Here is a 57,671-nt window from a genome sequence, read left to right as displayed (position 1 = left end):
GATTTCTTGAATAATGTTTTGCATATTTTTTGCTCCTCCCAAAATGCTCTTGCCAATCCATTAATGATTGCAGCGGAACATCGTTATTAGACTTAGGCATCTTGCCAAGTCACGAAACTTATCATAACATACTGCAGAGCCTGTTGCAATAGCTATTCTTCCTCGCCTTGAATTTCCTTCAGCAGTTTTCGCTCTGAATCATTCAATGGGTATCTTTCAAGCAAGTCAGGCCTTCTATTATAGGTTCTTCTCAACGATTCCTTCAGGCGCCATTCTTCTATTTTTTTATGATTGCCTGATGTCAGTGTTTCAGGAACAATCATACCGCGGAAATCAGCCGGCCGTGTATAATGCGGATGTTCCAGCAATCCAGATGAATAAGAGTCTTTAACAGGAGAATCCTCGTTGCCCAGTACCCCAGGCAGAAGGCGGACGACACTGTCTATTATCACCATCGCACCCAGTTCGCCGCCGGTAAGCACATAATCGCCGATTGAGATTTCATCTGTGACCAGATGCTCCCTTATCCGTTCATCATATCCTTCATAATGGCCGCATACCAGGATTAGATGTTCTTCTTTCGCAAGCTCCTCCGCCTTTGTTTGAGTGTAGCGCTCTCCCTGGGGGCATAAAAGGACCACCCTGGGCTTTTTGCCAGCCTGGCTAGTCAAAGCATCGACAGCATCAAAGATCGGCTGAGGCTTCAGCACCATCCCTGCTCCGCCGCCGTAAGGGTAATCATCAACTGTATGATGCTTATTGTCTGCAAAATCCCTGAAGTTTGTAACATGATAGCTTACGGCATTTTTCTCTGCAGCCTTTTTTAAGATAGAAGAGTGCAGGACACCTGAGAACATTTCTGGAAAAATGGAAAGTACATCAATTTTCATCAGTCCAAAAGCCCTTCCATTGGTGTAATGACTATTTTTTGATTAGCAATATCCACTTCTTTAACAATCTGCGGGATATAAGGAATCAAGACATCTTTTCCCGTCTTAGGTTTGATAACCCACACATCATTTGCTCCCGGAGTCAATATTTCTGTTATTTTCCCGATTTCTTCGCCAGTATCTGTGAACACCTCACAGCCGATGATTTCATGAAAGTAAAACTCCCCTTCTTCCAATGTGCCCAGCTGTGACTCTGGAACTTTAAGGATTCCGCCTTTAAAGGATTCTACCTGATTCACGTTGCTGTATCCTTCAAAGGTTAATAAATCAAAGTTTTTATGAACCCGGTGATGCTCGATGGTTAATGGGATTGGCTCACTTTTATTATCCATGTATAAATAAAGGATGTTGCCTTTTTGATAGCGCTCTTCGGAAAAGTCAGTCTTGGAAATAACACGTATTTCTCCTCTGATGCCGTGAGTATTCACGATTTTCCCTACATTAAACATTTTTTCCATGTCTTCACCTCTAACGTATTTCTGAGACTACTCCGTCTTTGACGACAATCGTTTTTGTCCCAATTGTTTCTTCCCAATCTGCACCTATTTCTACTTCTATAATGCTTTGGACTTCTCTCTCCTTCAGCTCGCTTCCAATCGGGAGGATATCCAATTGTTCAATTTGAAATTCGACCAGCTTTATTTTTTCCTGGCGCTGATTAATTTCCTTTTCAAAATGAGTACGAAGGGTTGCAGGCTGGATCGGCCTTGTTTTTTCAAGTTTCTTTAATTCAAACCGCAGCTGCTCAGCTTCTTTCTGGAGCTGCAGCCTTTTTGTTTTATACTTTTCAAGGAGCTTGTTCTTGCTGGACTCTGTTAAAACCTGATTGACAATCACATTTTGGAGAATTTTCACTCCAGCGCCTCCTTTAATGGTATTTTTCAGCATCGGCAACAAGGGTATGTATTATATATTTGGAAAGCCAGTCCTCATATTAGGACCTGATTTTGCAGCAGCTGGCAAAGCAGTTTGTTTTATCCATTTAAAAATATGCAGACGGCTTATTGGAAGAGTTTAGATGTGAATAATTTATATCAGAGAGAGTTCTTTTGGCCGTTTACCATTTGCCTTTAATACATGAATCAGGCAAGCCTGTCCTTCATGTATGCTTCCTTGCTGTACGGGGATACAGACTGTTACGCTGCCTGCTTGCATGGAGGAAAAGAAGATTTATATAGCGAAAAAAGGAAGGGTGTAAGCCCTCCCTTATTCGGAAATCTCCAAATAGATTTTCTTATGCTGTGAAGATCCTGCTGCATATACCACAGTCCGAATCGCCTTTGCAACGCGCCCCTGTTTCCCGATAACCTTGCCCATATCCTCTTTGTTTACAAAAAGAGTATACACGACACGGTCTTCTTCTTCCCGTGAAGTAATGTTTACTTCATCAGGATAATCTACGAGAGCAGAAACAATCGTTTCAATTAATTCTTTCATGAATTAAAACCTTTTACTTGCTGTTTTTTGCATTGTGGAATTTTTCCATAATGCCTTGGTTAGAGAAAAGGTTGCGGACTGTATCAGATGGTTTTGCTCCATCTTGCATCCATTTAAGAGCAAGCTCTTCATTGATTTCAACCTTTGCCGGCTGAGCTACAGGATTGTAAGTTCCTACAACCTCGATGTAACGGCCGTCACGCGGTGAACGAGAATCTGCAACTACGATACGATAGAAAGGAGTCTTTTTTGCTCCCATACGTTTTAAACGAATTTTTACTGCCATTTTAAATAAGCACCTCCGAATAGTTTCACACAAGATAGTATAATATCAAATGTATGGTATGTTTGTAAAGGTTTTTTTCTTAACAGTCATAAAATACCTTAGCGGCCGGCCTAAAAGAGGCCAATCTGCCAGTCCAAAGTCCCAAAATAAGACTTAGAAATCCTTTACATGAACGGGAATTTAAAACCTTTTTTCTTCCCTTTTTGCATGTTTGTAACTTGTTTCATCATTTTTTTCATTTCTTCAAATTGCTTTAAGAGGCGGTTTACTTCCTGAATGCTTGTGCCGCTTCCTTTTGCAATCCGTTTTTTGCGCCCTGCATTGATAATCTCAGGATGCTCTTTTTCATTTTTGTTCATTGAGCGGATAATTGCCTCAACATGGCCGATCTGTTTTTCGTCAATGTTCAGATTATCCATGCCCTTAATCTTATTCGCACCAGGAAGCATCTTAATCAGGTCATCTAATGGTCCCATGTTGCGGACCTGGCCCAGCTGCTCCAGGAAGTCATCAAAAGAAAATGTTGCTGTCCTCATTTTTTTCTCGAGTTCTTTTGCTTTTTCTTCATCAACGTTTGCCTGGGCTTTTTCAATTAAGGATAGCACATCACCCATCCCGAGAATCCTTGAAGCCATTCTATCAGGGTGGAATGCTTCAAGCGCATCCAGCTTTTCGCCCATACCCACAAATTTAATGGGAGTATTGGTGACAGCACGGATGGACAGTGCAGCTCCGCCGCGAGTGTCTCCATCAAGTTTTGTCAGTACCACGCCAGTCAGGCCAAGCTGTTCATTGAAGCTTTGGGCAACATTGACAGCATCCTGCCCTGTCATGGCATCTACTACAAGAAAAATTTCATCAGGTTTTGAAAGCTCTTTAATATCTTTCAATTCATCCATGAGCTTTTCATCCACATGCAAGCGTCCTGCAGTATCAATCAGAACATAGTCATGATGCTCTTCCTTTGCCTTTTGGATGGCTTGTTTCGCAATTTCCACTGGACTTACTTGATCACCAAGAGAAAATACAGGCATACTCAATTGTTTTCCCAGCGTTTCAAGCTGCTTAATCGCCGCAGGACGATAAATATCCGCTGCAACAAGCAATGGCTTACGGTTGTGTTTTTTCCTGAGAAGATTTGCAAGCTTTCCGGTTGTTGTGGTTTTTCCGGCACCCTGGAGGCCTACCATCATAATGACAGTCGGCGGCCGGCTGGACGCAGCAATTTTGCTCTGCTCCCCACCCATTAGCTCTGACAGTTCTTCCTGAACAACCTTAATTACCTGTTGACCGGGGGTTAAGCTTTTTAGCACTTCCTGACCTACTGCACGTTCACTGACGCGCTTCACAAAATCCTTCACGACTTTAAAGTTAACATCCGCTTCAAGAAGCGCCAGACGCACTTCACGCATCATTTCTTTTACGTCAGCTTCGTTCACTTTACCTTTTCCGCGGATTTTTTGCATGGTGCTTTGCAGTCGGTCGGCCAATCCTTCAAATGCCAATATTGCCGCCTCCTAATCTAACTTCTCAAGCTTTGAGAGTGCAGATAAAAGATCATCTTTTGAAAAGGAATCCTTTTCAGCCGAAGCCTTCAGTTCAGCAATCCACTCGTTCAGCTCTTGAAATTTTTGGAATAACAACAGCTTTGCTTCATATTCCTCAAGCATTGCCTCTGTTCTTTTTATATTATCATAAACTGCCTGTCTGCTGATTTCGTATTCTTCGGCAATTTCGCCAAGAGAGTAATCATCCAGATAGTAGAGGGACATATAGCTCTTTTGTTTTTCTGTTAACAACGATTGATAAAAATCAAACAGGTAATTTACACGCGTTGTTTTTTCGAGCATTTGCAGACCCTCCCAGCTGTTAAGTGAAAACACTTTACAAGAATATAGTGTACATTGTTCAAATAGCTCTGTCAAGGGTGAACATTTCTGTCTCATGAAAGAAGTTTTAATAGTCCTTTATTTTAATTTCCCTGTCCGTTCCAGGATGCATGCTAGAACAAATCGTATGCCGGACAGCCGGAACTTGCAGTCATAGAATCAGCAGGCTGCGAGAAGGAAAATACTTATCATTTACATAAAGAAAACCGGAAGGCGGGCTCCTTCCGGTTTTCTTCGGCTGCTATTCTTCTTCGTCAATTAAATTCGAGAATAGTCCATACACATATTTTTCAGCATCAAATGGCTGCAGGTCATCCATGCCTTCACCAAGTCCAACGAATTTAACAGGTATGGAAAGTTCTTTCCGGATGGCAAGGACAATTCCACCCTTTGCAGTCCCGTCAAGCTTTGTCAGCACTATCCCAGATACATTTGTGGCTTCTTTAAAGGTTTTTGCCTGTACTAAAGCATTTTGGCCGGTTGTTGCATCTAAAACAAGCAGCACTTCATGCGGAGCTCCAGGCACTTCCCTTTCAATGACACGCTTGACCTTTTCAAGCTCATTCATTAAATTAACTTTGTTTTGAAGCCGGCCAGCTGTATCACAAATCAAAATATCTGCCTTGCGGGCCTTTGCCGATCTTATGGCATCAAACATGACAGCAGCAGGATCAGAGCCTTCGCCTTGTTTAATCACTTCAACTCCAGACCGTTCTCCCCAGACTTCAAGCTGTTCGATGGCCCCCGCACGGAATGTATCACCGGCTGCAAGCAGGACAGATTTACCTTCTTCCTTGAATTTATGTGCCATTTTCCCGATTGTCGTAGTCTTCCCTACACCATTGACACCCACAAACAAAATGACAGTTAATTCATTTTCCTTGATGTTCAGTGAGGATGAAACCGGCTCATCACCTTGGTAAATGGAAACAAGCTTTTCAGAAATAACCGACTGTACTTCTTTGGTATCAGAAATGTTCTTGCGTTTAACTTCCATTTTCAGCTCATCAATCAATTCCATGACAGTATCAAAGCCAACATCTGCACTGATCAGAATTTCTTCGAGCTCTTCAAAGAATTCTTCATCCACTTTTCTGTAGCGGGCTACAAGGTCATTCACTCTTCCAGTGAATGAATCTCTGGTTTTTGTCAGACCCTGCTTAAACTTGTCAGATACAGAGTCAGTCTGATTCGTAAATTTTTCTTTCAGTTTTTTAAAAAAACTCATTTAAACACTTCCTTTTTGAAATGGTCATTTGCATGGTTTAAAAAGGTGCGTATTCCTCTGTCTCTTCCATACGTACAGATACAAGCTTGGATACGCCAGATTCCTGCATGGTAATTCCATAAAGGACATCCGCTTCTTCCATTGTGCCTTTTCGATGGGTAATTACAATAAATTGCGTATCGCTGCTGAATTGCTTCAGATATTGGCTAAACCTAATTACATTGGCTTCATCCAGTGCAGCTTCCACTTCATCGAGAATACAGAAAGGAACAGGGCGGACTTTTAGAATGGAAAAGAGCAGGGCAATGGCCGTCAATGCCCTTTCGCCTCCTGACAGCAATCCAAGATTCTGCAGTTTTTTCCCAGGAGGCTGCGCAATGATGTCTACCCCTGTCTTAAGCAGGTCGCTTGGGTCTGTCAGCTTAAGCTCCGCTTTCCCTCCTCCGAATAACGCTTTAAAAACGTGTTCGAATTCTGATCGAATTGCAAAAAATGTATCAGCAAAACGCCGTTTCATTTCATCGTCCATTTCTTCAATCACCTGGAATAACGTATCTTTTGCCTGTTGAAGATCATCTTTTTGAGCGACTAAAAATTGGTGCCTTTCTGATACTCTCTCATATTCCTCGATGGCTCCAAGATTCACAGTGCCCAATTCCTCGATGCTAAGCTTAATTAATTTCACCTGTTTTCTTGCATCATCAGGAGCTATGGCAAGCGGATATTTTTCCTTGGCAGCCTCAAATGCAATAAAGTACTCTTCACTTAACTGGTTTAAGAGATTTTCGAGTTCAACATCCAGCCTATTAAGTTTGACTTCCTCATCCTTCACCACTTCAGCCATACCCTTATGCAGCCTTTTTAATTCTCTGGTTTCAAGCTCGATATCATCAAGAAATTCCTGCCGGCTTTTTCGCTCTTCCTTTATTGATGTGATATGCACAAGTGTTTCATTCTTCGTCTGCAGGCATTTCTTAGCTGACTCCTCTAATTTTTCCGCACCGCTTGAACTGTCAGTCATGGCGTTTGCCAGCAGGGATAAATCCTCTTTATATTCAAGTGTTTTTTCTGTTATTTCAGCAAGTTCATGCTGGATACGGCTGTATTTTTCATGCTGATGCTGCAGCTGCTCCTTCTTGGATGCCAGCTTCACTTTCAGTTCACTTGTCTCTTCTGCCAGGCTTTCTTTTGTTTCCTGCTGTATTTTCTTTTTTTCTGTCAACTCGGCAATTTTTAAGTCGAGTCTCTGAATTTCAGCTCCGGAGCTCTTGAGCAATTCCTCAAGTTCATCAAGCCGCAAAGCTTTTTCATGATGGTCCTCATCTGCCGCTTTTTTATCAAGGTCATAGAGATGTAGTCTTTCATTGATATTCTTTTCAAGCAGCTCGACTTCCCGCATCTGGCCATTCAATGACTGTTCCTCAAGACGCAGCTGTTCCCCTTCTGCTCGAATGCCATTAATTTTCGTTTCCAATAAAGCAACATCCGATTTAAGCTGCCTAACATGCTGTTCAAGCTTATTTGTTTTCTCTTCCATTCCGGAAAGCTTGTTTTTAAGCTCTTCAAGTTCTGCTTTTCTGGAAAGAAGTGAAGATGTTTTCTGTTTAAGGGCTCCTCCCGTCATGGAACCGCCCGGGTTAACAATATCACCGTCTGTAGTCACAAATCGATATTTATGGCCAACGAGCTTCGCTAATTCATTCGCACCTTTTAAATCACTTGCGATAATTACAGAGCCAAGAAGGTTAGCAGCGATTGCCTGGTACTGTTTTTCATAAGAAATTAATTCTGCGGCCGTCCCCATAAAGGAAGGATGGCCCTTCATTAGATTATATTGTGATGATGGCACTTCCCTCGGTTTAATAACAGAAAGAGGCATGAATGTTGCCCGTCCATACGAATTTTTCTTCAGGAATGTGATTGCTTGCCTTGCATGCACTTCGTTTTCGACAACAATATGCTGCATAGCCCCGCCAAGCGCCGTTTCAATTGCCAGCTGATATTCCTTTGGAACGGTAATCAGCTCCGCAACAGCTCCCTTAATTCCTTGCAGAGTATGCTTTCCTGCTTTCAGAACTTCTTTAACACCTTGAAAGAAGCCCGCATAATCATCTTCCATTTCCTCAAGCAGTTCTTTTCTTGATCTGGATTGCTGCAGATATTGATATGCCTGGTAGAGGGTGGTTTCCTGCTTTTGATAAGCCGCTTTAGCTCCTTCAAGCTTTCTTTGGCCATCTCTGAATATATGTACATGCTCTTCGATTTTTTTTACAGTTTCGGATCGGGAGGCACTTAGAAGAGATTTTTTTTCTTCAATGGCAGATCTTTCTTCAAGAAATTTTGCATTGTTTTCATCAAGGAGACTGCCTCTTTGAATCCCCTTTGATATTTGCTGTTCGAGATACTGCTTTTCATTTTTTGCAGAGGCCTGTTTATTCAGCCAGTCGATGTAATCGCTCTTCAGCATTTCAATGGTTTCTTCAATATTAGCATTAAAAAGACTAAGGTCATTTTGCATAACCCGAAGCCTGCCTTGGAGCTCCTGTACTTCACGTTCGAGAACCTGCAGTGCTGCACCTTCACGCTTTTTCTCATCATTTAATAAAGTAATCTTCCGGCTTCCCTCTTCAATGGACTTTTCAAGCTGTCCTTTGTTTTGGAAGGCGTTCTTTTTGCGTTCCTTTAATACCTCTTTCCGGCCTTCAAGCTTTTCCAGTTCTTCACTAGCAGCAAGCAAAACACCTTGGTAATGATCACTTGATGCATCAAGTTCTAAAATTTTGCCGCGGATTTCTTCAATCATTTTTTCTTTTTTAGAAAGCTCCGCTGACATTTTCCCTTCAGATTCGCTATGTTCAGCAAAATCCTTAGAAAGCTTTTCCCACTTTTGATGCAAACTTTCTATTTCATAAACGGTTAACGCAATTTCAATTTTTTCAAGCTCTGACTTTTTTTCCAGATATTCCTTCGCGAGAGAGGATTGGATTTTTAAAGGCTCCACTTGGCTTTCCAATTCAAATAAAATATCATTTACGCGGTTTAGGTTCTCCTGGGTTTCTGAGAGTTTATTCTCCGCTTTTCTTTTTCTGGTTTTATATTTCAGCACACCTGCAGCTTCCTCGAAGATCACTCTTCTTTCTTCTGCCTTGCTGCTTAGAATTTCTTCAACTTTTCCCTGGCTGATAATTGAAAATGCTTCCCTTCCCAGACCTGAATCCATGAATAAATCGATAATATCCTTCAGGCGGCAAGGCTGTTTGTTGATCAGGAATTCACTTTCTCCTGACCGATATACTCTTCTCGTGACACTGACTTCCTGGAAATCAATCGGCAGGGAATTCGTCTCGTTATCCAACGTGAGAGTAACTTCAGCAAAGTTCAGTGCTTTTCTTGAGTCGCTGCCCGCAAAAATAATATCTTCCATTTTTACTCCGCGGAGAGACCTTGCGGATTGTTCGCCCAATACCCAGCGTATGCTATCTGTGATATTGCTTTTTCCGCTTCCGTTTGGCCCGACTACAGCTGTAACTCCCTGGACAAATTCCACGGCAATTCTTTCTGCAAACGATTTAAATCCGACAATATCCAGCCGTTTGAGGAACATGGTTTTTCCCCCTCTATGTTCAACCTGCGATGTTGATCATTTCTATAGTTTTTCTTTAAGTATTTTTAAAGCCAATTGTGCTGCCTGCTGTTCTGCTTCTTTCTTGGAACGGCCGATTCCCGCCCCTAATTCTTCACCATTTAATCTCACCTGGGAAACAAACTCCCTATTATGGGCAGGGCCTTTTTCCTGTGAAATTCTGTACTCCAGAATTCCGCTGCCATCTCTTTGGACCAGCTCCTGCAATTGGCTTTTATAATCCATCACATGAGAAAAAGCACCCTCGTCAATCTTAGGAAACACGACTCTTTCTAAAAACACAAGAACGGAATCCAGACCTAAATCCAGAAATAATGCACCTACGAACGCTTCAAATACATCGGCAAGAAGCGCAGGCCGTTCTCTTCCCCCTGTCATTTCTTCACCTTTGCCAAGAAGGACAAGGTCTCCAAATGATAGCTGCGTTGCAAAATCAACAAGAGATGGCTCACAAACAATCGCTGCACGCAACTTGGTAAGTTCCCCCTCGCTCATCAGCGGGTATTTTTTAAAAAGGTACTTGGATATGGTCAGTTCCAATACGGCGTCTCCTAAAAATTCAAGCCTCTCATTGTCTTCATAAGGCTTGCGGCGATGCTCATTCACATAAGATGAATGTGTAAACGCTTGTTTCAGCAATTTTTCATCATGAAAATGAAAGCCTGAGCTCTGCTGAAATTGTTTGAACTTATTTTCCTTGATTGATGGCTTACGTTCATTTGCATTCTTTCTCATGTAACCAATCCTCCACTAAAGCTCAAAAATCACTTGCATATTGCGGCAACATGGCAAAGCCGGCACCGCTGTATGTTACTATCATACATTAATTCTTTACATAAGAGAAAGCCCCGTTATAAAACGGAGCTTTCTGCCAAGAGATCATTTAATTACATAGTGCTTTTTATGTAATTCACAGCATCTCCAACTGTGACAATTTTCTCTGCATCTTCATCGGAAATTTCCATGCCGAATTCATCTTCAAGCTCCATGACCAATTCCACTACATCAAGGGAGTCAGCACCAAGATCTTCTTTGAATGAAGCTTCAAGTTTCACTTCTGCTTCTTCAACATTTAAACGATCGATAACGATCTTTTTAACGCGTTCTACTACATCTGCCACTGCATTCACCTCCCCTCAAGCCATTATAGAGTATTTTAGCTAAATAATAAATCCTTTATTTTAAGAAAAGCATTTGCTTAGCCATTCGGACCACTCAAAATGGGAAAAATCAGGTTACATAACCATTCCGCCATCAACATGCAAAGTCTGGCCTGTCATGTATCCGCTGGCATCAGAAGCAAGAAAAGCAGTCACTGCCGCAACATCCTTGGGATCGCCAAAACGCGACAGCGGGATTTGCGCCAGCATTGAATTTTTCACTTCTTCTGTCAGCTTATCCGTCATATCCGTTGATATAAAGCCTGGCGCTACAGCATTTACTGTTATTCCGCGCGACGCCAGTTCCTTGGCAGCAGACTTCGTCAGTCCTATTACACCTGCTTTAGCCGCTACATAGTTAGCTTGTCCGGGATTTCCGCTGACACCCACAATGGATGCAATATTGATGATCCGGCCGCTGCGCTGCTTCATCATCTGGCGCGTAACAGCTTTTGTACAAAGGAAAACACCTTTTAAATTCGTGTTAATCACATCGTCCCATTCTGTTTCCTTCATTCTCATCAATAAGTTGTCGCGTGTAATTCCTGCATTATTAATCAGGATATCCAATGATCCAAAGCTGTCAATCACATGTTTAGTCATACTAGTAACAGCATTAGCATCTGCTACATCGCACTGAACGGAAAATGCCTGCCTGCCCAATGACCGGATCTCTTCGACAACTTCATTTGCTTTGGCTTCGCTTCCGGCAAAATTCACTGCAACATCCGCTCCCTGCCTGGCCATTTCAAGGGCGATTTCACGGCCTATGCCTCTTGACGCTCCAGTAACAAGTACTTTTTTTCCTTCAAGCAACATATTAATTCCCCCTCAAAGCCTGTAGAGTGTTTTGCAGGCTTTCCTGATCGGATACCGAGTAAACGGAAGCCTTCCTGTCAATTTTCTTAATAAGTCCGCTTAATACTTTCCCTGGCCCGACTTCAACAAATGTATCAACACCCAGTGAAAGAAGGGTGTTTACACTATCTTCCCAGAGGACCGGGGAATATAGCTGTTCAATGAGTTTTTCTTTTATTTCTTCAGGTTTATGTATTGGCTGTGCGGTAACATTTGAGATGACCGGAACTGCTGCATCATGGACAGAAATTGAATCCAGTACTTCTTGAAGGCGTGCAGCTGCAGGCTTCATCAGCTCAGAATGGAACGGTCCGCTCACTACTAGAGGAATGGCGCGTTTTGCTCCTTTTTCCTTAGCAAGCTCCCCTGCCAGCCTGACACCTTCCGCACTTCCTGAAATGACAATCTGGCCAGGGCAATTAATATTTGCCAGCTGCACAGGTTCGCCCTTGGAAGAAATCTCTGCAGTTACCTCTGAAAGCAGCCCGCGTTCCATTCCCAGGATGGCTGCCATAGATCCTGTGCCATTCGGTACAGCATCTTCCATGAATTCACCGCGCCGGCGGACAGAAGTGACCGCATCCTCAAAGCTTATTGCCCCCGAAGCAGCAAGAGCTGAATATTCCCCAAGACTATGTCCAGCTGTATAATCAGGTTTTATTCCAGCCTCGCTTAAAGCCTGAAATAGGGCATAGCTGGTTGTCACTAAAGCCGGCTGTGCATTAACAGTCAGTGTTAGTTCTTCCTGCGGCCCATTAAAAATCAGCCGGGACAGAGGAGCACTCAGTGCTTCATCCGCTTTTTGGAATATTTTCTTAGCCTGTTCATCCTTCTCGAATAAATCCTGGCCCATGCCAACGATTTGCGATCCCTGACCGGGAAATACGAATGCAATTTTACCCATGTCTCTAGCTCCTATCTTGTTTTAGTTTACTTCAATCGCCTTGCTGATGGTTCTGACCATCTCATTCCCGACCATATCACGCGTCTGGCGGATACTGTTATAAAAAGCGTTGGCATCTGATGAGCCGTGCGCTTTAATGACTGGCGCCTTTAGGCCGAACAAAGCTGCCCCGCCATATTCAGAGTAATCCATCTGATTTTTCAATTCTTTCAATTGGGGTTTCAGGACTCCTGCAGCAAGTTTGCTCTTAAAGCTGGCAGTCAATGCCGTTTTTAACATAGAAAAGACAGACAATGCCGTTCCTTCTATCGTTTTCAAAACCATATTTCCCGTAAATCCATCGGTTACAACAACATCGGCAGCACCTTGAAGCAAATCCCTCGATTCAACATTTCCGATAAAATGAATCCCGGATTCTTTTAAGAGCCCATATGCCTGCTTAGTCAGTTCATTTCCTTTTTTCTCTTCTGTTCCAATATTCAAAAGGCCCACTCTTGGTTTTTCAATATTCCTGACCTTTTGCGCATATATAGAGCCCATGATTGCATATTGGACAAGATGTTCAGGGCGCGCATCAGCATTTGCACCGGCATCAAGGAGAACAAAGCCGCTGCCGTCTATGGTAGGAAGTGTAGGGGCTAATGCCGGACGTTCTATCCCCTCGATGCGGCCGACCACAAATAATCCGGAAGCCATTAAGGCCCCAGTATTTCCAGCGGAAATGCATGCATCGGCTTTTCCGTCTGCAACATGCTGTGCTGCAAGAACCATAGAGCTGTTCTTCTTACGGCGAACTGCCCGGACAGGTTCATCCGTGCTTAAAATCTTTTCCTCGGTATGAAGGACACTGATCCTTGGATGTGCATTTAAATATTGATTGATTTCTGGTTCATTTCCAACCAGCAGGATTTCTATATCGGAAAACTCCTGTACAGCCTTCATCGCGCCAAGTATAGTTTCCTTTGGCGCATGATCTCCGCCCATGGCATCAATTGCTATTTTCATCTTTCTTCATCCTTTTCCTGGTGATGAGAACGGAACATTTCGAACTCTCCTTTAAAAACCAGTTCGTTTCCGACAAAGCTGTTCACTTCGACCGTTGTCCTGTCTCCTGAGTGTTCCAGATCTTTCACTGCCGCCTTTGCTATGACTCTTTCATTTTCTTTCACGGATCGTGTAAATAAAATAGTAGCCTTTGCGGTTAGCGCCAGTTCATCATTAATGACCGCAACAGCAAGCGAATTGGCCTGGGCAAACAAATGGTGTCCCCTTGCAATTTTATTGCGTTTAAAAACATGCTCTTTTCCTATATCCAATATAGATATCGCATGCCGATCAAGATTTATATCAATCACGTCCCCGATGACCTCATCCAATGGCAAAGACCGGATTTCGTCGCTGAATCTTTTCTCTGCCACGTTTTTAATTCTTTCCCGCAGCTCAGGAATAGATAATTCCAGACGATCCAGCCTTACAGTCTGGACGCTCACCGAAAATTTATCAGCCAGCTCCTCATCCGTGATAAAAGGATTTTCATTAATCGTTTCGATTAAATGCTGCTGGCGTTCCTTCTTATTTCTTCGCATTGAAGGTCACCATCCACAGTATTAAGACTAGGTACTAATAGTAGTATATAGATAAAAAAAGCAGAATGCAAGATACGCCATCCTGCATTCTGCCTTAATAAAGCCTTAAGCTTTCTCTGAAGCTATTAGTCTAACTTTTCACCTTTTAATACGCCGGTATCTTCAAGATGCTTTCTTAGGGAACCGTATTCCGGATCATGCCAAAAACTGTCTGAGCTAATCAGTTTCGCAGCATCATTTCTGGCCACTTCAAGCGTTCTGTAATCATGAACCATATCTGCTACTTTAAACTCAGGCACGCCGCTTTGTTTTTTTCCAAAAAAGTCACCCGGTCCCCGAAGCTCGAGGTCTTTTTCAGAGAGGACAAAGCCATCATTGGTTTCCGACATGATTTTCATTCTTTCTTTGCCTGTTTCCGTTTTAGGATCCGCAAGCAATATACAATAGGACTGGTCAGATCCGCGGCCGACTCTTCCTCTAAGCTGATGAAGCTGCGCCAGCCCGAATCGCTCTGCATCATAGATAACCATTACAGTTGCATTGGGAACATTGACACCGACTTCAACCACGGTGGTAGAAACGAGGATTTGCAATTCATTTTGGCTGAATTCGTTCATTACCGCCTCTTTTTCAGCAGCAGGCAAGCGGCCATGCATAAGGCCTACCCTATACCTTGGGACGAAATATTGATTGAGCATGGAATGGACATCAAGTACATTCTGCAAATCAAGCTTTTCTGATTCCTCGATTAAGGGGCAAATCACATAAGCCTGGCGCCCCTGCTTTAATTCTTTTTCAACAAATGAAAGGATCCTGTCAAGCATATCGTGTTTAGCCCAATAGGTTTCAATGACTTTGCGCCCTGCAGGCATCTCATCGATTGTTGAAACATCCATTTCGCCAAATGCTGTAATCGCAAGGGTTCTTGGTATAGGAGTTGCCGTCATGAAAAGCACATCAGGTGTTTCCCCCTTTTCCCTTAGCACTTTGCGCTGCTGGACACCAAAGCGGTGCTGTTCATCTGTAATCACAAGCCCGAGTTTTGAAAAATCCACTTCATCCTGTATCAGTGCATGGGTGCCGATCAGAATATCCAATTCGCCGCAAGCCAGGGAACTTAAAAGCTCCCGGCGCTTTTTGCCCTTGACTGAACTTGTAAGCATCGCTGTCCTGATGCCAGAAGGCGCCAGCATGTTATTCAAAGAACGCGCGTGCTGCTCAGCCAGTATCTCAGTAGGAACCATTAATGCGCCTTGGTAGCCTGCAGAAACGGCTGCAAATAATGCAATGGCGGCCACTGCCGTCTTTCCAGATCCAACATCGCCCTGCAGCAGCCTATTCATTCTGTATGGAGACTTTAAATCAGAGAGTATTTCATTTACCACCCGTTTTTGTGCTCCGGTCAATGAAAAAGGAAGGGATTCAATAAAGTTTTTAACATTTTTAAGGTTGTAATTCTGCTGAATTCCTTTAGATTGCTCCCGCTGAATTTTGCGGATGGCCTGCATCTTAAGCTGGAAGAGCAAAAACTCTTCATATACAAATCTTCTTCTTGCCTGTTTAACATCACTTGCCGACAAAGGAAAATGCATGGAATGCAGGGCATCCCCCCTTGGCATCAGCCGGTATTGCTCGACTATCTGCTTGGGCAGGTTTTCCTGCACCTGCTTTCCATACTCTGAAAACGCCTTTGTAATATAACGGCGAAGAGCTTTTACCGTAATATTTCCATGTACGGAATAGACCGGTTCATATTCTTTTTCTTTCTGATAAGGGCCAAGCTGGCACTCGCTTCCTGTAATTGTCTGCCGATTGCGGTCCCATTTCCCTGTAACTGTGACGATATCATTGATATGCATCTTATTCTTAAGATAAGGCTGATTAAAATATATGACCGTAACAAGGATCCTGCCAACCAGAAGCTTGATTGTCAGCCTCGATTTTTTTCTGCCGAAATAACTTAGCAGCGGCTCACTATGGAGTTTCCCTTCAACAGTCACTTTTTCATCATGCTCTGCTGCCTCCAGATCCTTCAAGCGATAATCTTCATATCGGAAAGGAAGATAATCCAGCAGGTCAGCCACCTTAAAAATATTCATTTCGTTTAATGCAGCAGCCGTTTCTTCTCCAATTCCCTTTATTAAGGTAATGGGGTCATTCATTGATTTGCTCACTTCTTATTTAGCGGAATACCATAAATCCGGGCCTCAATTTCACGGCCGGTCGGTGTTGCCGCCAACCCTCCCTGTGCAGTTTCCCGCAGTGCCACCGGCATTGTTTGTCCGATTTTGTACATGGCATCGATAACCTCATCGCATGGAATTCTGCTCGTAATACCGGCCAATGCCATATCTGCTGCAACCATGGCATTAGCTGCTCCCATTGCATTTCTCTTCACGCAGGGCACTTCAACCAATCCGGCTACAGGATCGCATACAAGACCCAGCATATTTTTCAGTGTAATGGCCATAGCCTCCGCACTTTGTGCAGGAGATCCCCCTGCCATTTCCACAATAGCGGCCGCGGCCATTCCGGAAGCAGAGCCTACCTCCGCTTGGCACCCTCCTGCCGCCCCGGAAATGGATGCATTATTTGCCACTACAAAGCCGAATGCTCCTGCAGCAAATAAAAACTCGATCTTCTGCTCGCGTGTGGGATTAAGCTTCCTTTGGATGGCGAATAATGTGCCAGGCACTACTCCCGCAGAACCTGCAGTCGGTGTTGCGCAGATTGTTCCCATCGCAGCATTTACTTCATTGGTTGCAACTGCCTTGCTTACAGCGTCCAGCAGCAGCTCACCTGAAAGAAAGTTCCCTTTTTTTATATACTCCTGAAGAAGTACTGCGTCACCTCCGGTCAGTCCGGAATGGGACTGAACACCCTGAAGGCCTCTTTCGACAGCCTTTTCCATGACATCCAGATTAGTTTCCATAAGTTCGATCACTTGTTCCCTGGACCTGCCCGTTACTTCCATTTCCTGTTCAATCATGATAGCGGATATTTTTTTATTCTGAGATTGAGCCAATTCTACCAGCTCAGCAACATTACGAAACAATTTTATTGTCCTCCCCATTTTTCGTTTGAAAACGTTTTCATATTTTTTAACCTATTAATCTGAAACCCTAGCAACCTGTGTAATATCAGGTACTTCTGCTATTTCCTCCAATATATGGTTTTCAATATTATGATCAACTTCAATTGTCATTAATGCCATCTTGCCCTTTTCTTTGCGGGAAACATCCATCTTCCCAATATTGATCTGATGCTTAGCCAGTATATTGGAAACATTTGCAATTGCTCCGAACCGGTCATTATGAACAACCAGGATCGCCGGATGGTGGCCGGAAAGGTTAAGCTGGAAGCCATTCAATTCAATGATTTCAATCTTTCCCCCTCCGATAGATATTCCGACAAGCTCCAATTCGCCTGCATCGTCGCCCATCACAATTTTCGCTGTGTTAGGGTGGTCCATCACTGCATCTTCTTCACGGAATTTTACTTTCATGCCATTTCCTTTTGCCAGGATCAGCGATTCTTTTATACGTTCATCATAGGTGTCAAAATCCAGAAGTCCGCCGACAATCGCAACATCCGTTCCATGCCCTTTATAGGTTTTTGCAAAAGAGCCGTAAAAAGATATGTCTGCCCATTTTGGTTCCCTGCCGAATAAGTTCCTGGCAACCCTGCCAATTCTCGCCGCACCGGCAGTATGGGAACTTGATGGCCCGATCATCACTGGTCCTATTATATCAAAAACGCTTTTATATTTCATATTCTGCCTCCTAAATAGAGTCCTTTGATTCCTGCTGCAAGCTGGGAATATCCGGCCTCATGCACAATAAAACTGCATAGCCTCCTGGCATATGCAGTTCTATTTTACTTCTTTCCCCGTTAAAGGAGCAAATCATTTCTAAAGCTCATCAATGGAATTTTACTGATGTGCCCTCGGTGCCTGTCCATTTTCCGGAAATCCCCTTATTCAATTGAGAAAATAAAAGGATATAACGGCTGTTTTCCATTATGCAATTCTATTTCTACGTCTTCAAACATTTCGCTGCAATATGCCGCAAGCTCGCTGACTTCTTCCTGTGATGCTTCTTCACCGGATATAATGGTCAGAATTTCGGAATCTTCATCAATCAAACGTGAAAGCAAATCCTTCGCAGCATCTAATTTATTCTTGCTTTTTACTATTATTTTACCTTCTTCAAGACCCATGAAATCTCCTTTTTCGATTTCAAGACCATCTATGCTCGTGTCCCGTACAGCATACGTCACTTGCCCAGTTTTCACATGGGCAAGGGCTTCCGCCATAGCACTCCGGTTTTCTTCAGTCCCCCTGGAAGAATTGAATGCCAGAAGTGCTGAAAGGCCCTGCGGCACAGTTTTGGAAGGAATGACTATTACATTTTCCTTAACTACCTCAGCCGCCTGCTGGGCAGCCATTATGATGTTCTTATTATTGGGCAGTATAATGACATTTTCGGCATTCGCCTCTTCAATGGCCTTCACAATATCTTCAGTGCTCGGGTTCATTGTCTGGCCGCCTTCTATCACGGAATCTGCACCAATGCTTTTGAATAATTCACTGATTCCCGATCCCATGGCAACGGAGACAATGCCGTATTTTTCTTTTTCTTTAGGCTTGTTCTCTGTCTGAAGGGCAGCATGAGTTTCGCCGACTATGCCGGAATGCTGCTCTCTCATGTTATCGATTTTCAGTTTAATCAGGCTTCCGTACTGCTGGCCGTAATTCAGCACAGAACCAGGCTTTTCAGAGTGAATATGTATTTTCACAATTTCATCATCAGAAATCACCAGAAGAGAATCTCCATACTCACTTAAATCCAGTTTAAATTTATCTTCATCAAAAGGATGTTCGGCTGTTTTATCTTCTTCCAGTCTTAGCATGAATTCTGTGCAATATCCGTAAACAATGTCCTCAGTATTCATATGCCCTTGGACATTCATATGGTGCTCAGCGCTTACGAGTTCATCCATTGTAGGAAAACTTAGTGTTTCAGGCAGTTTCTCGCCTTTCAATTCAGCAAGAAACCCTTCATATACTAAGAGAAGGCCCTGGCCTCCGCTGTCAACAACTCCCACTTCTTTAAGAACTGGAAGGAGATCCGGAGTGCGGTTCAAGGACGCCCTTGCTTCCTTTGTGATTTCCTCCATAACGGAAATGATGTCTGTGTACTGTTTTGCCGCAGCGAGGCCCGCTTTTGCTGCATCCTTGGCTACAGTAAGGATTGTTCCTTCCACAGGCTTCATGACAGCTTTGTAGGCCGTTTCAACACCATCTTGAAAAGCTTTGGCAAATTCCGTACTGCTTATGGATGCTTTTGCTTCAATGGATTTGGAAAATCCGCGAAACAGCTGGGAGAGGATGACTCCTGAATTGCCGCGAGCCCCCATCAGCAGGCCTCTTGATAAAGAAACTCCAACTTTCCCGATATGTTCTTGAACATTATTTTTTACTTCCTTCGCTCCGGAAGTCATAGATAAATTCATATTCGTTCCGGTATCTCCATCCGGAACCGGGAAAACATTCAATGCATCCACCATTTTTGCATTGGCCGCCAAATGGTTGGCACCCTGAATAATCATTTCCGCAAAATGTTTTCCGTTTAAATTCGTAATAGACACTAACTTTCCTCCTAACTAAAGGTTCGTCACGCGGACTCCCTGTACAAAAATATTTACAGAGTCCACAGCTAACCCTACCGTCTTGTCCAGGGTGTATTTTACTTTCGATTGTACATTATGCGCAATCTCGGAAATCTTGGTTCCATAGCTTACGATGATAAACATATCGATATGCACTTGGCCATTTTCCTGACGGACGATTACACCTTTAGTGAAGTTTTCTCTTCTCAGGATTTCTGCAATACCATCCTTTAACTGTTTCTTGGATGCCATTCCGACTATTCCGTAGCAATCTACAGCCGCGCCGCCTGCTACAGTGGCAATGACATCTGTTGATATATCAATTTGCCCAAATTTCGTTTGTAATTCGATTGACATAATACGTTCCCCCTCCCAAAACTCTTATTAGCTATAAAACATTTTACTATAATGTCAGGTCATTTAAAAGCTATTGTCTTACGGTACTATTATAAATCAATCCCCCTAAGTCTATGTCAAGGTATTTTTCTTGAAAGTAATACACAGAAGTATTGCATTATCGTTTTAGGTATGGTAAATTATTAAAGTATTTCTAAAGACTTAAGATTGATTGTAACTTAAGCTTGCTGTAGTTAGGAGGGAATTTAACATGGCACGTCAATGTGTAATCACAGGAAGAAAAACTCGTTCTGGTAACAAACGCTCACACGCAATGAACGCTAACAAGCGTACTTGGGGCGCTAATCTTCAAAAGGTGCGTATTTTAGTTGATGGCAAACCTAAACGTGTATACGTTTCTGCAAGAGCTCTTAAATCAGGCAAAGTAGAACGCGTATAATGTACAGGCATCCTTCCAGAAAGGATGCCTTTTTTCTATTTTGTAACACTACCTGTTTGTCCGTCCTTTTCCCTCCGCCCCTTGCCGGTTCAGTGAAACAAGATAAAACATGCCTCCAGCCTTTTTCGATCCTCCTTTAGCTTATAGATTAATCTGAAGCATCAAAAAATAGCACCCCCCGCAGAGGATGCTATAGCAGTTTTGCATTATGTCAGCCTTTTTTAAACGCTCCAAGCATGGCCCTTACCAGACCTCCCAGCACCTTTGGCAGCTTAATTGTATAAAATTTCATAATGCCCCTCCTCTGTAAACCGCTTCTTTTAACAAGCGAATCTGCATTTTACGAGATAAGCCAAAATAGGGATATAGGAAATAAAATAAGTCCGTATCCTCATTCAAGCGTGAATTTTAATCACTGCTTCTTATCACCAATAATATGCCTTCAGTAAAGGAAAGATGACCAATATCAGAAATTAGTTCATTGCTGACGCAAAGAGTAGAGCCTCTCTTTACACGGCAGTTTTTGAGCGGATACTTAAAGCCTTCAAGCGTTAACCCTTCAATACAGCTTGCTGCCGGGATAAAGGAAATGTATTTTTTTTCGGGATCACGGCTGATTTGATAAGTTCCCGGTGTTTTAACCGTAATTATATTTTGTTTATCTGCTATGTATATGGAAATTGAGTTATGCAGCGGAAGGATTGATTCTTTAAGCAGAAGCTGCATGTTTCCGAAAAAGTGGTCCAGCCGCCCTCCTGTTGCCCCCAATATATAAATTTCATCTGGTTTTTGCCTTATTGCCCATTGAAAGGCAAGCTCCAGGTCAGACTCATTTTTCTCTGAAGGATATACCTTCAGATTTTCCAGCTTCTGCTGGATGTTTTCCAGTTCTCCTGCAGTTACAGAATCAAAGTCACCAAATGCAGCATCAGGAACAATCCCGCTTTCGAGCAGATGATGCACACCTCTGTCTGCGCCAACCCACACGTCCGCCTTATTTTTATAAGGAAGAAGATCAGGCAATAAATGAAATGGTCCTCCTGCCAGCATGCAAATAATCATGTTAAACCTCCCTTTTTTATATTAAGCTCTGTTATTTTTGCCTATTGTTTGCCGCATCAGCCGCTGCCTTTACAAATCATCATAACATCCCGTTAATATATATCTTTAGCCTATAACAAAAAAGCCGCCTTTAAGCATATATGGCAGGCAAGTGATGCCATAAACCACAACATGCTTAAAGTCCGGCTTTCTTGCGTTTAGCTGCGCAGTTTTCCGATGGCAGCTTTCCGGTCTTCCTGATTAAAAACAGCCGATCCCGCAACTAAGACAGTTGCTCCATGTTCGACACATAGCCTTGCCGTTTCCTCATTTACACCGCCATCGACTTCTATGTCAATTGCAGCTCCTTTTTCCTCAGCCAATGCTTTGACTTCAGAAATTTTAGGCAATACAGATTCAATGAATTTTTGGCCTCCAAAGCCAGGATTCACAGTCATTAGCAATACCATATCAATGTCATTGATAACATGCTGTATAGCCGAAACGGGAGTAGCCGGGTTCAAGACTACTCCCGCCTTCACTCCATGAGATTTAATCAATTGGATAGTGCGGTGCAGATGTCTGCATTCCTCTACATGCACAGTCAGAATATCTGCGCCTGCCTTCGCGAAGGCTTCAATGTATGAATCAGGATCTTCAATCATTAAATGAACATCCAGAGGAAGATTTGTAACTGGACGGATTGCCTCAACGATCAGCGGGCCGATGGTAATATTCGGAACAAACTTTCCATCCATTACATCAACATGAATAAAGTCTGCTCCTCCTTTTTCGACATCCGTGATTTCTGCCCCCAATTTCGCAAAATCTGCTGATAAGATTGATGGTGCGATTTTAACCATTTTTAGTACCTCGGCTTTCTGTCTTTTATTTCTTCTAAAAACTGCAGATAATGATTGTACCTGTATTGAGGTATTTCTCCGATTTCTACAGCTTCTTTTACTGCACACTTTGGTTCTTTGTCATGAAGGCATCCGCGGAATTTGCAGCGCTCGCCTGTCTGATAGATTTCAGGAAAACAATATGACAGCCTTTCAGCCTCCATCTCCAGAAAATCAAGCGAACTGAAGCCGGGCGTATCTGCCACAAGTCCAGAACCTACATGGATCAGTTCAACATGCCGGGTTGTGTGCTTTCCCCGGCCAAGATGTGAGGAGATATCATTTGTCTTGAGTTTGAGTTCGGGCTTCATGGCATTAAGCAAGGATGATTTCCCTACGCCGGACTGCCCTGCAAAAACGCTGGTTTTACCCTGTAAATACGGCTGCAGCTTTTCAATCCCTTCGTTTGTTTTTGAAGAAGTGGTGATCACTGCATATCCTGTTTTTATATAATCGGCGATATATTTTTCAATTTCTTTTACCTTGGACTCCTGCAGCAAGTCCATTTTGCTGATACAGATTATCGGCTCAACTTCATTATCTTCTATCAGCGCCAAAAAACGGTCCAGCAGGGCCGTGCTGAAGTCAGGTTCAACCGCAGAAAATACAAGGATGGCCTGATCTATATTGGCAATCGGCGGCCTGACCAGCTCATTTTTCCGGTCTTTCACTTCTAAAATATAGCCGTCCGTGGGATTTTCAGCCTGATAGACAACTGAGTCGCCAACAAGCGGAGTCACTTTATTCAGACGGAATACTCCCCTGCCGCGGCATTGAATCACATTCCCGCCGTCCAGCACATAGTAAAAACCGCTTAGTGCTTTTATAATTTTGCCCTCCGGCATAGCCTCACTCCTTTTTTAAAGTCAATCTTCCGGATATGGCACCTGTTCGTCCATGATGACCTGATCGTCTCTCATTACTTTGATTTCTGCTTTATCGTTAAAAGGGATTGTAAGCTCAAACGTTTTTTTGGCAGGACTGGTGATTTCGAAGCTATCTGCCGGCTCCTTCATGGTTCTTGTCAGGTCACTTATATAAATTTTCACCAGCTGGGGTTTCCCTTCGGTATCCGGTTCATAGTCGATAGAAACTTCTTTGCTGACCGTTTTAGGCGGCGGTTCCTTGGCCCCTTTTGAAAGTATGACACTTACCGTGCTGCCTTTTTTAATCTCCGTGCCGGCAGAAGGGGACTGAGATATGACCAGACCTTCAGAAATGGCATCATTATACTCTGCTTTATCTGAATTGATGGTAATTCCCGTTTCTGCTTCATAATCATCCAGGCTCGCTTTACTGTACTTTGTTAAATCCCGTAAAGTTACTTTTTCAGGGCCCTTGCTTACTGTAAAATCAAACACTGTATCAGAAGGCACAATTTTCAATCCTGCTCCAGGATATTGCGAAAGGATGGTACCTGCATCGCTGTCATCATATTCTTCTGTGACGTTTATATCTTTGATACCCAACTTTTTAAGGCTGGATCTTACATCATCGATATCCATGTCCCTATAATCCGCGACATCGGTCTTTTCCCTGCCAATACTTTGGTAGATATTCACTTCGGTTCCTTCTTTGACTACCTGGCCTTCTGCAGGATCTGTTTTGATCACCTTTCCATCTGGTACATCTTCATCTTCAAGCTTTATAGTTTTTCCTATTGCCAATCCCTTATCGAGCAAAAGAGTCATTGCATCATCAAGATTTTCATTTTTAACACTTGGAATCTTAATTTCTTTTGCAGCAAACAGGTTAGGGAATACTGTAAGGGCCATTACTCCAAGCAAGGCTAATACCACAAAAGTAGTGACTAGAATAATAGGCAGCCTTTTCCGTCTTTTCTTGGTATTAGTTTTCTTTTTCTTCTTGTTGTTAAGCTTTTTTCCATCCGGTTTCACCGCAGGCTCCGGTTCCTCGGCTCCTGCCTGTTTATCAACAGGATCTGCAGACTTTCCGTGTCCTCTGACAATAGTTTCATCATAATTGGAAATACTGTCTTGGGTTATGATCGGGATGGCTTTGGTAGCATCATCATCCATTGGAATGATGAAGGGCTTTTCATTCTGCCTTTCAGGGTCAAGTGCAGTTCTGATATCCTCTTCCAATGCATCTACACTTTCATAGCGGTAATAAGAGTCCTTGGCAGTGGCTTTTAGAATAATATTTTCTACGCTTTGCGGGATTGCCGGATTCCAGCGTTTTGGCGACGGGGTTTCTGACTGAAGATGTTTAAGGGCAATAGACACAGCCGACTCCCCGGAAAACGGCAGCCTTCCTGTCAGAAGTTCAAACATAACAATCCCAAGCGAGTAAATATCTGACTTTTTATTTGCCATTCCTCCTCGTGCCTGTTCTGGAGAAAGGTAATGGACGGATCCCAGTACAGCATTTGTCTGGGTAATATTTGTGGAACTGAGTGCCATGGCAATGCCAAAGTCCGTGATCTTTACGGTTCCCTGTTCATCAATAAGAATGTTTTGCGGCTTAATATCCCTGTGGATAATGCCGTTATGATGGGCATGTGAAATGGCTGCTGTGATTTGTTTCATAATATCAAGCGCTTTTCTTATCGGAACAGGATAATGCTTTTGTATGTATTGCTTTAATGTCAGGCCATTAACATATTCCATAACGATATAATAGATATCGTCTTCTTCCCCGACGTCATATATGCTCACAATATTGGGGTGGGCAAGACTAGTTGCGGATTGGGCTTCACGATTAAAACGTTTGATGAATTCTTCATCATTGTTAAAATCCATTCGCAGAATTTTTAATGCCACCTCGCGTTCAAGGATCATATCCCTTGCCAGGTACACATTGGCCATTCCTCCGCCGCCAACCATATCCAACAGCTTGTAGCGGCCATTAATTCTTTTACCGATCAGCATACCGCTCACCCGCTTTCGCTTTCATTCGAAAATTCAACAAGCACTAGGGTGATATTGTCTTCTCCGCCATTTTGATTGGCCTGGCCGATCAAAGAATCCGCTTTATCCTGGAGCTGCTTTTCTCTCAGCACAATATTCTTCATATCATCTGCATTTAGTTTATTGGACAGGCCGTCAGAGCATAATAAAAGCATGCTGCCCTGATCCATGTAAATGGTCGTTATATCAATCTCCACATATAATTCTGTTCCCAAAGCGCGCAATAAAACATTCTTCCGCGGATGATGCTCTGCATCTTCCCTCGAAATCTGCCCAGAACGGACAAGTTCATTAACTAAAGAATGATCTTCAGTAACCTGCCTGAATTCGCTTCCGTCAAATAAATAACATCTGCTGTCACCTATATTGGCAATCGTAATAAAAGCCTCCGTACATATGGCAGCAACAATGGTTGTACCCATGCCCTGGCATTCCGTGTTCTTTTCCGAATGCTCAAACAGCAGTTTGTTCACTTTGACTATGTGGTCGCGAAACCAGTCCTCTGCATCATCCGGAGATAGAATGTCAACAGACTGCGACCAGCTTTTGCTCATATAATCTATCGTCATTTCACTGGCAACATCACCGGCACGGTGGCCGCCCATGCCATCTGCAACGATGGCATGGCGGACGCCTTGCGGATTAAGAAAGATACCGCCATTATCTTCATTATGCTGGCGGACCTTTCCTCTGTCTGTCATAAATATTGCCTTCATAGGTTCACCTCGTCTCTTCTTTTCGCTCCTTAGCCCGAAGCTGGCCGCATGCAGCGTCAATATCCGAGCCTTGTTCCCTGCGGATCGTAACGTTGACACCATGGTTTTTCAGCGTTTTTTCAAAAAGGAAAATTTGTTCCCGAGGTGTTCTCACATAGTTGCGTTCCGGCACATAGTTAACCGGAATTAAATTCACATGGCACTTAATGCCTTTAATCAGCCTTGCAAGCTCTTCTGCATGCTCTACCTGATCATTTTCACCGCCAAACAGGCCATATTCAAAGCTGATTCTTCTGCCTGTCTTTTCTGTATAATATTTCACAGCTTCGATAAGATCTGGAAGCTTATAGGCACGGTTGATCGGCATAAGCTTGCTTCTAAGCTCTGAATTTGGGGCATGCAGGGAAATGGCGAAGTTTATCTGCATTTCTTCATCCGCAAACTTATAAATTTTGGGTATGATTCCGCTCGTTGAAACCGTGATATGGCGGGCACCAATATTCAATCCTTTTTCGTGATTAATATTTTTCAGGAATGAAAGCATATGGTCATAATTGTCAAATGGTTCACCTATACCCATTATAACGACAGAACTTACTCTTTCGCCAGTTTCATCGAGCGCCTGCTGTACTTTTACGACTTGTGCAACGATTTCTCCTGCTTCAAGATTCCGTTTTAATCCACCAAGCGTGGAAGCACAGAATGTACAGCCAATACGGCACCCTACCTGTGTCGTGACACAAACTGAATTACCGTATTCATGGCGCATTAAAACAGTTTCAATGGAATACCCGTCATGGAGTTCGAATAAAAACTTGATCGTGCCATCATTTGATGTTTGCTGTATTAATGTATTTAGAGTTGTTATGGAAAAGCTGTCCTCTAATTTGTCGCGCAGCCCTTTATTTAAATTGGACATTTCTTCAAAGCTTCCGACTCTTTTTTTGTATAGCCAGTCATATACCTGTTCTGCCCTGAATGGCTTTTCACCGTTTTCTGAAAGCCACTCTCTTAACTGATGCAGCTCAAGTGAATAGATGGACGGCTTCTCCTGTGATTTTTCTTCTTTATTTCTTACTGTTAACACTTCTGCCATTTACTGTACCTTCTTTCTAAAGCTGGCAATGAAAAAGCCATCGCCGCCAAAATCCTGAGGCAATACCTGGATTTTATGATTAACTGCGAATGGTTTAATTCCATCCGGCATTCTGTCCTTCAATTCCGTATCCATTTCAAAATCGGGATTAGCCGCCAAAAACGCTTCTGCGACTTCATCATTTTCTTCCCTGTCTACTGTGCATGTGCTGTAAATCAGCCTTCCACCCTTTTTGAGGAGCGGTGCAGCTGCCTCTAGAAGGTTTTGCTGAATGACGGACAGCCTCATTATATCATCTTTTGATTTTGTATACTTTACATCAGGCTTTCTGCGCATGACGCCAAGTCCTGAACATGGGGCATCAACAAGGATCCGGTCAAATCCTTCCTTATTAAAAACTTCCTGCACTTTCCTGCTGTCATATGCCAAAACTTTAATATTCCTTAGACCCAGCCGTTCCGATTGTTCTTTAATCAACTTCACTTTATGTTCATGAAGATCAAGAGCAGTAACCTGCCCAGTCGACAAACCTTCCGCAATATGAGTCGTTTTGCCTCCAGGTGCCGCACAGCAATCAAGGACCATATCATTGCCGCTGGCTCCTAGTGCATATGCAGCCATCATGGAGCTCTCATCCTGAATGGAAAGAAGACCCATTGAATAGCTTTCAGAATGAGCTAGATTTCCGCTAAGGGAATGTATTGCTTCAGGAATGATGGTACTTCTCTCGACTTGAAACCCTTCCTCTGTTAATGCGCTGATCAGCTCATCCCTGGTAATTTTTTTCGTATTTACCCTCGCTGTCTGTACTGGGGGTATCAGGTTCAGCTCGCACATTTCTTCCGTTCTTTCTTTCCCAAGCTGTCCAATCCAGCGTTCAACAAGCCATTCGGGGGTGCTTGTTGATATGGATATCTTTTTTGCATCGTCTTCAATATCTTCCAATGAAGGAACGCCATTTCGCTGAATGTTTCTCAGCACTCCATTTACCATAGAGGAAATCCCCTTATGGCCGCGCTTCTTGGCAATTTCCACAGCTTCGAAAATAATCGCATGATCAGGGACCTTGTCTAGGTAGATGGTTTGATACAACGACAGCCTCAGAAGATTGATGACCCAGGAAAGTGTTTTCTTTTGGTTCTTGATAAACGGCTGCAAATAATAATCCAGTGTCATTTTCCTTTGTATGGTGCCATAGGCAATTTCCGTAAGCAGTGCGCTGTCTGCTTGGGACAGCTTATTTTTATTAATGACAGTGTTCAGCAATAAGTTACTGTATGCCTGATTTTTTTCAACTGATTCTATAACATCCAATGCTATTTCACGGACATTTTTCTTATTTTGACTCATTCTCTACTCCTAACTTCAATCCGGCTGTAATAAACGAACCGGCACCGCGCAAGTAATCTTTTGAACTCATTCTTTTCTTCCCGGAAGGCTGCAGCTCCGTGATCAATACGGCAGTCTTATTTCCGGTTGCTACTAAAATCCCATTATCTTCGATTGAAATAATTTCACCTGGAGCTTTTTCCTTGTCAGTATGCAGTTTTGCCGCTTCCCAGATTTTTAAAACTTCCCCGTTCATCAAAGTGTAAGCGATCGGCCAAGGATTCAACCCGCGAATTTGATTATAAATATCTTCACCTGATTGATCCCATTTTATTTTCTCATCAGCACGCTTTATATTTGGTGCAAATGTAGCCTCTTCATCATTTTGTTTAATAGGGGACAATTCACCCTTGATGAGTTTAGGAATGGTTTCAGATAATAAATCAGCTCCTGCAGCACTTAGCTTTTCATGCAGCGTCCCTACATTATCATTTTCCTCTATATCCACTACCGCTTTGGTCAGAATATCTCCGGCATCCAATTTTTCCGCCATATACATGATCGTTATGCCGGTTTTTTCTTTCCCCTGAAGGATTGCGTAATGGATTGGAGCTCCTCCTCTTAGTTCCGGAAGCAGTGAGGCATGCACATTGATGCAGCCTAATGTCGGGGAATCAAGAAGTTCATTAGGAAGAATCTGTCCAAAAGCCGCTGTAACGACTAAATCCGGTTTTAATGAGATTATTTTATCCAATTCTTCTTTCACACGGATTTTTTCCGGCTGAAATACAGGGATTCCGTGTTTTTCTGCTTCGATTTTGACCGGCGGCGGTGTAAGGACCCTTTTTCTTCCAACAGGGCGGTCAGGCTGGGTGACAACTCCGATCACTTCATATCCATCCGTGATAAGCCGCTGAAGGACTGGCACCGAAAAATCAGGCGTTCCCATAAAAACAATTTTTGTCATTCTCCATCATATCCTTCCAATTCTTCTTGTGTTAAATAATGTGTAATTTTGCTTGTAAATAAAATGCCATTTAAATGGTCTATTTCATGCTGGATCGCCCTTGCCAGAAAATCCTCTGCTTCGATTTCGTAGTGACGGCCTTTTCTGTCCTGTGCCTGAACCTTTATTTTGTAAGCTCGTTTCACTTCTCCATAAATATCAGGAAAACTAAGGCATCCTTCAGGTCCCGTTTGTTCTCCATCCTGTTCGACAATAACAGGGTTGATTAATTCTATTACACCTGATTCATCATCAATCTCGACTACAGCAATCATTTTCCTCAAGCCGATTTGCGGAGCAGCCAGCCCCACGCCATCAGCTTCAATCATCGTTTCGTGCATATTATTTAGCAGCTTGGCCAAATTTCGGTCAAAACTTGTAACTTTATCACATTTTTGTTCCAGAATTTTATCCGGAAACATCACAATCGGTAATATAGCCAATATATAATAAACCTCCTATTAGAAAACAGCACACGGTCTCCGCTTAAAACAACCCTATTTTAATTAATCAGCCGGCTTCCGTAAACAAAACAGGCAGCCGGCAGGAAACTGAAGTCTCAACAACTAGAAACCATTATAAGCTAAAAAACAAAAATCTTCATCCCAAAAAAAGCGTAAGTGCCTGTTTAGAGGAACAAAGACTAAGAACGCCTCGCCTCGTCCCGCGGCAACGTCTTCGTGACCCCATTCCAAAAGATTAAGGTACACGCATTTTGCCAAAAGACAAGCCTTCCTGATGACCGTTTTTCAGGAAGGCTTTAATTATTATTATAATGGGCCGGGCTAAAGAATGGCATTCATGTATATTTTTTAGTTCGTTCTGTTTACATCATGATTTGAGGTTTTAAGTCAATTGAAATCTGAAGGTGATGCTGTGATGTTTCCTGCTGGTAGTGCTCCAGAATGGTTCTCATGAGCTTGGGCAGCATCGGTTCCCTTTTGTATTTTATCAGACATTGATAGCGATATCTATTGTTAATCCGGGTAATTGGAGAAGCAACCGGCCCTAGAATGATTGATTTGCTGCTCAAGCCTGTACTTAGATACTTTGTGATTTTTTCGGTAGTGGACACGGCTTTCATTAAATCCTCATGAGAAACCGTAACAAGTGCTACATAGTAATATGGCGGATAATGATTTTGTCTCCTGATCATCATTTCCCGTTCATAGAAAGCATCATAATTCTGTGTGCCTGATAATTCAATGCTGTAGTGTTCAGGAGTGTAGGTCTGTATGATAACTTCCCCTTCTAATTCATGCCGTCCTGCTCTGCCGCTAACCTGGGTCAGCAGCTGGAACGTTTTTTCAGAAGAACGGAAATCCGGCAAATGAAGCATGGTATCTGCCGAGAGCACACCCACAAGAGTAATATTAGGAAAATCGAGCCCCTTGGCAATCATTTGGGTTCCGAGGAGGATATCTGCCTTTCCCTCTCCAAACGCCGTAAGCAGGCGCTCATGTGAACCTTTTCTGCTTGTTGTATCAACATCCATCCGGATAACCCTCGCTTGGGGTAAAAGCTTTACCAGCTCCTCCTCCACCTTTTGGGTGCCTGTACCAAAAAACCGGATATGGTCGCTTGAGCATTCTGGACAAATAGACGGCATGCCTTCTTCATGTCCGCAGTAGTGGCACTTAAGGGAGTCATTAAAGCGGTGATAGGTCAGCGATATGTCGCAGTTGGGGCAGTTCAGTACGATGCCGCAGCTCCGGCACATAACAAAGGATGAGTGGCCTCTTTTATTTAAGAGCAGTACCATTTGTTCTCCCTTTTCCACACGATCTTTCATCTTCTCAAAAAGGATTTCTGAAAACATAGACCTGTTTCCTGAACGGAGTTCTTCTCTCATATCCACAATCTGGACAGAAGGCATGGCATGATTGTTCATCCTCTTAGTTAGAGTCAAAAGGGTGTACACACCTTTTTGCCCCCGTGCAAAGGATTCCAGTGCAGGAGTCGCACTGCCTAAGATCACTGGGCACTTATGGGAAAGAGCCCTTTCAATTGCAGCATCCCTGGCATGGTATCTTGGAGTTTCTTCCTGTTTATAGCTTGATTCATGTTCTTCATCTATTATGATAATCCCCAAATTTTCAAATGGAGCAAAAACAGCAGAACGTGCTCCTACAACAACCTTTACTTCCTTGCGGTGTATTTTTCTCCACTCATCATATTTTTCTCCCGCAGACAGCCCGCTGTGCATGACCGCCACCTGTTCACCGAAACGTTCCTTAAAACGCTTGACTGTTTGAGGAGTCAGGGATATTTCAGGAACAAGCATAATTGCTTCTTTTCCTTTTTGCAAAACCGAATCAATAGCCTGGAGATAAATTTCCGTTTTGCCGCTTCCAGTCACGCCATACAAAAGGAATACTTCATGTTTTTCAGCTTCGATAGCCGAGACCACCGGCTTTAGCGCAACTGCTTGTTCGTCTGTCAGGTCAAAAGGCTTTGTTCTTTCGAATACCCTGTCTTGATAAGGATTGCGGTAAATTTCCTCTTCTGTTTCAGCAAGGATTTTCTTATCTTCAAGCGCCTTAATGGTACTTGTGGAGGCATTCGTTTTTTCCGTAAGCTCCTTTAAGCTGATTTTTTCAGGGCTGATGATGAAAAACCTGACAACAGCCCGCTGTTTTTTTGAATTCTGCGATAGCGTTTTATCAAATTCCTCCAGCTCTTCAGGAGAAAGGAGCGGCTTGATATAACGGGCCGTTTTTTTATTAGTCCTGTTTTTCACATGGTAAACCAGCTCCAGATTTCCTTTTTGGACTTCTCCCTGGAGCAATGCCATATGATTTGAGTTTAATGCTTCATTCCATTCTATAGAGCCGTTTCGATCAAGCAATTGCTTGATGGCCGGATGCAGAGTTTCTTGTTTGCCTGGAGGAGCATGGAGCACTTTTTCATACTTGGCTTTCATTGCTGCCGGAAGCATGGATTGCAGGGCAGATATCTTAAAGCACATCGTTTCCTCCGTCAGCCAGTCTCCAAGACTCAAAAGTTCATCATTCAAAACAGGCTCAAGATCCATAGGTTCTTTTATTTCCCTCAGCTTTCCAAACTCACTGGCGGATTTTAAGGCAGTAACGAACCCTTGGACCATCCGCGGGCCAAAAGGGACAATAACCCTCATCCCTGGCCTGATTGCATCTATCCATTTATCAGGAATCCGGTAATCGAATTCCCTGTCTGTCTGTTTAGCAGGAACATCAACGATAACCGAGGCTATATTCATGAATCATCAGTCCTTTTTGAGCAGATGGACAGCTTCGTTAAGAATATTTAAGGCCGCATCCCTTTTGCTCATTTTAGGGAGCTCCAAGCTTGTCCCATCTTTTTTATATATGGTGATAATATTTGTATCCGATCCAAATCCTGCTCCATCTAGGGATACATTATTGGCAATAATCATGTCTGCATTTTTTCTTTCCAATTTACCGCGCGCATAATTTTCAACATTTTCTGTTTCAGCGGCAAAGCCTATCAGAATCTGTCCAGATTTTTCCCTGCCTAATTCCTGCAGGATATCTCTGGTCCGTTTCAGCCTAAGCACATGCTCGCCAGTCTGCTTTTTCATTTTTTGCCCATGATACTCTTGCGGTGTGTAATCCGCTACAGCTGCTGTTTTTATGACAGCGTCACAATCCTTAAATGCGCGCATGACTTCCTGGTACATATCTTCAGCAGATTCGACAGCAATAAAGGTTACACCTGCGGGAGGAGACAGGGAAACCGGGCCGGAAATCAGCAAAACCTCCGCTCCCATTTCAATTGCCTGCTCTGCAATGGCATACCCCATCTTTCCGGACGACTGATTTGTAAGATATCGGACCGGATCAATATGTTCCCTTGTGGGGCCAGCGGTAATGATAATCTTTTTCCCGCTGAGGGGTTGACTGTTTTTTACCGGATTGAAATGCTTTTCGATATTGCTGATAATTTTTTCTGGTTCCTCAAGTCTGCCCTTTCCAACATATCCGCAGGCAAGATAGCCTTCGGAGGGTTCGATAAACCGGAATCCATAATCATGAAGCTGTAATATATTTTTTTGTACAGCTGGTTTGCTATACATATTTACATTCATGGCAGGAGCAATCCAAACAGGAGAGTTTGAAGCCAAAATTGTTGTCGTTACCATATCATCCGCAATTCCGTTTGCAAGCTTTCCGATTATATTTGCCGTAGCAGGAGCCACAACAATGAGATCCGCCCAGTCAGCGAGATCAATATGTGCAATAACTTCCGGATTTTTCTCGTCAAATGTATCTGTAAACACATCATTTCTCGACAGAGCCAGGAAGGTCAGCGGTGCAACAAACTTGCATGCTGATTCACTCATAATGACCTTCACCTTTGCACCTGCCTGAGTAAGTTTACTAGTTAAAGCAGCTGCCTTAAATACGGCAATGCCTCCTGTAACACACAAGAGAATTTTCTTATCTGTAAGCATCTTATATCCCCCAACTACTCTCTTTTTCCTTCATTATGAAGGAACCCGGCAAAAAAATCACGTTTTAGCGGTTAAGGCATCCGACTCTTTTTTTGCTGGGTCCTGCCTTATTTCGGCAAATGAAAAGGGCAGACAACCGGCCAAAATTGAAGGAAACCTTTTCGCAAAGCTTCAATTCAATTAGGATCCGGTGTCAAACCCTCTAAAATGAATAAAATCGACTATGTCATGAATGTTCGGTAATAAATCTGTTAATTAATTATTGCTCCTCATACTGATTTTTGTAGGTAAGTTCTCCAGTATGGATTTCTTCCAGCGCTTTGCCGACTGGCTTAAAGCTCACCGGCTTTTCAATCTTGCAGTCATTCTTGATCTGCATGACCCTTGCACGTTTGGCAGCCACAGAAACCAGGGAGTATTTTGAATCAATTTTTTGCAGCAATGAATCGATAGATGGATATAACATATTATTCAGCCTCCAGCATTTTTTTATATCGTAATGAAACTCTTTCCCTGCGGCAATGTTCAGCAATAACAATAGCATTGATACGATTGCACGCAAGCTCCACTTGATCATTTTCCACTACATAATCATATAAGTCCATTAACTCAATTTCTTCCTTCGCAGCAGTCATTCTGCGGTGTATCAGATCATCTGACTCTGTTCCGCGGGTGACTATGCGGTTTTTGAGTTCCGACAAACTTGGCGGTGCAAGGAAGATGAACAAGCCCTCAGGAAATTTTTCCCGAACCTGCCTTGCTCCCTGTACTTCTATTTCCAGGAAAACATCTTTTCCGGCATCTAGAGTTTCTCTTACATAATCAACAGGGGTGCCGTAATAATTGCCCACAAACTCAGCATACTCCAAAAGCTTCCCTTGATCCAGCAGGGCCTCAAATTCCTCCCTTGTCTTAAAGAAATAATCAATTCCGTCCACTTCCCCTTCACGAGGAAGCCTTGTTGTCATTGATATTGAATATTCAAAGGCAGTATCCGGCTGTGAAAAAATTTCTTTTCGCACAGTTCCTTTTCCAACTCCCGAAGGACCAGATAAAACAATCAGTAACCCTTTTTCTCTCATTTCTTTATTTACCCCTCTTCCACGCTGTCATCCCGGTCATGAAGACGGGCTGCAACTGTCTCTGGCTGAACGGCAGATAAAATAACATGATCAGAATCAGTTATAATAACTGCCCTTGTCCTTCTTCCATATGTAGCATCTATTAAAGATCCCCTGTCACGGGCATCCTGTATGATTCTCTTTATCGGAGCTGATTCCGGACTCACGATTGAAACAATCCGGTTTGCGGAAACAATGTTTCCAAAACCGATATTTATGAGCTTGATAGACATTTTTGTCCCCCATCCATATTCTATTGTGACCATGTAACAATTATCATAATCAAACTACTCGATATTTTGAACCTGTTCTTTCATTTTTTCAAGAAAACTTTTCAATTGCACAACATTTTGCGCAATAGCTGCATCAGAGGATTTCGAACCAATTGTATTGACCTCCCGATTCATTTCCTGAACCAAAAAATCAAGCTTTCTTCCCACCGGCTCTTTCTCATTCAGCGTGCCGGAAAATTGGGCAAGATGGCTTTCAAGTCTTGTAATTTCTTCAGTAATGTCTGAACGGTCAGAAAATATCGCCACTTCGGTCAGCAGCCTGCCTTCTTCAATTAAATTTCCTGAGAGTTCCATCATCCTGTCTGCCAGCCGTTTTTTATAATGCTGTGCAACAGCAGGGGCGTAATCCTTTAAACTCTGCAAACAATGTGCAAACTTCTTCAGGTGCATCCCAAGATCTTTAGCAAGAGCTGTTCCTTCTTGAACCCTCATCTTGCGGAGAGCATCGAGAGCAGACGAAAAAGCATCCATTAAAAGAGGTTCAATGGCATCGGGATCATGTGCCGTTTCCCTGATGGCAAACATGCCTTCAATTTGAAGCAAATCAGAAGCGGAAGCTGAAGAGGTTAGCTGGAATTTGCGGCTTGCCTCATCCATCAGCGTAAAATATTGCTCTGCAAGTCCCCAATCAAGCTCCAGCGTTTTATGAGACATGCCTGCACCATCTATAGAAATCATGATTTCGGCCCTGCCTCTTCGTATGTATTCATTCGCTTTTTTCTTTAGCTTTTCTTCAAGCACCAAAATTTGCCGCGGCATCCGGATATTATATTCACAAAATCGATGGTTCACAGTCTTTATTTCTGCTGCCACCTTCACAGAGCTATTTTCCGCTATGCCTCTGCCGTATCCTGTCATACTGATAACCATGTGGAGGCACATCCTTCAATGACTGTTTTAATGAATCCTGTCAGCTCTAAATCTTTACTTAAACAAACGCAATCTATTATGAGTGCATATCATTAAAATCATTATAAAATAAAAAGGTAATAGAGGCGGACTCTACTACCTTGACAATTATATCATATTTCACTTTGTTTTTCTTACTAAAAAAGATCCAGCAAGCAAAAAAGTTGGAATTGATGCCATGCCGAGAATTAATAGCCAGTCTCTAGGAACGATTGGAACAGTATGAAATATCGTCTGAAGCGGCTGATAATAAATGACAGGCAATACCAAAACCAGTGAAGATAGAACTGCACCTACCAGATAAGGATTGCCAAATGGGTTTCTTGAAAAAATGGAAACCTCGCTGCGGCAGTCAAATACATGGATGAGCTGGGCCAGTACCAATGTTGTAAAAGCAACAGTCTGTGCATATGGCAGCCTGTCCGGGTGTGCTTTATACACAACCATAAAAGCGATCAATGTCGATAGACCGATTAAAAATCCGCGTGAAATAATTTTCCAGCCAAGCCCTCTTGCGAAAACGCCTTCACTCTGGCTGCGCGGACCTCTTTTCATCACATTACCCTCTGCCTTATCGAGTCCCAATGCCATTGCAGGAAGTCCATCTGTAACTAAATTCACCCAAAGAATCTGGATTGGAATCAAGGGCAGCGGCAATGCACACAGCATGGCAAAAAACATAACCAGGATTTCCCCTACATTTGAAGCAAGCAGGTATCGGATGAATTTACGGATGTTTTCATAGATATTTCTTCCTTCTTTAATGGCTGATTTGATGGTGGCAAAGTTGTCGTCTAGCAAAATCAGAGAGGAAGCTTCTTTTGCAACGTCTGTTCCTGTGATGCCCATTGAAATTCCAATGTCTGCTGACTTAATGGCAGGCGCATCATTTACCCCATCTCCTGTCATGGCGACAACATGGCCTTTATTTTGGAGAGCTTTAACAATTTTCAGTTTATGTTCTGGAGAAACCCTGGCAAAAACGGCTACGTCTTCCACCGTATTTTCCAGTTCTTCTATAGACATATTCGAGAGCATCCTTCCCTCCATGACCTTTTCCTTTCCGCGCAATATACCAAGCTGCCTTGCAATCGCCTTTGCGGTAGCAGCATGATCTCCTGTTATCATCACCGTTCTGATGCCGGCTTCCCGGCACTCCTTTACAGCTTGCTTTACCTCTGGCCTCGGCGGATCTATCATCCCTTGCAGGCCCATGAAAATCAGGTCTTTCTCTGCTTCTGATTCGTCAAGCAGTACTGTACCGGAAGAAATCGGCTTATATCCTACAGCAATAGTCCTCAGAGCTTGTTCTGCCAAGCCGTCAACTGCCTTTTGAACTTGCTGGACACTGTCTTTTGTCAGGTACTGTGTCTTATCATCCCATAATACTGATTCACATTGAGATATAAGCACATCAGGGGCTCCTTTGGCCACAACGAAATGCTTGCCGGCCTCATCGCTCACTACTACACTCATCATTTTTCTCGTTGAATCAAACGGAAATTCTTTTATAATCCTGAATTTTTCGTTTAACTGTTTTCTGTTTAATCCAGCCTTCATGGCTGCAACCAGAAGTGCTCCCTCAGTGGGATCACCATCCATGATGTATTTTTCATCTTTTGCAAGAAGCTCTGCGTTATTGCAAAGCATGCCGAATGTAAGCAATTGCCTCAATGACTTTTCATCTTTCAGCGATATCTTTTTTCCATCATGAAAGAATTCTCCTTGGGGCTCATATCCCGTCCCGCTGACATTCCAGGTCGTACCTCCGCTCCATAAATGAGTCACAGTCATTTTATTTTGGGTCATAGTTCCTGTTTTATCCGAACAAATGACAGAAGCGCAGCCGAGGGTTTCGACAGCTGGCAGTTTGCGCACGATTGCCTTCTTTTTTATCAAGCGCTGCACACCAAGAGATAAAGCTACTGTCACTATTGCCGGAAGACCTTCAGGAATGGCAGCAACCGCAAGCGACACACCCGCAAGGAACATAGTATAAAGACTATTTCCCTGAATTACGCCTGTAACTACTACAATCAGAGTCAGAAACAAGGCTGTAACGATCAAGATCTTGCCAAGCTGCTCTAGCCTGCGCTGTAAAGGAGTAACCACCGTTTCTGCGGAATGCAGGAGGTCTGCAATTTTGCCCATGGCCGTATTCATGCCAATTCCGATAACAATACCTGTACCGCTTCCACGTGTAACCATGGTTCCCATGAAGGCCATATTTTCCTCATCACCGATTCCATCGGGTTCATGTCCGATTGGTTCATGTGTCTTGACAGCAGGCAGAGATTCTCCTGTTAGAGCAGATTCCTCAATCTCCAGGCTCGATGATTCTATAATTCTCAAATCAGCACCAATACGGTCACCGCTGGAAAACTTAAAAACATCACCGACAACAGCTTCTCTCGAAGGGACTTTCCTCCATTCACCATCCCGCAGAACCTGTATCTGCGGTGCGGCCATATCTTTTAAAGCTTCAAGCGATTTTTCTGCCCTTCTTTCCTGAAAAAAGCCCAAAATACCATTTACGAAGACGATCGCAATAATTGCAATGGCATCGATATATTCTCCGAGCAGTCCGGATATCAAGGTTGCTGCAAGCAAAACGATTACCATAAAATCTTTAAACTGCGCAAAGAACAGTAAAAGTGCCGATTGTTTTTCACCCTCGTGAAGTTCGTTATAACCCTTATCCTGCTGCCTCTTTTTAACTTCTTCATCTGTCAGCCCATGCTTCCTATTTGTCTGCAGGGCGGACTCGATTTCTTTTGCATTCATTTCCCGGAACTTCATTCAGTATCACACATCCTCCACTTAGAATGAAACGGCGGCCCGTTTCCTTTAGCAGCCATAAAATCCAAACACACCTTCACTGAACCAATGAAACATCCATCACGTCTCTTCTTCCATGCATATTCAGACTCGTCCCAAAAAATGATATAATTATAAGAAAAGCGAAAGCGCCTTGAATAGCTCGCGAAGCAAATAGGGATTTGACCTTTGAAGGCGCTCTTTGCCTTCGGAGGACAAATCATCTTTTGCACAGCGAGCTAGGCGCTGCAGCTGGACAACCGAAATGCGAAAGCGCCTTGTCAGCCTCGACCAGCATAAGACGCATAAGCATAGAAGGCGCCCTTTGCCTTCAATGATTATGTGGCTTATGACCTCGAGAGGCTAGGCGCTGCAGCTGGACCGAAAAGCGAAAGCGCCTTGAATAGCTCGCGAAGCAAATAGGGATTTGGCCTTTGAAGGCGCTCTTTGCCTTCGGAGGACAAATCATCTTTTGCACAGCGAGCTAGGCGCTGCAGCTGGACAACCGAAAAGCGAAAGGGCCTAATTTTTAGGATCAAAGACTAGGAACGCCGCGTCCTGCGGCAACGTCTTTGTGACCCCCATCCTGGGGGCCTAAGCAAATAGGGATTTGGCCATCGAAGGCGATCTTTGCCATCGGGGGACAAATCATCTGCCAATGTTCGAAGGCTAAATACTCTGCTTCCTGCAGAAACGCCTTCATGACCTGCATCCTGCAGGCCCCAGCGGGCTAGGCGCTGCAGCTGGACAACCGAAAAGCGTAAGCGCCTTGAATAGCCTCGACTAGCATAGGACGCATAAACATAGAAGGCGCTCTTTGCCTTCAATGCTTATGTGGCTTATGACCTCTAGATGTTAGGCGCTGCAGCTGGACAGAAAAGCGTAAGCGCCTTGATTAGCCTCGACCAGCATAGGACGCATAAGCATAGAAGGCGCCCTTTGCCTTCAATGATTATGTGGCTTATGACCTCGAGAGGCTAGGCGCTGCAGCTGGACAACCAATTTGCGTAAACGCCTGAGAATTGCCCAAAGTAAAGCATCTTATAGCGAAAGTTGCCCTCATCAATGTTAAGATGGAAGATAACCTTATATTTATTATGCAAGTACTAGAGTAAAGGAAGTATGATATATGTCTTTTGATGGCTTATTTACCAAAGCAATGACTGAGGAAATTTCCGCACTTTTAACAGGCGGAAGAATCAACAAAATTAATCAGCCGTATAAAAATGAACTTGTTTTTATCGTCCGTGCCGGCGGGAAAAACCATAAGCTGCTGCTCTCCGCACATCCAAGCTATGCCAGGGTTCAGGTGACACAGGAGAGCTATGAGAATCCTAAAGAGCCGCCTATGTTCTGCATGCTTTTAAGAAAACACCTTGAAGGGTACACAATAGAAAATATTTATCAGTCCGGCCTGGACAGAATCATTATTTTTGAGGTGAAAGGAAGAAATGAACTTGGCGATATTTCACAGAAGAAATTAATTGTGGAAATCATGGGACGGCACAGCAATATCATCCTTGTTGACCAAGAGAGAAATATGATCCTTGATAGCGTTAAACACGTGTCATACGCTGTCAACAGCTACCGGGCTGTCCTGCCGGGCCAAACGTATCTGGCTCCGCCGCCGCAGGAGAAAATCAATCCTTTTACTTCCAATGAAGAAGAACTTTCAAGAGTGCTTGACTTCAATGCCGGAAAGCTTGACCGCCAGCTTGTTGACCATTATGCAGGCGTCTCTCCATTATTTGCAAAGGAAGTGATCATCCGCGCAGGATTAGCGAACCGTTCAACAGTTCCTGCCGCATTTTTTTCTCTAATTAATATTCTCAAAGGGCATGAATATTCCCCTTCATTAATAAGTGATGAAAATAAAGAGTCGTTTTATATGATTCCGCTTGAACATATTGGGCATAATACGCGAACCTTTCCTACTTTAAGCGAGCTATTGGACCGCTATTATTTTGGAAAAGCTGAGAGGGACAGGGTCAAGCAGCAGGGGAATGATTTAGAGCGTTTTATCTCAAATGAAATCGACAAAAATCAGAAAAAAATAGGAAAGCTGCAAAAGACACTGAAGGATAGTGAACGCGGCGAACAATATCAATTGTTTGGCGAGCTTCTGACAGCAAATTTATTCCAGATTAAACGCGGCATGAAAGAAGTAGAAGTGGTTAATTATTATACCGAAGATAGCCAGACGGTAAAAATCCCTTTAAGTCCGCAAAAATCACCTTCTGAAAATGCACAAAAATACTTTTCCAGATACCAAAAAGCAAAGAATTCAGTAGGCTTCGTACTGGATCAAATTGAAAAGGCTGAAACAGAAGTTGCTTACTTTGAAACCCTTTATCAGCAGCTTCAATCCGCTTCTCCGCGGGATATTGAAGAAATAAGGGAAGAGCTTCAGGAAGAAGGTTACATTCGCCAGAAGCAAAGAAAAGGAATGAAAAAACCGGCAAATAGCAAGCCGCAGCTGGAAACCTACTATTCTTCTGAAGGAGATCCCATATTCGTCGGCAAAAACAATAAGCAAAATGACTATCTGACAAATAAGTTTGCCAGAAGAGATGAATTGTGGTTCCATACAAAGGATATTCCTGGCTCCCATGTGGTCATCCGCAGCGAGGAACCAAGCGAACAATCAATCAAGGAAGCAGCTGCTTTGGCAGCCTACTTCAGCAAGGCAAAAGATTCTGGTTCTGTCCCGGTGGATTTTACAAAAGTCCGCTATGTAAAAAAACCAAATGGCTCAAAACCCGGTTTTGTCATTTATGACAACCAGCAGACGGTTTACGTTACACCACAAGCCGATCTGGTCATCTCTTTAAAAGAAAACCGTTCTGTAAAATAAAACATCAATGGTTTTCTCCGCCATGCTCAGGACTTCTTCAATGACTTTCAAGTCTGGATCAGAGTTTTCCATCCGCTAAAGCTGGATAAAATAAACAAGCTTGCCCCATGTGCGGGGCAAGCTTGTTTGTGCTTTATACGCTGAGCCAGGCTTTATCAGCCGGGTCCTTTTTCCATTGACGAAGTTTTTCCAGATCTCCTTTTGCAATATATCCAGATTCACTTGCTGCTTGAATTAAAGATGTATAATCACATAGCGAATAAGTTTTGATTTGCTCTTTTTCAAACCTCTCAATTCCGCTGGATAATCCGTAGGTGAATATTGAAACCACTCCAGCTACTGCACATCCAGCTTCCTGCAGGGCTTTAACAGCCGTTATGGAGCTTCCGCCCGTTGAGATCAAATCCTCCACGACGACTGCTTGCTGTCCTGGATTGATTTTCCCTTCAATCTGGTTTTGTTTTCCGTGCCCCTTTGCCTTTGAGCGAACATAGCACATCGGGAGATCCATAAGGCTGCTGACCCATGCAGCATGCGGAATCCCTGCCGTAGCCGTACCCGCTATCAATTCTGTTCCAGGGAAATGCTGAAGAATTAATTCCTTCAACCCCAGCGCGATTTCATTGCGTACTTCCGGATACGACATCGTCAGGCGATTATCGCAATATATAGGAGATTTAATTCCGGAAGACCATGTAAACGGTTCATGAGGTTTGAGGCTGACTGCACCAATGGATAATAACTGCTCTGCTATTTTCTTTTTCATACCCTTGTCCCCTTCCAGGCTTTAAGAATAGTTTCATAGGCTTGGGCAGGATCAGCCGAACCCGTAATTGCCCTGCCGCACACAATAGCATCTGCACCAGCCGATCTTGCCTGCTCCGGTGTTGCCACTCTATTTTGGTCGTGAATATCATGTTCTTTCACCCTGATTCCAGGAGCAACCGTAAAAAAACCTGTACCGAGATGTTCATGGATTTTTTTGACTTCATGTATTGAGCAAACTGCACCATCAAGGCCTGAATCGCTGACAAGTCTTGCATAGTGCAAAACAGAGGCATCAAGAGTTTCTTTTATCAGCTGTTCATTTTGCATTTGCCATTGAGAAGTGCTAGTCAACTGTGTAACGCCGATGCACATGGGACGCTTCTTTCCGGCAGCCGTTCCTGCATCAAGGCCCTCAAGCGCTGACTCCATCATTCTCTTGCCTCCTGCTGCATGCACGTTGACAATATCCGGTTCAAGCGAAGCAAGACCCTTCATTGCTGATTTAACGGTATTAGGAATATCATGCAATTTCAAATCCAGAAAAACCTTATGTCCGAGTTCCTTCAAGGTATATATAATGGATGGTCCGTTTTGATAATAAAGCTCCATCCCTATTTTTAAAAAGAGCCCGGAATCTCTAAAATCCGATAGAAATTCCTTCACTTTTTTTGTGTCGGGAAAATCAAGCGCGATGATAAGCGGGTTTTCCATGTCTTTTCCAGCTCCTTCCCCTGCATTCAGAAATGTGATCAAACCCAAGTTCTTCGAGAAGCACAGGCAGTTTTTCAATGATTTCCGGGCATATAAATGGATCGGTAAAGTTCGCTGTGCCGACTGCAGCAGCACTCGCACCTGCGTAAAAAAACTCAATGACATCTTCCGCGGACGAAATTCCGCCCATGCCGATAATCGGGAGATCCACATGCTGGCTTACTTCGTAAATCATCCGAAGTGCCACCGGCTTGATTGCAGGGCCGGACAGACCCCCTGTTTTGTTTGCCAGTACCGGTTTTGCTGTTTTTACGTCCAGGCGCATCCCCAAAAGTGTATTGATCATGGTTAATCCGTCTGCTCCTCCATCTTCCGCTGCTTTAGCCATTTCTATTATATTTGTTACATTCGGGGACAGCTTTACATAGACTGGAACCTCAGATACTTCTTTTACTGCTTTTGTGACTGTTTTAGCCACTTCAGGATTCGTTCCGAAAGCAATACCGCCTTCCCTGACATTAGGGCAGGAGATATTCAGCTCCAGCGCTTTCACATTTTGTGCTTTGCTGATTTCCCTAGCGACTGTAATGTAGTCTTCAATCCTCGAGCCGGCTATATTCGCCACGATGGGCACGTCAAAACGGCTAAGCCATTTTAGCTCTTCATTTATAACCTTTTCGAGACCTGGATTTTGCAGTCCAATAGCATTCAGCATTCCGGATGGAGTTTCTGCGACCCTCGGGGTATCATTTCCAAACCTGGGCTCTGGTGTTGCTGCTTTGATCATGATAGCCCCAAGCTCGTTTAAGTCATATAGCCCGCTGAATTCCCTGCCAAATCCAAAACATCCGGATGCAGGCATAACAGGATTTTTCAGCTCCAGGCCAGGCAATTCAGTGTATAGCCTGTTCATAAGATCACCTCTCCTGCGCGAAAAACCGGACCATCGCTGCAAACTTTTCTATAGCCCGTTCCATCATGATCATCACCAGTGCGGCAGACGCATGCAAAGCACGCCCCAATTCCGCATCCCATCCGTTCCTCAAGTGAAAGATACAAATTTTTATCTTCATATCTTTTTGCCAGTTCCTTCAGCATAAGGGTTGGCCCGCAAGAGAAGATAAAGTCAAAATCATCGGCAATACTGTCCATAATATCAGTGACGAAGCCTTTCTTTCCGTATGTTCCATCTGCGGTTGCTATACGTGTTTCACCGAGTTTTGCAAATTGTCTTTCATAGAAAACAGCTTTTTTCGTCTGGAAACCCAATGTGTGAAGAACATTTGCACCGCGTTTTTTAAGCCTGCAGGAAAGTTCGTATAATGGCGGCACACCGATGCCGCCTCCTGCCAGAAGCACATTATCGCCAGCATTGACTTTCTCAACCGGAAAGCCATTTCCCAGCGGGCCAAGCACGTCCACTGAATCATTTTCCTTTTTCTCGGATAAAAGCGCAGTACCTTTTCCGTCAGCCCGATATATCATAGTAAACTGATTTTCCTTGCTGTTAATGGAACAAATGCTGATGGGCCTTCTTAAGAGCGGCTCGCTTCCTTGCCCGGTTTTCACATGCACAAACTGCCCAGGCTGTGTCATTTCAGAAACAAGTCCGCCCTGAAGTGTCAATTCGAATATGTTTTCTGCAATTTCTGTCTGCTTTGCAATTTTCATTTTTTCTTTTTTAATCACGAAGTAATCATCTCCCGGCTATTATCGGTCTTTTCCATAGCTTCTGCTGAAAAATTCATCGATTCGATAACCCGTAAAATAGCTGCAGCTGTATCAAGGGATGTTAAACATGGAATGCCATTTTCTACAGATTCACGCCTGATTCTAAAACCATCACGTTCAGGCTGTTTTCCCTTTGTCAGAGTATTGACAATAAGCTGTGCCTCACCGCTGCGGATTACATCCAGCAGGCTTCTCTCCCCTTCGCCGATTTTCCCTACAGTCAAAACCGGTATAGAAGCCTCCGTTAATAGAGCCGCCGTCCCGCTAGTTGCCAGCAGCTTATATCCGATATTATGAAAACGGCGTGCAAGCTTCAGGGCTTCCTGTTTGTCCTTGTCCGCTACTGTCAGAAGAACAGATCCATGCTCTTTTATCCTGATCCCCGAGGCTACAAGCCCCTTATATAAAGCCTTCTCAAGTGTATGGTCCTTACCCATCACTTCTCCGGTAGATTTCATTTCAGGTCCAAGTGTAATATCAACTCTTCTTAACTTGGCAAAAGAAAACACAGGAACTTTTACATAAACTCCTTTTTTCTCAGCGATAAGACCACCGGGCCATCCAAGTTTTTCGAGGCTGCTCCCCAAAATAACCTTTGTTGCAAGATTGGCCATCGGCACACTTGTAATCTTGCTCAAAAAGGGGACGGTCCGGCTGGATCTCGGATTTACCTCTATTACATAGACTTCATCATTGCTGATCACATATTGGATGTTTAATAAACCGATAATATTCAAGCCTTTGGCCAGGCGCGCGGTGTATTCTGCAATTCTATCTTCTTGATCTTTCGTAAGGCTCTGCGGGGGGTATACTGCAATCGAGTCGCCCGAATGCACTCCTGCCCTCTCTATATGTTCCATGATGCCTGGGATGATCACGGTTTCTCCATCCGAAATCGCGTCTACTTCAATTTCTTTGCCTGTTAAATAACGGTCAATAAGCACTGGATGCTTCGGATTTACCTTAACTGCATTCTTCATATAGTGAAGCAGTTCATCTTCTTTATAAACGATTTCCATAGCCCTTCCGCCAAGCACATAGGATGGCCTTACCAAAACTGGATAGCCTATATCATCTGCGATGGCTGCCGCTTCTTCTGCTGAAAAAGCGGTTTTTCCTTTTGGCTGGGGAATGCCGAGCTCTGTTAATGCCTGCTCGAATTTATTCCTGTTTTCTGCACGGTCAAGGTCTTCAATGGAGGTCCCGAGAATCCTGACTCCCCTTTCCGCCAGCTGTGCAGCCAGATTAATTGCTGTCTGGCCCCCAAATTGCACAACAACACCGATCGGTTTTTCCAGATCGACAATATGCATGACATCTTCTATTGTCAAGGGTTCAAAATACAGCTTGTCTGAAATGCTGAAATCCGTTGAAACCGTTTCAGGATTATTGTTGATGATAATCGCTTCATAGCCGGCCTCTTTAATCGCCCGGACTGAGTGTACGGTTGCATAATCAAATTCCACACCCTGGCCGATCCTGATCGGACCTGATCCAAGGACAACGACACTCTCCTTATCAGTGACTATGGACTCGTTTTCTTCTTCATACGTTCCATAGAAATAAGGAGTTTCTGATTCAAATTCCGCTGCACAAGTATCCACCATCTTGAACACAGGAACAATTCCTTCCTCACTTCGCCAGACGTAGATTTCTTTTTCATTTGCATTCCATAGTGAAGCAAGCTTTTTATCGGAATATCCTAATCTCTTTGCTTTGAAGGCTATTTCTTTATCAAATGGAGAAGCAGCAGCTTCTTTTTCAAATGATATTATTTTTTTCAGTTTATGAAGGAAAAATAAATCAATCTTGCTCCATTCATGGATGGTTTCGATGCTTATTCCGCTGCGTATTGCTTCTCCTATATAAAACAGTCGTTCATCCCCTGCTTTGCGGATACGTTTTTCCAGCATGGCGGCTTCAAATCCGCCTGGCAGCTCCAGATGGTGCAATCCTGCCTCAAGCGATCGAACCGCTTTTAGAATCGATTCCTCAAATGTACGCCCAATGGCCATAACCTCTCCCGTAGCTTTCATCTGAGTGCCAAGCCTGCGGTTAGCTGATTCAAACTTATCAAAAGGCCAGCGCGGGATTTTTGTTACCACATAATCGAGTGCCGGTTCAAAGCTTGCATAGGTTTTGCCCGTAACAGGATTCATCATTTCGTCAAGCGTAAGCCCCACTGCAATTTTCGCAGCAAGTTTGGCTATCGGATAGCCGGTTGCTTTTGAAGCAAGCGCTGATGAACGGCTTACTCTCGGGTTTACCTCTATCACATAATATTGATAGCTATCGGGATCCAGGGCAAGCTGTACATTGCAGCCACCTTCAATTTTCAGAGCCCGGATAATTTTAAGGGATGCATTTCTTAGCATTTGATGCTCTCTGTCGCTTAGAGTCTGGGTTGGGGCTGCAACGATAGAATCACCAGTATGGATTCCGACCGGATCAAAGTTTTCCATATTGCAGACGACAATGGCATTATCCTTTGAATCTCTCATGACTTCATATTCGATTTCCTTGAAGCCTGCAATGCTTTTCTCAATCAGACATTGTGAAACAGGGCTGCTTTTCAGTCCGCCTGCTACGATTTCTTCCAGCTCCTTTTCATTTTCACAAATGCCGCCGCCAGTTCCTCCAAGTGTGAATGCCGGCCGGACTATGATTGGGAAGCCTATCTTTTCGACAAAATTCTTTGCTTCCTGAATGGAATGGATGATATCGCTGTCAGGGACTGGCTCACCCAGCTCATTCATCAAGGACCTGAACAAATCTCTGTCTTCCGCCTTTTCAATGGCAGAGAGTTTCGTGCCGATGACTTTAACACCGCATTCCTCGAGAATTCCTGCATTAGCAAGCTCCACTGCCATATTCAAGCCAGTCTGTCCTCCCAATGTAGGAAGCAGCACATCCGGCCGTTCTTTACGGATAATTCTAGAGACGAATTCAAGTGTAATCGGCTCTATGTAAACGGCATCCGCCATTTCGCTGTCCGTCATGATGGTAGCCGGATTGGAGTTGATCAGTATCACCCTGTATCCCTCTTCTTTTAATGCGATGCAGGCTTGGGTACCGGCATAATCGAATTCTGCCGCCTGGCCGATTACAATCGGCCCTGATCCAATTACTAGAATGCTTTTGATGTCTGTTCGTTTCGGCATATTTATTTCCCCTCTTTCTGAGATGTTTGCATCATGCTAAGAAATTCATCAAATAAATAGTTGGCATCTTCCGGTCCTGGTGAGGCCTCTGGATGATACTGGACAGTGAATGCAGAAAAACGTTTATGTTTTAATCCCTCTATTGTGCTGTCATTCAATCCGATATGGGTGATTTCAAGCTCTTTCCCTTCAACTGAGTTTTCCTGGACTGTATAGCCATGGTTTTGAGAAGTAAGGGCTACCTTTCCTGTTTTTAAGTCTTTGACAGGATGATTCGCCCCTCTATGCCCAAACTTCATTTTTTCTGTATCGGCCCCATTTGCAAGTGCAAAAAGCTGGTGGCCAAGACATATTCCAAATAGCGGCACCTTTTGCTGAATGTTTTTAATCATATGGATTGCTTCTGGAACATCTTTTGGATCTCCAGGCCCATTAGAGAGCATCACTCCATCGGGGCTTAAGCTTAGTACTTCTTCAGGTGAAACATTATATGGAACGACAACCACATCACAGTCCCTGTTATTTAGTTCCCGGAGGATTCCGTGCTTCATGCCAAAGTCAACAAGAACCACCCGTTTTCCCCTGCCGGGACTGGGGTATGGCGTCTTTACGGATACCTTTTTAACCTGATCGGCTGAAATCACTGAAGCTTTCAGCTGCTGAAGAGCTTCTTCTGCATTCCGCCCTTCGTTTGAGAAAATGCCTTTTAGAGTTCCATGCTTCCGGATAATCCTTGTAAGCTTTCTTGTATCAATGCCGCTGATGCCTGGAATATTCTTGTGCTTCAAATATTCATCCAGTGACATCCCGCTTCTCCAATTCGAGGGGAAATCCGCAGCTTCCCGTACCACTAAACCGGCAACCGCAGGGGAAATCGATTCAAAATCATCGCGGTTAATTCCGTAATTCCCAATTAAAGGATAAGTCAGTGTGACAATCTGTCCGCAATATGACGGATCTGACAAGATTTCCTGATAGCCTGTCATGCTTGTATTGAATACCACTTCGCCGAATTTTTCTGAATCACTTCCGAATGCTTCACCTGTAAAAATGGTTCCATCTTCTAAGATAAGCTGCCGTTTCATCATTTTCCCCCTCCAAGTTCCCATGCTATTATACCTTCTGAGATAGTCATAACCGGCCACCCACTGCACATCTTCCCAATGAATGGGGTGTTTTTTCCTTTGGAAAGGAAATCCTCGCTCCTGATTTCTTTTTTGTATTCCAGATCAATCAGCACAATGTCTGCCAGCGATCCTTCTTCAAGACTGCCATATGGAAGTGAAAAGCTCCCGGCAGGTTTTACGGTCAGGAAATCAGTTAGCTCACCAAGTGTGATTACACCTGTTTTAACAAGATTGGTATAAAGCAGCGGAAAAGCTGTCTCAAGGCCTGTAATGCCAAATGGCGCAAGAAGAATGCCTTCTGCTTTTTCTTCAGCTGTGTGCGGAGCATGGTCTGTAGCAATAAAGTCAATGGTACCGTCAAGCAGCCCCTCGAGCAGAGCCTGCTGGTCTTCCCTTCCTCTTAGGGGAGGATTCATTTTATAGTTAGGGTCAAGTCCGGGAATATCTTCTTCACATAACAGCAGATGGTGGGGAGTCACTTCAGCAGTAACCCGGATTCCTGCCCTTTTTGCATCACGGACCGTCCTTACCGATTCCTTTGTGCTGATGTGGCACACATGGTAATGACAGCCGGCTTTTTCCGCCAGTAAAACATCTCTTGCAATATGTACACTTTCACAAACAGAAGGAATACCGGGAATATCGTGTTCAGCTGAGAATGCCCCTTCATGGACTGCCCCATTATTAATCAATGAATGCTCTTCACAATGGGCAACAATGGACATTCCAAGTTCTCCAGCTTTCTTCATAGCCCTGAGCATCATTCCCGCTTCCTGGATGCCTACACCATCATCGGTGAAGGCAAACGCCCCTGCATTCTTCAATTCTTCAAAATCCGTAAGCTCTTTCCCCGCTTCACGTACCGTAATGGAAGCGTAAGGCAGTACCCTGACTGCAGCCGTTTCTTCAATTTTTTTTGCCAGCTTTTCCAAATGCTCCGCACTGTCTGGGACCGGTCTTGTATTCGGCATGGCAGCCACTGTTGTAAAACCTCCTCTTGCAGCAGCGAGTGTACCTGTAGCAATAGTTTCTTTTTTCTCCCCTCCCGGCTCCCTCAAGTGCACATGAAGGTCGATAAACCCCGGTGAAATAAACAGTCCTTCTGCATTTATAACTTCAGAGCCCTCATCAGGAAGATCGCGGCCTATTTTTGAAATCAATTTTCCATCTATTTCGATATCTGTTTTCACCAGGTTATGATTTTCATCAAGCCATACTCCATTTTTGATCAGTTTTTTCATTGTTAGATCTCCCTTCGTTTCGCTCTAATAGTGTCCTTAAAACAGCCATTCTGATAAATACTCCATTTGCCATTTGCTTAAATATCCGGGAACGGCTGCATTCAACTAAGTCACTGTCTATTTCTACTCCTCTATTGACGGGGGCCGGGTGCATAATGATTGCGCCTTTTTTCATGCTTGACTCTCTCTTTTTGGTGAGCCCATATTGCTTGAGGTAATTCTCCTTCACAAGAAATGGACTTTGATGCCTTTCATGCTGGATTCTCAGCAGCATGACCACGTCGGAAGTTTCTATCGCTTCCTCTATTTCCACGTAACTGCTCGCACGATCATCGTTAAACCATTCTTTTGGCCCAGAAAAAACAACCTCTGAACCTAATCGTTTAAGTGCCTCTGCATTTGACCTCGCAACCCGGCTATGTGCAGCGTCTCCAATGATTGAAATCTTCAAGTCTTTAAAACCATGAAACTCTTGTTTGATTGTCATTAAATCCAATAGAGATTGTGTTGGATGATGTCCGCAGCCATCTCCGGCATTGATGATCGAAAGCTTGAGCCTGTCTGCCAGTTCGTCAAAGTAATGATCCTTTTCATGCCTGATGACCAGAGCTCGTATGCCAATCGCTTCCAGCGTCCTTGCTGTATCGTATAGAGATTCTCCCTTTAACACACTCGAATAGCCTGCTTCAAAAGGAATTACATCTAGGCCAAGCTTCCTTTCCGCTGCTTCGAAGCTGCATTTCGTCCTTGTACTGGGCTCAAAAAAAAGATTGCTAATCATCGTCTGGTGTTCCGGCCTCCACTCATCACCTCTTGAAAAACCTTCGGCCAAACTGATGATTTCTTTCATTTCATGAGTGGTTAAGGCATTCATCGTTAATAAATCTTTCATCCAAAACACTCCCCTTTACCGCTTTATCTCAAAAAAAAGCCCTGCCATCAAGGCAGGGTGCATATAATAAAAGCTCAAGACTGTGATGCAGTGAAACTGTGCACAGTATGGACTTTTATTGCACACCCTTATCAGCCTCTCTGGACTTCCTTTAAAAGGTGAATCTTTGTATTTATTTTTTCAAATCTATTTCATTCATCCTAAACACACATTAAATCAGGAAACTGAGCGGCTGCCCTTTTCATCCTGTTCTGCATCCTCAAAAACTTTCACATCCTTTTCTTTTCCCGGGAGAATCAGGTTAAGCACAATTCCGATAAGTGCTGCCAAGGCCATCCCGGAAAGAGAGACGTCTTTATTGAGCTTTACAAATGCTCCTCCTACCCCAACAACCAGGATGACCGAAGAAATCATTAAATTGCGTTTGCTTTCAAAATCTGTCTTATGATCCACAAGCATTCTTAATCCGCTAGAGGCAATGATGCCAAACAGCAGGATGGAGATGCCTCCCATAACCGCCTGCGGGATGGAGCTGATGACAGCCGATATCTTCCCTACAAAACCAAAGATGACAGCCGTTACAGCAGCGCCGCCAATCACGTAGACACTGAAGGCCCTTGTAATGGCCAAAACTCCGATATTCTCGCCATAAGAGGTCAGCGGCGGTCCCCCTATCAATGAGCCAATTATGATCCCTGCACCGTCACCCATGATTGAACGGTGAAGGCCTGGTTTTTTAATAAAATCCCTGCCGACTACCTTACTTAAAACCATTTGATGTCCTAGATGTTCAGACAGAGTGACAATGGTCACCGGGAGCATGATAAACACTACCTGCCATGAAAAATGCGGCGTGTATGTCCCAAATGGAATCATGAAATCAGGGACTTGAAACCAATGTGCAGCCTTTATTCCGGAAAAATCCACTATTCCTGCAATAACAGATGAGGCATAGCCGGTAATTATTCCGATTAATATGGGGATAATCCCAAAAAATCCTTTGAAGAATACGGAGCTTAAAATGGTCACGGCCAGTGTTATAAGTGCAATGGCTATATGTGTTTTGCTGTAAATCAGCTCACTGGCCGGAGCACCAAAATTTTTATACATGGCCATATTCACGGCAGTTCCCGCAAGACTGAGTCCGATTACGATAATGACCGGTCCCACAACTATTGGCGGAAGAAGCTTCATCAGCCAGCGCAGACCGGCTTTTTTTATTATGAGGGCAATTAGTCCGTATACAAGGCCGGCTGCAAAACAGCCAATCATGGCCGATTCAGGTCCGCCGGCAGCCTTGGCGGTTATTATCGGGGATATGAATGCAAATGATGATCCCAGGTAGGCAGGTATTTGGCCCTTAGTAATCAGCAGATAAGAAAGGGTCCCGAGCCCGCTTGATATTAGTGCAATACCTGGGCTAAGCCCCACTAGAAACGGTACAAGCACCGTTGCTCCAAACATTGCGAATAAATGCTGCAGGCTTAATGTAACCCATTGTCCTGCTTTAGGCACATCCCTTACATCAAGAACGGCCGTTTTTTTCTTTTCTTCCATCATGTAATCCCCCTTATTTTTCAGAAATGAGCTGTTATCTTACAGCACGGCAGGCATGGACTTTCATTTTTGATTTAATTTGCCAATTCAATGACCTTGCCGGGTTATGCTGTCCCGTATTATTGCATGAAAAAGGCCCTCTTTGATGCAAAGAGGGTCCTGCAGACATGCCGGCCCCTCCGGCATTGTCTGTTTCTCCCCTTTGTCAGCCTCTCTGGACTGCTCGTTAAAAGGGTATACTATTCAGTTTCAAAAATGCTTACCTGGTCTGTTGCATCTATTTCCTTTAAAGCGACCATAATTTTTTCAGTTTGTGATGTCGGGACGTTTTTCCCCACATAATCAGCTCTGATCGGCAATTCACGGTGGCCTCTGTCTATAAGGACTGCCAGCTGTATTTGTGATGGTCTCCCGATATCAACTAGAGCATCCATGGCTGCTCTTACTGTCCTTCCAGTATATAGCACGTCATCAATCACGATTACTTTCTTTTCAGAGATATCGGCCGGAATATCTGAGCCTTTCACCAGCGGATTTCCATCTTCTGTCTTCTTCGTTAAATCATCGCGGTATAAGGTAATATCCAGTTCGCCTACAGCAATTTCTTTCCCCTCAATTTCGTAAATTCTTGAGGCAAGTCTATTTGCCAGGAATATCCCGCGAGTCTTTATCCCAATGAGGATGCTGTCTTCAATGCCTTTATTTCTTTCGATTATTTCATGTGCAATCCGGGTCAGCGCTCTGCGAATCGCCTGTTCATCCAGCACTATGGCTTTTTCCTTCATAGCATTTCGCCCCACTTTTACATTCTTTTAGTTTTTTGGCACCGCACATGTCCCAGGGAACAAATAAAAATCCCCATGCCTGAGAGGGCATGGGGATTTAAGGCTGGTTATGCTTTGCATTGCATAGTCAGGCAATCCGTTTTCCTTGCCAGTCTCTCTGGACTGTTTTAAAGGGTCATATAAGTTATTCTTATATTATATTTTTAATTCCGTTTTGTCAATTGCTTTTTGAAACGTAATCCAGGACTTCCAAAAATTCTTTCGGAAGCGGGGCTTCAAATTCCATATATTCCTTCGTCCTTGGGTGCACAAAACCAAGAAGCCCGGCATGAAGAGCCTGTCCGTTAATATCCAGGGTCTTCCTTATCCCATATTTAGGATCTCCAACGAGCGGAAAGCCGATGTACTTCATATGCACACGGATTTGGTGTGTTCTTCCTGTTTCAAGCTGGCATTCAACATGTGTAAAAGAATTAAATCTTTCGATAACCCTGAAATGTGTGACAGCATGCTTTGAGTTCTCTTCTGTTACCGTCATGCTCTGCCTGTCTTTTTTATCGCGGCCTATCGGTGCATCAATTGTTCCGTAGTCATGAGGAATCACTCCGTGGACAATTGCCTGATATTTTCTTGTGACCGTTTTGTCAACAAGCTGCTGAACAAGATTTTCGTGAGCCATATCATTCTTGGCGACCATAAGCAATCCAGATGTATCCTTGTCAATTCGATGAACAATGCCTGGACGCATAACACCATTGATTCCGGATAAATCAGTACAATGCGCCATCAGGCCATTGACCAATGTCCCTGTTGTATGGCCAGGTGCAGGATGGACAACCATACCGCTTGGTTTATTCACGACTAGAACATCGGCATCTTCATAATAAATTTCAAGATTCATTTCTTCAGGCAAAACATCGAGGTTCACAAGATCAGGAATCGTAACAGTGATTTCATCTCCAGGTGTGCCTTTATAGTTGGTCTTGACTGCAGATCCGTTAACTGTCACATGTCCTTCCTTTATCCATTGCTGAACCTGTGTTCTCGACCATTCTCCATTTAAAGAGGACAGGACTTTATCAATTCTTTCATTTTTCTGGTTGTCATCCAGGATGTACGTATGTTTATCCATTCTTTTTCTCCTTTGAAAGCTTCTCTTCAAGAAGCATGAAAATAACAAGTAAAATAACCCCTATGCAAAGGGCTGAATCGGCAATATTGAATACCGGAAAGTTATAGCTGAAAATATAGGTGTGAATAAAATCGACTACCTCTTTACGGGCTGCCCGGTCAATGAAGTTGCCAATTGCACCTCCAAGCATCAGTCCTAGTGATGCACCCAGTAAAGCGCTCTTTTTTCCCATCTTTTGAATATAGTAAATCAATCCAGCAATCACAGCAAGGGTAATCAGATAGAAGAACCACATTTGCCCCTGCAGAATCCCCCATGCTGCACCGCGGTTTCTGTGTGAAGTGATATAGAAAAAATTCCGGATAATTTCAATGCTGTCTCCATAATTCATTTTTTTCACAATGAGCCATTTTGTCGCCTGATCAAGCGCTATAACAAAAAGGGCCAGTAAGTAATATGGCACAGACAATCCCCCAAACTAAAAAAGTCTCTATTCTCTTTTTGAATTGTAGCATACTCTCTGTACATTGCCTAATGAAGATTTCCTGCAAACTCGATTTCCTATTTATAGATGGCCTGCAAGCCGGTTTTATAAATAGGCTGTTTTCGTAAATTTTGTTGCTATGGAACGAGTGGGTGATTTCTGCTTCAGGGTGCTCGCTTTCCGCAGGGCGGGAGTCTCGCACCTTACCCTCCAATCAATCCGGTTAAACAACAGGATTGCCTCACAGAATATATAAAAAAACAACAATATTTAAAAAAGGGCCTATAAATAAAAAGGGGCACGAGCTAAGCCGTGCCCCTCCTTTATGCATTTCTTACATTACTGCTGCGGTTCGTAGTATTCTTTGATGACAGAAGCACATCTTGGGCAAAGTGTAGGATACTCTTCAACCTGGCCCACTTCCTCTGTAACATTCCAGCAGCGTTCACATGTCTCGCCTTCAGCTTTTGTCACTGTGATTGTTGCATGCTCCAGACTTAATGCGCCTTCTGGTGCTTTTTCGATGTCGCTTACTTCAAATGCAGAAACGATGAAAAGCTGTTCAAAGCTTTCTTCGATGCTATTGAGAAGTTGCTTGGTTTTTTCATTCACATAAACTGCAACTTTTGCATTCAGTGATTTTCCGATAATCTTTTTATTGCGGGCTTCTTCGAGTGCTTTTAGCACATCATTGCGAAGATCCATGAAGGCACTCCATTTTTCTTCAAGTGCTTCTGCATTTTCCAAAGTTCTGCCCTCAGGCATTAATGTCAGCTGGACGCTTTCTTCTTCAGCTCCAGGGATATAAGCCCAGACTTCATCTGCTGTATGAGGGAGAATTGGAGATACCAGCTTAGCAAGGCTGACAAGGACTTCATAAAGAACTGTCTGAATCGCCTTCCGTTCTGTTCCGTCTGGTGCCTCACAATATAAAATGTCTTTTGCATAATCCAAGTAAAAAGCACTCAGATCAAGGGTACAGAAATTATTCACCAAATGATAGATGTTGGCAAATTCGTAATTCTCATAGCCCTGCTTCACTGATGAAATCAGTTTATTTAATTTAACCAGCATATACTGGTCTACTTCCTTAAGGCTTTGCACATCCACTTTATCAGATACAGGATTGAAGCCATCGAGATTTCCTAAAAGGAAGCGGAAGGTATTGCGGATTTTGCGGTAAACCTCAGCCACTTGCTTTAAAATCGGGTCAGAAACACGGACATCTGCCTGGTAATCAACAGAAGCAACCCATAAGCGAAGGATATCAGCACCAAGCTGGTTCATTACCTTCTCTGGAACCACTACATTGCCGATTGATTTGCTCATCTTCCTTCCCTCTCCGTCGAGTGCAAAACCGTGGCTTAAAACACCTTTGTATGGAGCTTTACCGGTAACAGCAACAGAAGTGGAAAGAGATGAGTTAAACCAGCCTCTGTATTGGTCAGAGCCTTCCAGGTAGAGGTCAGCTGGACGCTTGAGATCGCTTCTTTCTTCAAGAACGGCTTGATGTGAAGATCCCGAATCAAACCAGACATCCATAATATCGGTTTCTTTAGTGAATTCTCCATTAGGGCTGCCGCTGTGAGTGAATCCTTCAGGAAGCAAATCTTTCGCATCACGCTCAAACCAGACATTGGAGCCATGCTCTCTGAACAAGCTTGAGATATGATCAATCGTTTCTTCAGTAATGATTGGATCGCCGTTTTCCGCATAAAATACCGGAATAGGCACTCCCCATGCGCGCTGACGGGAAATACACCAGTCTCCGCGGTCACGCACCATATTATAAAGACGGGTTTCCCCCCATGCAGGGACCCATTTTGTATCTTTAACTGCCTGAAGAAGCTCGCCCCGGAAATCTTTAATGGAAGCAAACCATTGCGCTGTTGCCCGGAAGATTGTCGGCTTTTTTGTACGCCAATCATGCGGATAAGAGTGTGTAATAAACTCAAGCTTCAATAGCGCGCCTGTTTCTTTAAGCTTTTCAGTAATCGGCTTGTTTGCTGCATCATAAAATAAACCTGCAAATTCACCTGCTTCTTCTGTCATATATCCTTTTTCATCAACCGGGCAAAGTACATCAAGACCATATTTCTGACCTACGATAAAGTCATCTTCACCATGTCCTGGTGCAGTATGCACACAGCCTGTTCCTGCATCTGTCGTTACATGTTCACCAAGCATTACTAGTGATTCACGTCCGTA

At 43.6% G+C, this 57,671-nt stretch carries 53 protein-coding genes (2 of these 53 cut by a window edge); 2 read left to right on the top strand and 51 right to left on the bottom strand.

Features of this window, described 5'->3' with window-relative positions:
• The 21 genes from rplS to BIV59_RS00455 form a co-directional block, all read right to left on the bottom strand.
• A protein-coding gene (gene rplS / locus BIV59_RS00555) for a 50S ribosomal protein L19 (protein WP_071349480.1) crosses the window boundary here: on the bottom strand, positions 1 to 24 show its start. Its footprint begins 324 nt before the window's first position; 24 of the gene's 348 nt are visible here — the first part of the coding sequence; its start codon is at positions 22 to 24; its stop codon lies off the left edge, out of view.
• Positions 25 to 152: 128 nt separating this feature from the next.
• Complete coding sequence (gene trmD / locus BIV59_RS00550; RefSeq protein ID WP_071349479.1) at positions 153 to 890, bottom strand: tRNA (guanosine(37)-N1)-methyltransferase TrmD; 738 nt, start codon at positions 888 to 890, stop codon at positions 153 to 155.
• Positions 890 to 1,408 carry a ribosome maturation factor RimM gene (gene rimM / locus BIV59_RS00545; protein WP_071349478.1) on the bottom strand — a complete coding sequence of 173 codons (519 nt, stop codon included), beginning with the start codon at positions 1,406 to 1,408 and terminating at the stop codon, positions 890 to 892. Before rimM ends, trmD begins: the two co-directional genes overlap by 1 nt.
• Before the next feature lie 10 nt (positions 1,409 to 1,418).
• The gene (locus BIV59_RS00540; RefSeq protein WP_071349477.1) at positions 1,419 to 1,805 is read right to left on the bottom strand and encodes a YlqD family protein; all 387 of its coding nucleotides are present in this window, start codon (positions 1,803 to 1,805) and stop codon (positions 1,419 to 1,421) included.
• Positions 1,806 to 2,156: 351 nt separating this feature from the next.
• Positions 2,157 to 2,387, bottom strand: a complete 231-nt coding sequence (locus tag BIV59_RS00535) for a KH domain-containing protein (protein WP_071349476.1) — start codon at positions 2,385 to 2,387, stop codon at positions 2,157 to 2,159.
• A 13-nt stretch (positions 2,388 to 2,400) separates the two neighbouring features.
• The gene (rpsP, locus tag BIV59_RS00530) at positions 2,401 to 2,673 is read right to left on the bottom strand and encodes a 30S ribosomal protein S16 (protein WP_071349475.1); all 273 of its coding nucleotides are present in this window, start codon (positions 2,671 to 2,673) and stop codon (positions 2,401 to 2,403) included.
• 164 nt (positions 2,674 to 2,837) lie between these two features.
• On the bottom strand, positions 2,838 to 4,178 hold the full coding sequence (gene ffh / locus BIV59_RS00525) for a signal recognition particle protein (RefSeq protein ID WP_071349474.1): 1,341 nt from the start codon (positions 4,176 to 4,178) through the stop codon (positions 2,838 to 2,840).
• 12 nt (positions 4,179 to 4,190) lie between these two features.
• Complete coding sequence (locus BIV59_RS00520) at positions 4,191 to 4,523, bottom strand: putative DNA-binding protein (protein WP_071349473.1); 333 nt, start codon at positions 4,521 to 4,523, stop codon at positions 4,191 to 4,193.
• Between the two features lie 280 nt (positions 4,524 to 4,803).
• Positions 4,804 to 5,790 carry a signal recognition particle-docking protein FtsY gene (gene ftsY, locus BIV59_RS00515; protein WP_071349472.1) on the bottom strand — a complete coding sequence of 329 codons (987 nt, stop codon included), beginning with the start codon at positions 5,788 to 5,790 and terminating at the stop codon, positions 4,804 to 4,806.
• Between the two features lie 37 nt (positions 5,791 to 5,827).
• Complete coding sequence (smc, locus tag BIV59_RS00510; RefSeq protein WP_071349471.1) at positions 5,828 to 9,394, bottom strand: chromosome segregation protein SMC; 3,567 nt, start codon at positions 9,392 to 9,394, stop codon at positions 5,828 to 5,830.
• Between the two features lie 42 nt (positions 9,395 to 9,436).
• The gene (rnc, locus tag BIV59_RS00505) at positions 9,437 to 10,168 is read right to left on the bottom strand and encodes a ribonuclease III (protein WP_071349470.1); all 732 of its coding nucleotides are present in this window, start codon (positions 10,166 to 10,168) and stop codon (positions 9,437 to 9,439) included.
• A gap of 152 nt (positions 10,169 to 10,320) precedes the next feature.
• Positions 10,321 to 10,554, bottom strand: a complete 234-nt coding sequence (acpP, locus tag BIV59_RS00500) for an acyl carrier protein (RefSeq protein ID WP_071349469.1) — start codon at positions 10,552 to 10,554, stop codon at positions 10,321 to 10,323.
• A 114-nt stretch (positions 10,555 to 10,668) separates the two neighbouring features.
• On the bottom strand, positions 10,669 to 11,412 hold the full coding sequence (fabG, locus tag BIV59_RS00495) for a 3-oxoacyl-[acyl-carrier-protein] reductase (RefSeq protein WP_071349468.1): 744 nt from the start codon (positions 11,410 to 11,412) through the stop codon (positions 10,669 to 10,671).
• A 1-nt stretch (position 11,413) separates the two neighbouring features.
• Positions 11,414 to 12,355 carry an ACP S-malonyltransferase gene (gene fabD, locus BIV59_RS00490; RefSeq protein ID WP_071349467.1) on the bottom strand — a complete coding sequence of 314 codons (942 nt, stop codon included), beginning with the start codon at positions 12,353 to 12,355 and terminating at the stop codon, positions 11,414 to 11,416.
• Between the two features lie 21 nt (positions 12,356 to 12,376).
• The gene (plsX, locus tag BIV59_RS00485; RefSeq protein WP_071349466.1) at positions 12,377 to 13,360 is read right to left on the bottom strand and encodes a phosphate acyltransferase PlsX; all 984 of its coding nucleotides are present in this window, start codon (positions 13,358 to 13,360) and stop codon (positions 12,377 to 12,379) included.
• A complete protein-coding gene (gene fapR, locus BIV59_RS00480; RefSeq protein WP_071349465.1) occupies positions 13,357 to 13,941 on the bottom strand; it encodes a transcription factor FapR in 585 nt (194 codons plus the stop codon). The genes plsX and fapR overlap by 4 nt, the downstream gene beginning before the upstream one ends.
• A 125-nt stretch (positions 13,942 to 14,066) precedes the next feature.
• On the bottom strand, positions 14,067 to 16,103 hold the full coding sequence (gene recG, locus BIV59_RS00475) for an ATP-dependent DNA helicase RecG (RefSeq protein ID WP_240501827.1): 2,037 nt from the start codon (positions 16,101 to 16,103) through the stop codon (positions 14,067 to 14,069).
• Positions 16,104 to 16,111: 8 nt separating this feature from the next.
• Positions 16,112 to 16,996, bottom strand: coding sequence for an L-serine ammonia-lyase, iron-sulfur-dependent, subunit alpha (sdaAA, locus tag BIV59_RS00470; protein ID WP_071349463.1), 885 nt, complete (start codon positions 16,994 to 16,996; stop codon positions 16,112 to 16,114).
• Between the two features lie 54 nt (positions 16,997 to 17,050).
• Positions 17,051 to 17,713, bottom strand: coding sequence for an L-serine ammonia-lyase, iron-sulfur-dependent subunit beta (gene sdaAB, locus BIV59_RS00465; protein ID WP_071349462.1), 663 nt, complete (start codon positions 17,711 to 17,713; stop codon positions 17,051 to 17,053).
• 203 nt (positions 17,714 to 17,916) lie between these two features.
• Positions 17,917 to 19,590, bottom strand: coding sequence for a DAK2 domain-containing protein (locus BIV59_RS00460; RefSeq protein WP_071349461.1), 1,674 nt, complete (start codon positions 19,588 to 19,590; stop codon positions 17,917 to 17,919).
• 15 nt (positions 19,591 to 19,605) lie between these two features.
• Positions 19,606 to 19,968: an Asp23/Gls24 family envelope stress response protein gene (locus BIV59_RS00455; RefSeq protein WP_071349460.1), complete on the bottom strand. Its 363-nt coding sequence runs from the start codon at positions 19,966 to 19,968 to the stop codon at positions 19,606 to 19,608.
• A gap of 250 nt (positions 19,969 to 20,218) precedes the next feature.
• Here BIV59_RS00455 and rpmB point away from each other — a divergent pair, with 250 nt between their 5' ends.
• Positions 20,219 to 20,407, top strand: coding sequence for a 50S ribosomal protein L28 (gene rpmB, locus BIV59_RS00450; RefSeq protein WP_028392895.1), 189 nt, complete (start codon positions 20,219 to 20,221; stop codon positions 20,405 to 20,407).
• A 211-nt stretch (positions 20,408 to 20,618) separates the two neighbouring features.
• On the opposite strand, the gene spoVM is transcribed toward rpmB, so the two are convergent.
• The 17 genes from spoVM to BIV59_RS00365 form a co-directional block, all read right to left on the bottom strand.
• Positions 20,619 to 20,699 (bottom strand): stage V sporulation protein SpoVM, encoded by an 81-nt coding sequence (gene spoVM / locus BIV59_RS00445; protein WP_046522178.1) that lies wholly within the window; start codon positions 20,697 to 20,699, stop codon positions 20,619 to 20,621.
• 116 nt (positions 20,700 to 20,815) lie between these two features.
• Positions 20,816 to 21,469: a thiamine diphosphokinase gene (locus tag BIV59_RS00440; RefSeq protein WP_071349459.1), complete on the bottom strand. Its 654-nt coding sequence runs from the start codon at positions 21,467 to 21,469 to the stop codon at positions 20,816 to 20,818.
• Positions 21,470 to 21,666: 197 nt separating this feature from the next.
• Entirely contained in the window at positions 21,667 to 22,311 is a 645-nt protein-coding gene (gene rpe / locus BIV59_RS00435) for a ribulose-phosphate 3-epimerase (protein WP_071349458.1), read from the bottom strand.
• Positions 22,312 to 22,313: 2 nt separating this feature from the next.
• Positions 22,314 to 23,195: a ribosome small subunit-dependent GTPase A gene (rsgA, locus tag BIV59_RS00430; RefSeq protein ID WP_071349457.1), complete on the bottom strand. Its 882-nt coding sequence runs from the start codon at positions 23,193 to 23,195 to the stop codon at positions 22,314 to 22,316.
• Positions 23,196 to 23,216: 21 nt separating this feature from the next.
• A complete protein-coding gene (pknB, locus tag BIV59_RS00425; RefSeq protein WP_071349456.1) occupies positions 23,217 to 25,241 on the bottom strand; it encodes a Stk1 family PASTA domain-containing Ser/Thr kinase in 2,025 nt (674 codons plus the stop codon).
• A 5-nt stretch (positions 25,242 to 25,246) separates the two neighbouring features.
• Positions 25,247 to 25,996 carry a Stp1/IreP family PP2C-type Ser/Thr phosphatase gene (locus tag BIV59_RS00420; protein ID WP_071349455.1) on the bottom strand — a complete coding sequence of 250 codons (750 nt, stop codon included), beginning with the start codon at positions 25,994 to 25,996 and terminating at the stop codon, positions 25,247 to 25,249.
• A gap of 4 nt (positions 25,997 to 26,000) precedes the next feature.
• Complete coding sequence (gene rlmN, locus BIV59_RS00415) at positions 26,001 to 27,092, bottom strand: dual-specificity RNA methyltransferase RlmN (RefSeq protein ID WP_071349454.1); 1,092 nt, start codon at positions 27,090 to 27,092, stop codon at positions 26,001 to 26,003.
• Complete coding sequence (gene rsmB / locus BIV59_RS00410; protein ID WP_071349453.1) at positions 27,093 to 28,442, bottom strand: 16S rRNA (cytosine(967)-C(5))-methyltransferase RsmB; 1,350 nt, start codon at positions 28,440 to 28,442, stop codon at positions 27,093 to 27,095.
• The gene (gene fmt / locus BIV59_RS00405; RefSeq protein ID WP_071349452.1) at positions 28,429 to 29,388 is read right to left on the bottom strand and encodes a methionyl-tRNA formyltransferase; all 960 of its coding nucleotides are present in this window, start codon (positions 29,386 to 29,388) and stop codon (positions 28,429 to 28,431) included. Before fmt ends, rsmB begins: the two co-directional genes overlap by 14 nt.
• The gene (gene def / locus BIV59_RS00400) at positions 29,385 to 29,870 is read right to left on the bottom strand and encodes a peptide deformylase (protein ID WP_071349451.1); all 486 of its coding nucleotides are present in this window, start codon (positions 29,868 to 29,870) and stop codon (positions 29,385 to 29,387) included. Before def ends, fmt begins: the two co-directional genes overlap by 4 nt.
• A 383-nt stretch (positions 29,871 to 30,253) precedes the next feature.
• A complete protein-coding gene (gene priA / locus BIV59_RS00395) occupies positions 30,254 to 32,665 on the bottom strand; it encodes a primosomal protein N' (protein ID WP_071349450.1) in 2,412 nt (803 codons plus the stop codon).
• Positions 32,666 to 32,671: 6 nt separating this feature from the next.
• Entirely contained in the window at positions 32,672 to 33,880 is a 1,209-nt protein-coding gene (gene coaBC / locus BIV59_RS00390) for a bifunctional phosphopantothenoylcysteine decarboxylase/phosphopantothenate--cysteine ligase CoaBC (protein WP_071349449.1), read from the bottom strand.
• Between the two features lie 259 nt (positions 33,881 to 34,139).
• On the bottom strand, positions 34,140 to 34,346 hold the full coding sequence (gene rpoZ, locus BIV59_RS00385; RefSeq protein ID WP_071349448.1) for a DNA-directed RNA polymerase subunit omega: 207 nt from the start codon (positions 34,344 to 34,346) through the stop codon (positions 34,140 to 34,142).
• 1 nt (position 34,347) lies between these two features.
• Positions 34,348 to 34,962: a guanylate kinase gene (gene gmk, locus BIV59_RS00380; RefSeq protein ID WP_071349447.1), complete on the bottom strand. Its 615-nt coding sequence runs from the start codon at positions 34,960 to 34,962 to the stop codon at positions 34,348 to 34,350.
• An 8-nt stretch (positions 34,963 to 34,970) separates the two neighbouring features.
• Positions 34,971 to 35,234, bottom strand: a complete 264-nt coding sequence (gene remA / locus BIV59_RS00375) for an extracellular matrix/biofilm regulator RemA (protein ID WP_071349446.1) — start codon at positions 35,232 to 35,234, stop codon at positions 34,971 to 34,973.
• 54 nt (positions 35,235 to 35,288) lie between these two features.
• Positions 35,289 to 36,164: a YicC/YloC family endoribonuclease gene (locus BIV59_RS00370; protein ID WP_071349445.1), complete on the bottom strand. Its 876-nt coding sequence runs from the start codon at positions 36,162 to 36,164 to the stop codon at positions 35,289 to 35,291.
• Between the two features lie 159 nt (positions 36,165 to 36,323).
• Positions 36,324 to 39,002 carry a calcium-translocating P-type ATPase, SERCA-type gene (locus BIV59_RS00365; RefSeq protein ID WP_071349444.1) on the bottom strand — a complete coding sequence of 893 codons (2,679 nt, stop codon included), beginning with the start codon at positions 39,000 to 39,002 and terminating at the stop codon, positions 36,324 to 36,326.
• Positions 39,003 to 40,149: 1,147 nt separating this feature from the next.
• On the opposite strand from BIV59_RS00365, the gene BIV59_RS00360 reads away from it, so the two are divergent.
• Positions 40,150 to 41,874 carry an Rqc2 family fibronectin-binding protein gene (locus BIV59_RS00360; RefSeq protein WP_071349443.1) on the top strand — a complete coding sequence of 575 codons (1,725 nt, stop codon included), beginning with the start codon at positions 40,150 to 40,152 and terminating at the stop codon, positions 41,872 to 41,874.
• Positions 41,875 to 42,007: 133 nt separating this feature from the next.
• On the opposite strand, the gene pyrE is transcribed toward BIV59_RS00360, so the two are convergent.
• The 13 genes from pyrE to ileS all read right to left on the bottom strand — a co-directional run.
• A complete protein-coding gene (gene pyrE, locus BIV59_RS00355; protein WP_071349442.1) occupies positions 42,008 to 42,640 on the bottom strand; it encodes an orotate phosphoribosyltransferase in 633 nt (210 codons plus the stop codon).
• Positions 42,637 to 43,353, bottom strand: coding sequence for an orotidine-5'-phosphate decarboxylase (gene pyrF / locus BIV59_RS00350; RefSeq protein ID WP_071349441.1), 717 nt, complete (start codon positions 43,351 to 43,353; stop codon positions 42,637 to 42,639). The genes pyrE and pyrF overlap by 4 nt, the downstream gene beginning before the upstream one ends.
• Positions 43,325 to 44,266 carry a dihydroorotate dehydrogenase gene (locus tag BIV59_RS00345; RefSeq protein ID WP_071349440.1) on the bottom strand — a complete coding sequence of 314 codons (942 nt, stop codon included), beginning with the start codon at positions 44,264 to 44,266 and terminating at the stop codon, positions 43,325 to 43,327. The genes pyrF and BIV59_RS00345 overlap by 29 nt, the downstream gene beginning before the upstream one ends.
• Positions 44,263 to 45,042, bottom strand: coding sequence for a dihydroorotate dehydrogenase electron transfer subunit (locus tag BIV59_RS00340; RefSeq protein ID WP_071349439.1), 780 nt, complete (start codon positions 45,040 to 45,042; stop codon positions 44,263 to 44,265). The genes BIV59_RS00345 and BIV59_RS00340 overlap by 4 nt, the downstream gene beginning before the upstream one ends.
• Positions 45,039 to 48,245 carry a carbamoyl-phosphate synthase large subunit gene (gene carB / locus BIV59_RS00335; protein ID WP_071349438.1) on the bottom strand — a complete coding sequence of 1,069 codons (3,207 nt, stop codon included), beginning with the start codon at positions 48,243 to 48,245 and terminating at the stop codon, positions 45,039 to 45,041. Before carB ends, BIV59_RS00340 begins: the two co-directional genes overlap by 4 nt.
• 2 nt (positions 48,246 to 48,247) lie before the next feature.
• Positions 48,248 to 49,330, bottom strand: coding sequence for a carbamoyl phosphate synthase small subunit (locus tag BIV59_RS00330; protein ID WP_071349437.1), 1,083 nt, complete (start codon positions 49,328 to 49,330; stop codon positions 48,248 to 48,250).
• A complete protein-coding gene (locus BIV59_RS00325; RefSeq protein WP_071349436.1) occupies positions 49,330 to 50,613 on the bottom strand; it encodes a dihydroorotase in 1,284 nt (427 codons plus the stop codon). The genes BIV59_RS00330 and BIV59_RS00325 overlap by 1 nt, the downstream gene beginning before the upstream one ends.
• Positions 50,579 to 51,505, bottom strand: coding sequence for an aspartate carbamoyltransferase catalytic subunit (locus BIV59_RS00320; RefSeq protein ID WP_071349435.1), 927 nt, complete (start codon positions 51,503 to 51,505; stop codon positions 50,579 to 50,581). The genes BIV59_RS00325 and BIV59_RS00320 overlap by 35 nt, the downstream gene beginning before the upstream one ends.
• Positions 51,506 to 51,721: 216 nt before the next feature.
• Entirely contained in the window at positions 51,722 to 53,062 is a 1,341-nt protein-coding gene (locus BIV59_RS00315) for a solute carrier family 23 protein (RefSeq protein WP_071349434.1), read from the bottom strand.
• A 239-nt stretch (positions 53,063 to 53,301) separates the two neighbouring features.
• Positions 53,302 to 53,847, bottom strand: a complete 546-nt coding sequence (gene pyrR, locus BIV59_RS00310; RefSeq protein WP_071349433.1) for a bifunctional pyr operon transcriptional regulator/uracil phosphoribosyltransferase PyrR — start codon at positions 53,845 to 53,847, stop codon at positions 53,302 to 53,304.
• Positions 53,848 to 54,064: 217 nt separating this feature from the next.
• Positions 54,065 to 54,979 carry an RluA family pseudouridine synthase gene (locus tag BIV59_RS00305; protein ID WP_071349432.1) on the bottom strand — a complete coding sequence of 305 codons (915 nt, stop codon included), beginning with the start codon at positions 54,977 to 54,979 and terminating at the stop codon, positions 54,065 to 54,067.
• Positions 54,972 to 55,442, bottom strand: a complete 471-nt coding sequence (lspA, locus tag BIV59_RS00300) for a signal peptidase II (protein WP_071349431.1) — start codon at positions 55,440 to 55,442, stop codon at positions 54,972 to 54,974. The genes BIV59_RS00305 and lspA overlap by 8 nt, the downstream gene beginning before the upstream one ends.
• 360 nt (positions 55,443 to 55,802) lie before the next feature.
• A protein-coding gene (gene ileS / locus BIV59_RS00295) for an isoleucine--tRNA ligase (protein WP_071349430.1) crosses the window boundary here: on the bottom strand, positions 55,803 to 57,671 show its 3' portion. Its footprint extends 900 nt past the window's final position; only the last 1,869 of its 2,769 coding nucleotides appear in the window; its start codon lies beyond the right edge, outside the window; it ends in the stop codon at positions 55,803 to 55,805.

The sequence above is a fragment of the Bacillus sp. MUM 13 genome (assembly GCF_001866725.1).
GTDB lineage: Bacteria > Bacillota > Bacilli > Bacillales > DSM-1321 > Peribacillus.
Note: the sequence above shows the minus strand (reverse complement) of the source record. Positions and strands in the feature narration are given on the sequence as shown.

What these genes read in the sequence shown, in the direction of transcription:
- trmD (WP_071349479.1), bottom strand. Translation starts at nt 890, where the DNA reads ATGAAAATTGATGTACTTTCCATTTTTCCAGAAATGTTCTCAGGTGTC.
- rimM (WP_071349478.1), bottom strand. Translation starts at nt 1,408, where the DNA reads ATGGAAAAAATGTTTAATGTAGGGAAAATCGTGAATACTCACGGCATC.
- BIV59_RS00535 (WP_071349476.1), bottom strand. Translation starts at nt 2,387, where the DNA reads ATGAAAGAATTAATTGAAACGATTGTTTCTGCTCTCGTAGATTATCCT.
- rpsP (WP_071349475.1), bottom strand. Translation starts at nt 2,673, where the DNA reads ATGGCAGTAAAAATTCGTTTAAAACGTATGGGAGCAAAAAAGACTCCT.
- BIV59_RS00520 (WP_071349473.1), bottom strand. Translation starts at nt 4,523, where the DNA reads ATGCTCGAAAAAACAACGCGTGTAAATTACCTGTTTGATTTTTATCAA.
- ftsY (WP_071349472.1), bottom strand. Translation starts at nt 5,790, where the DNA reads ATGAGTTTTTTTAAAAAACTGAAAGAAAAATTTACGAATCAGACTGAC.
- smc (WP_071349471.1), bottom strand. Translation starts at nt 9,394, where the DNA reads ATGTTCCTCAAACGGCTGGATATTGTCGGATTTAAATCGTTTGCAGAA.
- rnc (WP_071349470.1), bottom strand. Translation starts at nt 10,168, where the DNA reads ATGAGAAAGAATGCAAATGAACGTAAGCCATCAATCAAGGAAAATAAG.
- fabG (WP_071349468.1), bottom strand. Translation starts at nt 11,412, where the DNA reads ATGTTGCTTGAAGGAAAAAAAGTACTTGTTACTGGAGCGTCAAGAGGC.
- fabD (WP_071349467.1), bottom strand. Translation starts at nt 12,355, where the DNA reads ATGGGTAAAATTGCATTCGTATTTCCCGGTCAGGGATCGCAAATCGTT.
- plsX (WP_071349466.1), bottom strand. Translation starts at nt 13,360, where the DNA reads ATGAAAATAGCAATTGATGCCATGGGCGGAGATCATGCGCCAAAGGAA.
- fapR (WP_071349465.1), bottom strand. Translation starts at nt 13,941, where the DNA reads ATGCGAAGAAATAAGAAGGAACGCCAGCAGCATTTAATCGAAACGATT.
- recG (WP_240501827.1), bottom strand. Translation starts at nt 16,103, where the DNA reads ATGAATGACCCCATTACCTTAATAAAGGGAATTGGAGAAGAAACGGCT.
- sdaAB (WP_071349462.1), bottom strand. Translation starts at nt 17,713, where the DNA reads ATGAAATATAAAAGCGTTTTTGATATAATAGGACCAGTGATGATCGGG.
- BIV59_RS00455 (WP_071349460.1), bottom strand. Translation starts at nt 19,968, where the DNA reads ATGTCAATCGAATTACAAACGAAATTTGGGCAAATTGATATATCAACA.
- rpmB (WP_028392895.1), top strand. Translation starts at nt 20,219, where the DNA reads ATGGCACGTCAATGTGTAATCACAGGAAGAAAAACTCGTTCTGGTAAC.
- spoVM (WP_046522178.1), bottom strand. Translation starts at nt 20,699, where the DNA reads ATGAAATTTTATACAATTAAGCTGCCAAAGGTGCTGGGAGGTCTGGTA.
- BIV59_RS00440 (WP_071349459.1), bottom strand. Translation starts at nt 21,469, where the DNA reads ATGATTATTTGCATGCTGGCAGGAGGACCATTTCATTTATTGCCTGAT.
- rpe (WP_071349458.1), bottom strand. Translation starts at nt 22,311, where the DNA reads ATGGTTAAAATCGCACCATCAATCTTATCAGCAGATTTTGCGAAATTG.
- rsgA (WP_071349457.1), bottom strand. Translation starts at nt 23,195, where the DNA reads ATGCCGGAGGGCAAAATTATAAAAGCACTAAGCGGTTTTTACTATGTG.
- pknB (WP_071349456.1), bottom strand. Translation starts at nt 25,241, where the DNA reads ATGCTGATCGGTAAAAGAATTAATGGCCGCTACAAGCTGTTGGATATG.
- BIV59_RS00420 (WP_071349455.1), bottom strand. Translation starts at nt 25,996, where the DNA reads ATGAAGGCAATATTTATGACAGACAGAGGAAAGGTCCGCCAGCATAAT.
- rlmN (WP_071349454.1), bottom strand. Translation starts at nt 27,092, where the DNA reads ATGGCAGAAGTGTTAACAGTAAGAAATAAAGAAGAAAAATCACAGGAG.
- rsmB (WP_071349453.1), bottom strand. Translation starts at nt 28,442, where the DNA reads ATGAGTCAAAATAAGAAAAATGTCCGTGAAATAGCATTGGATGTTATA.
- fmt (WP_071349452.1), bottom strand. Translation starts at nt 29,388, where the DNA reads ATGACAAAAATTGTTTTTATGGGAACGCCTGATTTTTCGGTGCCAGTC.
- priA (WP_071349450.1), bottom strand. Translation starts at nt 32,665, where the DNA reads ATGAATATAGCCTCGGTTATCGTTGATGTTCCTGCTAAACAGACAGAC.
- coaBC (WP_071349449.1), bottom strand. Translation starts at nt 33,880, where the DNA reads ATGCTTACAGATAAGAAAATTCTCTTGTGTGTTACAGGAGGCATTGCC.
- rpoZ (WP_071349448.1), bottom strand. Translation starts at nt 34,346, where the DNA reads ATGTTATATCCATCTATCGATTCATTGCTGCAAAAAATTGATTCAAAA.
- gmk (WP_071349447.1), bottom strand. Translation starts at nt 34,962, where the DNA reads ATGAGAGAAAAAGGGTTACTGATTGTTTTATCTGGTCCTTCGGGAGTT.
- remA (WP_071349446.1), bottom strand. Translation starts at nt 35,234, where the DNA reads ATGTCTATCAAGCTCATAAATATCGGTTTTGGAAACATTGTTTCCGCA.
- BIV59_RS00370 (WP_071349445.1), bottom strand. Translation starts at nt 36,164, where the DNA reads ATGGTTATCAGTATGACAGGATACGGCAGAGGCATAGCGGAAAATAGC.
- BIV59_RS00365 (WP_071349444.1), bottom strand. Translation starts at nt 39,002, where the DNA reads ATGAAGTTCCGGGAAATGAATGCAAAAGAAATCGAGTCCGCCCTGCAG.
- BIV59_RS00360 (WP_071349443.1), top strand. Translation starts at nt 40,150, where the DNA reads ATGTCTTTTGATGGCTTATTTACCAAAGCAATGACTGAGGAAATTTCC.
- pyrE (WP_071349442.1), bottom strand. Translation starts at nt 42,640, where the DNA reads ATGAAAAAGAAAATAGCAGAGCAGTTATTATCCATTGGTGCAGTCAGC.
- pyrF (WP_071349441.1), bottom strand. Translation starts at nt 43,353, where the DNA reads ATGGAAAACCCGCTTATCATCGCGCTTGATTTTCCCGACACAAAAAAA.
- BIV59_RS00345 (WP_071349440.1), bottom strand. Translation starts at nt 44,266, where the DNA reads ATGAACAGGCTATACACTGAATTGCCTGGCCTGGAGCTGAAAAATCCT.
- carB (WP_071349438.1), bottom strand. Translation starts at nt 48,245, where the DNA reads ATGCCGAAACGAACAGACATCAAAAGCATTCTAGTAATTGGATCAGGG.
- BIV59_RS00330 (WP_071349437.1), bottom strand. Translation starts at nt 49,330, where the DNA reads ATGAAACGGCAGCTTATCTTAGAAGATGGAACCATTTTTACAGGTGAA.
- BIV59_RS00325 (WP_071349436.1), bottom strand. Translation starts at nt 50,613, where the DNA reads ATGAAAAAACTGATCAAAAATGGAGTATGGCTTGATGAAAATCATAAC.
- BIV59_RS00320 (WP_071349435.1), bottom strand. Translation starts at nt 51,505, where the DNA reads ATGAAAGATTTATTAACGATGAATGCCTTAACCACTCATGAAATGAAA.
- BIV59_RS00315 (WP_071349434.1), bottom strand. Translation starts at nt 53,062, where the DNA reads ATGGAAGAAAAGAAAAAAACGGCCGTTCTTGATGTAAGGGATGTGCCT.
- pyrR (WP_071349433.1), bottom strand. Translation starts at nt 53,847, where the DNA reads ATGAAGGAAAAAGCCATAGTGCTGGATGAACAGGCGATTCGCAGAGCG.
- BIV59_RS00305 (WP_071349432.1), bottom strand. Translation starts at nt 54,979, where the DNA reads ATGGATAAACATACGTACATCCTGGATGACAACCAGAAAAATGAAAGA.